The organism is Hymenobacter antarcticus (assembly GCF_039539545.1).
Lineage (GTDB): Bacteria > Bacteroidota > Bacteroidia > Cytophagales > Hymenobacteraceae > Hymenobacter > Hymenobacter antarcticus.
Map to the genome: position 1 here is coordinate 56,856 of NZ_BAABDI010000011.1, position 56,194 is coordinate 113,049.

Consider the following 56,194-nt stretch of genomic DNA (forward strand, 5'->3'; position numbering starts at 1 on the left):
ACCGGCACCGTAACGCTGGCCCAGAATATCCGGGTGCGCGGCGGCTGGCTGAACAACGGCGTATTCGCGCCGGGTAGCTTCATCGTGTATTTCGATGGCAGCATCGCGCAGGTGATTGGCGGCAGCGCCGTCAGCACCTTCTTCGGCCTGAACATCCTGAACACGGTGGGCGTGAGCTTGAGCGGCCCCATCTTCATCGCGGGCAACCTCGTGAACGACGGCCTCTTCAGCTGCGCCAGCTACCTGGTGACGTTCAACGGCACGGCTTTGCAGAACATCGGGGGCCTGAGCACGACCATCTTCGGCAACATCACGACCAACAACGCCGGGGGCGTGGCCCTGGGCCAGCACATCCGGGTGCGGGGCGATTTCCGCAACCTGGCGCTGTTCACGGCCGGCGGCTACATCGTGTATTTCGATGGCAGCCTGGCCCAAAGCATCTACTCGACGGGCACGCTCACGTTCCACGACGTGGTGTTTGCCAATACGCTGGGCGTGACCCTGCAGAACAACATTTTCCTGACCGGTAACTGGACCAACAACGGCGGCTTCCTCGCCAATGGCCAGCGGGTCACGTTCGCGGGCTCGGTGCTGCAGCTCATCGGTGGCACGGTCAACTCACTGTTTCACCATTTCACCATTTCACCGAGCGCCAGCGTGCAGCAGAACCTGGGCATTACGCTGCTCGGCGACTGGACGAACAACGGCAGCTTCCTGCACAACTCGCTGCTGGTGTACTTCAACGGCACGGTGCTGCAAACCATCGCCGGCTCGGCCCTGAGCATCTTCTACGACGTGACGTTTAACAACGCCGTGAACGTGAGCCTGGGCCAGAACATCGACGTGGTGCGCAACTTCGTGAACCAGGGCGGCTACTGCGGCTGCGGCTTCCGCACCCGCTTCAACGGCACGGTGCCGCAAAGCATCAGCTGCACCTCGGGCCGCACCCGCTTCCACGACCTCACCTTTGCCAACCCGGCCGGCGTCACGCTGCTCGATGGCATCTACGTGAGCGGCCTGTGGGTGAACAACGGCGGCTACCTGGCCAACAGCCAGACGGTGATTTTCGACGGCACAGCCCTGCAAACCATTGGCGGCACGGTGCTGAGCGCGTTCTACAACGTGGGCATCACCAACGCGGTGAACGTGCAGCTGCTGCGCGACATCACCGTGGGCGGGTTCTGGAACAACACGGGCCGCTTCGGCGGCAATGGCTTCGGCGTCATCTTCAACGGCCTGGCGCTGCAAACCATCACCACCACCGGCGCACTGGCCCGCACCAGCTTCCACCACGTAACGTGGGCGAACCTGGTGGGCGGCGTGCTGGCCGGCGACCTCTACGTGGCGGGCAACTGGTTCTGCAACGGGCCCTTCAACCCGGCCACCTACACGGTGTACTTCAACGGCACCGTGGCCCAGACCTGCGGCGGGCTGACCCAGCTTCGCTTCTTCGGCCTGAGCTGCGCGAACCCCGCCGGCGTGACCTATACCGGCCCCGTCTACCTGCTCGGCAACTTCGTGAACACCGGCCTGGTGAGCTGCGGTACCTTCGGCTGGTACTGCGTAGGCACCACGGCCCAGGCCATCGGCGGCATCTCGACCACCCCGACGCGGTTCTACGACCTGTTCATTCAGAACCCCACCGGCGTCACGGCCACGGATAACTGGTTCCTGACCCGCGTGCTGACCCTGACCACCGGCAACCTCGCCGCCAACGGCCACCTCACCCTCACGAGCAACGCCACCGGCACCGCCATGGTAATTAATCCCGTGGGCGGCGGCGTGGTCACGGGCGTCGCGACCATGGAACGCTTCATCACGGGCCTGAGCGGCGCGGCGGGCTACCGCCACTACTCCTCGCCCATGAAGCTGAGCGGCAACGGCATCAGCACCACCATGCAGGAGTTTGCCGACGACCTGCCGGTGTTCGAGCTGAACCCGGCCTACAACACGGCGGGCAATTCGGCCACGCCCTTCCCCACCCTGTTTCAATACGACGAGACGCGCCTCACGGCCGCCAGGCCGGGCTTCGACGATGGCTGGATGGTACCCACCGCCAGCCAGGACCTGCTGCCCCTGCGCGGCTATACCGCCCAAACCCTCCCCACCACCACGGTGGACATTGCGGGCCTGCTGCAAACCGGCAACGTGAGCTATAGCCTCGGCCGGGGCAGCCTGGCCAACTCCGGCTGGCACCTGCTCGGTAACCCCTACCCCGCTCCCATGGACTGGGACGTGGTGCGCAACCCGCTGAACAACATGCTCAGCGGCGTGGCCGATGCCCTCTACGTGTTTCAGCCCAGCGGCCAGTACACCGGCACCTACCAGGCCTACGTGAACGGCCTCGGCCAGAACGGCGGCACCAAGGACCTGGCCGCCATGCAGGGCTTCTTCGTGCGGGCCACCGCCCCCACGGCCAGCGTGAGCTTCACCAACGCGGTGCGGGCCACCAGCTACTTATCACCCACCTTCAACCGCCAAAACCCGAACAGCCAACAACCAATAGCGAACAACCCGAAACCAGTCCTCCGCCTCGAAGCCCGCAACGTGGCCACCGCCACCGCCGACGAAACGGTTATCTACTTTGAGCCGGCCGCCGCCCTGGGCTTCAGCCCGCGGCACGATGCCTACAAGGTGCAGCTCAACGGCAACGGCCGCCCCAGCCTCTGGAGCCAGGCCGGGACCGAGAGCTTCGCCGTCAACGGCCTGCCCAACCTGGCCACGGCCCCCGTCGTTCCCCTCGGGGTGCGCGTGAGCGTGGACGGGACCCACGAGCTGGTGCTCACCGGCCTGACCGATGCGCCCACCGGCACGCAGGTCTGGCTCGAAGACCGGGTGCTGAACCGCCGCCAGAACCTGGCCGCCAGCCCCCACTACGCCTTCTCGATGCTGGCCAGCTTCGCCGGCCCGCGCTTCTACCTCAACTTCGTGGCCGCCTCGCCGCTGGCCGTTACCACCGGCCAGCTGGCCGCCCGCACCGCCCTCTACCCCAACCCCACCACCACCCGCGCCACCCTCGAGCTGGCCGGCCTGCGCGAGCAGGGCCCCGTGAAAGTGGAGGTAGTGAACGTGCTGGGCCAGACCGTGCAGCAGCTGAGCGCGAAGCCCCGGCAAGGCTTGCTCACCGAAACCCTCGACCTGAGCGCCCTGCCCACCGGCATCTACACCGTCCGCATCCACACCCAGGAAGGCACGGTCATGAAGCGCCTGATGAAGGAATAGCACGAGTACCCCGAATTTCCAATTCGGCCGCCAGAACAACATTCGTTCAACGAGCCGAATTGAAATTTCGGGGTATTCGTGCTGCCGCTCAAGCTGCAAAAAGCCTCGCCAGTATCTGATGAGGCTTTTTGCGTTTAGTTGAGATGACTTGGCGGGCAGCGGCGGGCCGGCCACGGAAGCCTCGGAACCAGGCCACCGAAGCCGGCCAGCGAGATGATATGGCACTGGTACTGCTGCTGGCAACAGGGCCAGGCGGCGGGCGAAAGCAGGCGTTTTCATGGGCAAGGGGAGGGTGATTGGTGATTGAATAACCCAAACTTACCAGCCACCTCAAGCGGATAAAACGCATTTTCAGCCAGCGGTAAATCTGCTGGCTACACGGGCGGATGAAAGGCTTAAGCACTTGTGCAGAAGTAACCGTATTCGAGTCGGGTCTGCCGGTCCGACCGCCCTAGGCGGTCGGACCGGTTGAAGCAACAACGATTTCGGGCCACCGGCAATCGGTCGGACCGCCTAGGGCGGTCGGACCGGAGCATACGCTTACTTCTGCACGAGTACTCAATAGCCGCCAGCCAGCCGCCCAACCACGGCACTCTTACCCGGCAGCCGGAAACTTTTGTGCCCGCTGTTGCGTGTAGAAGATGCTTGCTGGCCCAGCCAGCGGCCCAAAGGATGCGGCCCGGTTGCGGGCCGGACTTGGTTTTCACCCTGCTTTATCCGAATTTCCATGCGTCAATTCCTATTCATTGCGGGGCTGGCACTCGCGTGCGGGGGCCAGTCGGCGTCGGCCCAAGGCACCCGCGTCGCGCCCGCATCCGCCGGCAGCGCCCAAAGCCGCATTGCCCTGGCTACCCGCGCGGCAGCCAGCGCCAAGCCCATGCGGCTGGCCTGCGCCCCGCTATTGGGAGTAGTTTTCGACCCCAATGGCCAGCCGTTGGTGGGGGCCACGCTGCTTGTGAAAGGCACTCACCAGGTATACGTCACTGATTCAGAAGGAAAATTCCAGCTTACCGATGCTATTTACCAAGGACAGGAGCTGACGGTGGGCGCGGCCGGCTACCGCCCGCAGGACATCGCGCTGGAAGACTGCTCCCTGCCGCGCCTGGTGCTGGAAAAACTGCCCGGGGCCCACATCAAGCGCACCGGCAAGCGGGCGGGCCAGGTTATCCGCCTCGACAACCGCAGCACCAACATGCGCTAGCTGGCTGCAACTTCCGCGTCGCACACGTCATAAAAGCTGAACGGGCCGCCCACGATTGTGGGCGGCCCGTTCAGCTTTTACACTTTTCGGCAGAATCAGGCGGGTTTTACTTCGCTCCCAGGGCGGGCAGCATCACCTTCAGCTCAACCGAATACAGGCGGCCGATGAAGGGCGAGGCCACGAACTCGCGCATTTTGGTGTCGAACAGGTTCACGACCTGAGCCGAGGCGGTGAGGTAGGAGCTCAGGCGGTAGCCGGCGCTCACGTCCACAGTGGTGAAGCCGCCGAGGGGGCCGTAGTTCCAGGTGCGGCCGAAGCGGGCGTTTTCGCGCACGCCGAGCGTAGGGTTGGCGGCGGCGGCCACGTTGATGCCGGAGTAGAAATCGTAGGCCTGCACGTAGCGGCCGAAGATGGAGCCGAAGAACTTCTTGCCGCTGTAGTTCAGGGCCAGGCTGCCTTTGTGGGCGGGCGTGTTGATGGGCAGGTCTACTTCGCGCTGCACTTTGCCGTCCTTGTTGCCGTCGTTGTTCAGGTCGTTGGTGTCGAGCTTGAAGCCGAAGTACGAGTAGTTCAGGGCCAAACTCAGCGAGGACGTGAGGTAGTAGCTCAGGCCCAAATCGGCCCCGTAGGTGTCCACCTGGCCGAAATTGACGTAGGTGAGCACCGTGGCCGCGCCGGCTTCGGGCGTGCCGGGCACCACTTCCGACATCGGCGTGTCGCCGCGCTTCACCACTTTGCGCCCCAGCGTGGCAATGTTGATGGCCGGGCTCAGGAAGTTCTTGGAGCGGTTGTAGTAGGCGTTGGCATCGATGAAAAACTTGGGCGTCACCTTGCCCTTGTAGCCCACTTCCACGGTCTTGATGGTTTCTACTTTCAGCTTGTTGATAACCGTGCCGTCGCTGAGCGTGAAGCCCTGGCCGTTGCCGAGCAGCAGGCCGCCGAACAGGTAGCCGTCGAGGTTGAGGATGGTGGGGGCGGCGATGCCCTGGCCGTAGGTCAGGCGCAGGTTCTGGTCGTTGAGGGACCACACCAGGCCGCCTTTCGGGATAAAGTTGAAGCCGTACCGGTCATGCTGGTCGGCGCGGGCGGCGGCGATTAGCTTGAAGTGGCCCGGCAGCACCAGCTCGCCCTGGGTGTAGAGGCCGATTTGGTTGATAACGATGTCGCCATCGCGGTCGAACAGGTAGGTATTTTGGCTGAACGCCATGTCGCGCTGGTACTGCGTGCCCACCACGAGGTTGAAAATGCCGAACGTGTTGTTGTACTGCACTTCGCCGTTGAGGCGGCGCGAGGCATCTTTAAACACCGGACCGCGCTTCAGCGCCACGCCCGCCGTGGTGGTTTTGCCAAACCACTGCTCGGCGTAGGAGCGGCTGCGGGCCTCTTCTTCGCTAAATCCGGCATCCTTGAAGCTCAGGTAGTTCTGGGTGCGCTGGTTGATGGCGTAGGTGTCAGCCGTCTTACTCCAGGTGTTATAGACCTGCGCAAACCAGCGCGGCGACACGTAGCGGGCGTGCAAATACTGCACGCTCCAGTCCTTAATCTGGTTGCGGCCAGCATTGGTCTGGCCCAGAAAGCTCGACTGGTTGCCGCCGTACGACACGATGATGTCGGCCTTGTCCGTCAGGCTGTAGTACACCGCCGCCTCGCCGTGCAGGCTCTTGAAGGTGCGGTCCAGGTCAATTTCCTTCTCGGCGTGGAAGATGCCCGGGCTGGCCGGCGTCGTCGGTGTGGCCGCCGTTCTGAAGGCCGTGTTGGTGTAGTACACGGTATCGGTGTAGGCGAAATCCTCGCCCCGCGTGTACTCGCCCGTCACCTTAAACGCCAGCTTGGAACTGAGCACCTGCGCGTGGCGGAAGCGGCCCGAAAACACGCTCTGGTTGCCCAGGCCCAGCGCCACCGTAGTGCCGGCCGTCCGGCGCGGGTCTTTGCTGATGGTGTTCACCAGACCGTTGTGGGCATTAGGCCCATACAGCGCGGCCGATGGCCCCAGCACCACTTCAATGCGCTCAATATCCTCCTTCACCACGCTGGTGAGCGGGCCGAGCGGCAGGCCGGTGGCGATGAGCGTGGACAGCCGCGCATCGTTCATCTGCAGATTTTTGGGGTTGAAGGCGCTGTTGAAGCCGCGCACGTTGATGCCCGCGCCCAGCACGCCGCTGCGGATGTAGTCCACGCCTTTCTGGCGGGCCAGCAGCTCGCCCACGTTGAAGGACGGCAGCTCGTCAATCTGTCGGGCGTTTATCACGCTGATGGTGGCCGGGGCCTCGGTCAGCTTCTCGGGGCGGCGCGAGGCCGATACCACCACTTCGCCGGCCATCACGGAGGCCTGGGTCAGGCCCACGGTGCCCAGGTCCACTACTTCCTGGCTCACTGCTACGGTGCGCGGCGGCAGCTCGTAGCCGATGTAGGAAAACACCACTTTGTAGGTGCCGGGCTTGAGGCCGGTAATCGAGAATTCGCCACCGTTGCCGCTGGACGTGCCCGTGGTAGTGCCGGCCACCACAATGCTCACGCCCGGCAGGGGCTCGTTGCTGGCCGCATCGGTCACGCGGCCGCGCACGCCGCCGCCCTGGGCTGCCACCCCCAATGCCTGAATCACCAGCAGAAAAAGGAGTAAAAGTCGAGAAGCCATATGCGTTGCAGTTGAAAGGGTTGAGTGGGATTTTGAGTCGGAGAGCAGCAGTGGAACGAATCTACTGGCCTCCCCCACCGGCCACCCCGCCGCGCCTCAAATAAGCAAGGTGGACTTAACCGCCCGCGCCCCGTTCAAAGCCTCGCAATATGCTGTTATTCAAATGATTTCCACCGGCTGCACCAGCACGGACTTTATCCGGCCGCAGAGGTGTGGAATGCAGGATTTTACCTCGTTCAACTGGTCTTCGAGCAGCCGGCGCTTGTGCGGATTGCTGAAATGCGGCTGGCCGGAGCCTCCAATCAGCGCCACCAGCTGGTCGTCGTCGATTTCGTTCTCCACGTAGCGGCTGATGTGGTAGTACCACTCCAGCGTGGGCACGTAGTTGGGGCGGGTGCGGTAGTCGGCCTCCTTTTGCAGCAGGTGGTGCCGGTGGCAGGTGCGCAGCAGCTTGTCGTACTTCTCCTGCAGCACCAGCGCCTGGAAGTAGGCCACGAAGAAAATGTGCCAGCGGTGGGCCAGAATCTCCTTGGCGTTGTCGCGCAGGAAGCTGTCGGCCAGCTTTTCGCCGTCGGCGGGCTGGCCGTTCAGGTTCAGGCACTTGATGTAGAAAGCCATGAAGCCGATTTTGTTGCGCACGTTGTTCGTGTGCCGCACCGATGGAAACGACTGCTTCATGAGGGCCAGCGCCTCGTGGATTTTACCCTGCCGCAGCAGAATCGCGCTGTAGTTGTTGAGGTAGTGCAGGTGGTCGGTGTTCTTCTGCTTGATGCTGAGATAGCCGAACTCCTCGGCCTGCTGCAGCACATCAAACTTGGAGTGCAGCAACACGCTGTTGGCGTAGTAGTTGAACAGGATGCGGCGCGAGTAGAACATGCCCTGCCGCAGCAGCCCATCCAGGGCCTCGTACACGGCCTTCAGCTTGTCGAACTCCGAGTAGTTGAAGTACAGAAACGTGAGCCGCACCACCGCGAAATAGCGGTTCAGGCCATCGAGCGTGTCGTCGTAGAACGTGGCCAGCAGCCAGGGCTCCCACTGCCGGCTCTCGGTGGGGGTGCGGGTGTATTGGCTCGTGATGTCGAGCGTGGCCTGGTGCAGCTGGGCAAACGTGGCCTTGCTCTGCTCGTAGGCCGCCCGTTGCTGCTCCACAAACTGGGCCACCAGCTGGTGCTCCTTAAAGCGCATCCGCACCAGCAGAAACTGCTGGTAGCTCAGGGTCAGCTCGTAGAATTTCACAAAGTAGAAGGCCGGCTTGTCGTAGCGCACAATGGCCTGGAGCAGCGCCTTTTCCTCGGCCGGGCCGATGGAATCGGTCATGATTTGCTGGTCGAGGGCGTTGAGGTGCACCAGGTGCTTGTCCACGTCGATGCTGGCCAGGCGCTGCTGCACCCACTGCATCAGGTTAGAATACTTGCGCTTGTCGATGTCGGGCCGGAAGGCCACCGGCGTGCGCGGGTGGTGGCAGTTGTAGGCCAGCGTTTCCAGAATCTCGCGATTGTCGGCATCCTGAAACTGCTGCACCTGTTGCAGCCAAGCCACTTCGTGCGGCAGCACATCGGCGGCAAACTCGGCGAACTTCTCTAGTTTTCTCTTCACAGAATAGCGGCGTAGGTGGGCGGGGCGTCCAATTTACCGGAAATATTCAGGTTGGAAGGTGGTGGGGTGCAGGCATAAAAAAAGCGCGGGGTTAGCGCGCTTTTCTGGGGTTGTTGATGTGGTTTAGAAAGGTCATGCGGCCGGCACATAAATCACCTTTCCTTGGTCGCCGCAATAATAAAAACTGTCGTCCTTCTTCGTAAAAACAATCTTTTCATCGTGTATTACCTCCAGCGTTTGGCTATCAACCCAACGAGCAGATACAGTCCTTCCTTGCTCTTCAAAATAAAATACCGACCCACCGCCACCTGATTCCCAGAAAATCGCAGAGCCAGTTTGTGAGTAAACTCCATTTACAAATTCTTCGCTAGCTTCAAATACCTTCCTTCCATCAGGAGCAACTGCTTTCACAAGCTGTACTGTCGAAAATTCAAACTTTGGTTTTACTCTGCGTTTGGGCTTTTCCTTTTCCAACGAAATTTGGTTCAAGAACTTATCAAGAATATTCTTCCGCTTTTCTAAAACCCTGTCCGTAGTGCCAGGCCCTTTCCATAGTTCGAGGTCGATACCACTCTCAATAATTGCCTTGACTTGTTCAAAGATTTTTGGGTCGAGTGACTTGGTTTCCCATTGAGCTAATGCCAAAGCAAATAGCGCGTTGTTCCTATCATCATAATCATCGAACATCTCGGCAAATTCATCAACAATCTGCTTTGAAATATCCTGAATATTTGCTCCTTGATTGTAGAGGTCAAAGAAGTTCTGATAAATATCAAGAAAAGTATCGTTGCCGTTAATGGCTGTGCTCCAAGCTCCCATTGATTTGTTTACTGCCTTCTAGAATCTGATTTTACTAATGCAAGGTAACAGTGTCGATTCGCAACTATGGACTCAAAGCGTCTGATTTTAGCGCGATGCCTCGCTACGTTCTGCATGACGTTCTTTATTTTACAAACGCCGCCACCAGCTTATTAAACTCCGCCGCCTGTTCATAATGCGCGAAGTGGCTGGCTTCGGGCAGCAGCACTTGTTGCGCGTGGGGCAGGCGGGCCACGCCGGCGGCCGCCACGGTTACGTGCTCATTAAGGGGTGCACCTCGAAGTAGTGCCACACCCAGCGCAGCAGGGCCACACTGCCCCACGCCACCAGCCCAAACACCACCAAAAAGAAAAGCAGCAACAGCGCCACCAGGCCCTTGCCGCTACCCTGATGCTGCCCCTCGACGTAGTGCCGACGCAGCAGGGCCACGTTGCGCTCGTTGCTTTTGTAGGCGAAATCGAACAGGTTGCCCAGAAGCGGAATGGCCCCGACAATGGTATCGAGCAGGATATTGAAGGCCATGCGCACCACTACCGCGCCGCTGGCTCCGTGGCGCATCATAGTTAGCAGCAAGGCCCCCGAAACGGCTAGCGTTGATAGGTCGCCGGCCACGGGTATCAGGCCCAGCAGCGGGTCGAGACCGAAGCGGAACCGGGTGCCGGGCAGCCGGAACTGGCTATCCATAAGCCGGGCGATACGCGCCACCCAGCGCAGCCGCTCGTCGGCATCGAAGGAATTGGGCACAGAAGAGGGTTTGGGCAGGGCCATATACGGGAAAGTAGTATGGCCCCTATACGCCCGCCAGCGGGAGACGGACGCCTGGGCCTCTCCCACAATAGGGCTGGCGTTGCGCTCGCATTCCTGAGTCTTCGCTACCGCACAAACGCCGCCACCAGCCGGTTGAACTCCGCCGCCTGCTCGTAATGCGCAAAGTGGCCGGCTTCGGGCAGCAGCACTTGTTGCGCGTGGGGCAGGCGGGCCATGCCGGCGGCCGCTACCTGGGCGGTGGTGAGCTGCGGGTGCAGCGCCCGGTTGGGAATCAGGAAATCCTCGGCCCCGAATACGACCAGCGTGGGCTGCTGCACCTGCGGCAGGCGCTCGAAAATGGGGCCGTCGAGCATACCGGCCATGCTCTTGACCACCGTGAGGGCGTAGAGGCCGAAGTCGTCGCACTGCATCATGCGCAGGCGCTCGGTTATCCAGAGGTCCACGGCCGGGGGCATGCGGTAGAAGTTGTACTTGTGATTGGCGCGCACCTGGGCCTCGGGCGTGTGCCGGATGGACGCCACCGTGTAGAAGGCGCGCAGCTGCTCCCGCTCGGGCACGGTGAAGGTTTCGAAGCCGGCCGGCGAGGTGAGGACCAGCTTTTGGGCATCGGCGGGGTATTTTAGGGCCAGGGTCACCGCAATCTGGCCGCCCATGCTGTGGCCCACCAGTGTCACGTTTTTGAGGTGCAGCTTCTGGATGAATTGGTGGAGCACCTCGGCGTAAAAATCCATGGTGCCGGGGTAGTGGCCTTTGGAGGATTTGCCGTAGCCCGGCAGGTCGAGGGCCAGGCAGCGGCTGCTGCGGCTCAACTCGGGGAGGGTGCGCTCCCAGGCCCGCACGTAGCTGCTCAGGCCGTGGATGAAAATGAGGGTGTTGCTGCCCTGGCCGGCATCGACGTAGGCGATTTCCAGCGAATCGGCCAGCGCCACGCGGCGCTCGGGAAAGCCGTAGGGGCCAATAACCTGGCGGATAGGCTCGGTTTGCGTCGGAGATGACATCGCCGGGAAGCTTGCGGTGAGAAGGAGGAAAAGGAGGGTAGAGACGCAATATTTTGCGTCTCGTCGTTGAACGGCTGGCGTTGAACCATGCCCGAACGGCGCGGAAAGGGCGTTGCGAAATGGGGCTGATTTTTGGCGGAAACCCACACGATTCCCGAACGGCGCGGACGCCGAGACGCAAAATATTGCGTCTCTACATCGTTTTAGAAAACTGTTCACACCGCTGCCTGAAGGGCTTTTTTATTGATTTTACCCGTGTCGTTCTTCGGCAATTCCGCCACCAGCTCCAGGTACTTGGGCACCTTGAAGCGGGCCAGGTTGCCGGCGCAGTAGGCCAGCAGGGCCTCGGCGGAAATGTCGAGGCCACGGGTTACGATGAAGGCTTTGCCGACTTCGCCCCAGCGGGCATCGGGCACGCCGATAACCGCCACTTCCGACACGCCGGGGAAGGTGAGCAGGAAGCGCTCAATTTCGGCCGGGTACACGTTTTCGCCGCCCGAGATGTACATGTTTTTGATGCGGTCCATCACGAAGAAATAGCCTTCCTCGTCGCGCCGGAGCAGGTCGCCGGTGCGGAACCAGCCGTCGGGCAGGGCCTTGGCGGTGGCTTCGGGGTCGCGCCAGTACCCGGGGGTGGTCATGGGGCCGCGCAGGCAGAGCTCGCCCACTTCGTTGGGGCCCACTTCGTGGCCCTGCTCATTGATGAGGCGGGTTTCGACGTAGAAATTGGCCCGCCCGATGGAGCCAATTTTGCGCACGGCATCGTCCTGGTGCAGCGAAAACAAGTTGGGGCCCACCTCCGTGAGACCGAAGCCCTGCCGAATTTTGATGCCCTTGCGGTCCCAGGCCCGGATAACTTCCAGCGGCAGCGCCTCGCCGCCCACAATGAAGTAGCGCAGGCTGCCGAGGTCGGAAGTGGCGAAGGCGGGGCTTTCCATCATCATCCTGAGCATGGTGGGCACGCCCATGAAGATGTCGGCCCGCTCCTGGTCGAGCAGCGCGAGGATGCGCTCGGGCTGGAATTTCCTGAGCAGCCCCACCGTGGCTCCCCGGTGCAGAAACGGCGTGAGCAGCACGTTCCAGCCGCCGGTGTGGAAGGGCGGCATGCAGTTGATGGTGACGTCGCCGGGCGTGATTTCGAGGCTCAGGCTGGTGTTGAGGCTGTTCCAGAGCAGCATCCGATGCGTGTAGAGAGCGCCCTTGGGGAAGCCCGTGGTGCCGGAGGTGTAGAGGATGAATACAGGGTCGTCCTCGTCGGGCTCGGGGCCGGCCCAGGCGGGCTGAGGCGTGGCCAGGCCGCGCTGGCAGAGTTCAGTCAGGGTTTGCAGCGGCCACACGCGCGGCACGGCGGCCAGGCCGGGCAGCGCGAGGGCTTTGTCCTGAAACTGCTCTTCGTAGATGAGCAGCGCGGGCTCGCAGTTGCGCACCAGGTAGTCGATTTCGCCGCAGGCCAGCCGGTAGTTGATGGGCACGAGGACGAGGCCGGTTTTCTGGGCGGCCACAAACAGGGCCACGTACTCCAGGCAATGCTCGGCAAGGACCATGATGCGGTCGCCCTTTTGCAGGCCGTAGGTTTGGATGAGCTCGACGGCGAGGTGGTTGGCGGCCTGGTTGAGCTCGGCGTAGGTGTAAGCGCGGTCGGTATCCAGCTCTTTCAGCGCCGGTTGGTGCGGGGAATAGAGGGCCCACTTGGCGACCCAGTCTTTGGTGTACATGATGCGGTGGGGTTTTTCGTTCACCTGCCCCCCCGGCCCCCTCTCCGGCGGAGAGGGGGAGCCTGACGATTGGCAAAGCGTAGATTGACAGGGTTAAAAGAACGTCATGCCCATCTGGCGTTCGCGCAGTCGAAGCATCTCTACCGCTTCGTTGGGCCGATTGAATTACTGCTGCGGTAGAGATGCTTCGGCAAGCTCAGCATGACGTTCGATAGTTAGTTGCACCGGGGTTTCCGGTGTTTCCACAACCACGCCAGCCGCTTCAGTTTCTTCCGAAACCCCAACCCGCCGCCGCGCCAGATACCACGCGCCGCCCACCGCCACCGAGGCCATAATGCCCAGCGCGGCCGACACGCCCGGGTTGCGCACCGGCGCCTGCATATAAGGCGTAAGCCGCCCGAAATACACCGCGAAATGCACCAGCAGCGCCGTAACCGAAGCCATAGTCACCGCTATGCGCGGGGCATCACGCAGGAAAATACCGAAGCTGACCGGCACGAAAGCCGCCGCGAAATAGGCGTAGACGCCGGTTTGGGCGAAGATGGCCACGCTCAGCTTGGCGTTGATAAACTGGTCGTAGGACAGCCAGATGGCCACGCCGCCCAAGGCCGCAATTACGGCGCGGTTCAGCAGAATTTCGCGGCCGAAACCGCCCGGTCCGGCGAAGGCCGTGGCGGGCAGCAGCGGCCGGATGATATCGGCCGTGATGGTGCTGGAGAGCGACTGAATCAGGCTTTCGAGGGTGGAAATTCCGGCTGAAATCAAGCCCATAATAACCAGCAGGCCGACGTAGACCGGAAACTCGCGCACCACGTAGGCCGACATAATCTTATCCATCTTCAGTTCCTGCCCGTTCAGCATCAACCCCGGGAAAGCCATCCGCGCATACAGCCCCACGAACACCACCGAGAAAAACACCATGAGCACTGCCACCGCCGTGAGCAGGTAGCGATTTACGTCCTTCTCGCTGTCGAGCAGCAGCGATTTGGTGATGAGGTGAGGCTGGCACACGATGGCCGTGCCGATAACTATCTGGCAGATGATGATTTCGAAATAGTCGCGAAATAGGTAGCTGCCGGGGTTGGTAGCGTGGGTCAGGGCTGGGTCTATGGTGGCCAGCTTCGCAACGAACCCATGTACACCCTGGCTGAAATGCTCGTAGCCCGAGGTGAGTAGCACGATGGCCACCAGCAGCTTTAGCGAGGCTTGAATAGTGTTGGTGTACACCATCGAATTGGCCCCGCCAAACATCATGTAGCCGAAAATAAACACCACCACCGATACCAGCACCGGCAGCGGCGGCGCGTTCAGGGCATTGCTGAGCACCTGCGTGAGCCCCACGCAAATGAGCACGATGAAGGTGATGAGCAGCAGCGACAGCCACCCGAAGTAGCGCGTAAGCCCCGCGCTCTGGAACCGCGAGCCAATCCACTGCGCCAGCGTGTGGGCCTTCACCGTCTGCCCGTGCTTGCGGAAACCCTTCGTGAACACCACCAGCGACACCATCGAAGCCAGCGGCATCACCACGCCGAAGGAGAGCATGGCACTCAGGCCATTGATGGCCACGAAGCCGGGATTGATGATAAACGTGGCCGCGCTGGTCATGGAGGCCGCCAGCGAGAGCCCCACAGCCACCGGCGAAAACCGCACCGAGCCCACCGCGTAGTCCGACATGCTCTTGATTTTCAGGGCCCCGCGTACCACGAAGAAGAGGATAACCGCCGCGTAGCAGGCCAGCAGAATGGCCGTGGCGGTTACTTGTTGGGGAGTAGCGATGCCGGGCATAGGTGGGAATGTAGCGCGGACTTTGTAGTCCGCAAGTGAACATAGTAACTATTTATAAGTCAGCCAAATGTTGGCCGGCGGCATTCGGACGCGGACTACAAAGTCCGCGCTACGTGCTGCGCTACATCCTAAACGCCGCCCCGGCGAAGGCTAGCCCGCCGCCGGAGCCAATCAAAAACACCAGGTCATTTTCCTTGATATCGCCACTGCTAACGGCCTTATCCAACGCCATCGGAATAGCGGCCGAGCCCGTGTAACCGAACTGCTGCATGATGAGCGGAGCCCGCTCGCGGGGCACGCCCAGCCGGTCCAGCGTTTCGTAGATGGCGTGGATGTTGAGCTGCGTCATCACGTAGTGGTCCACCTCGCAGGGACAAATCCCAATATCAGCGGCCATTTCCTTCGCCAGGCGCGTCCAGATGTCGGGGTTGATTTCCTTGGGGAAGCGGTGCACGAACTTTAATTTGTGGTCGTTGCGGGCCAGCACGTCGGCCGTCAGCGGCTGATTGGTGGCCCCTGCGTAGATGCCCATCCAGCCGGTGTACTGGCCTTCGGTGTGCAGGCGGCTGGTGAGGAAGCCCCGGTCGGTGTTCTCGGCCGAAGTCAGCAGCACGGCTCCGGCCCCGTCGGCGAAGAGCGTCACGGTTTTCTTGTCGGTGAGGTCGAGGTATTTGCTCATGGCGTAGCCGCCGATGACGAGCACGCGGTTGTAGCGCGTGTCGGAGGTGATGTATTTGGCGGCCACGTCGAGAGCCGTCACGAAGCCGGCGCAGGCGGCGTTGAGGTCAAAAGTTCCGGCGCTCGTGGCCCCCAGCCGGTGTTGCAGCACGGTGGCGGTAGCGGGCGACACGTATTCCGGCGTGTCGGTGGCCACGATGAGCAGGTCCAGTTCGGCGGGCCGCACGCCGGCGCGTTGTAGCGCCTGCCGGGCCGCATGCTCGCAGAGGTCGGCCACCGATTCATCGGCGGCGCACCAGCGGCGGGAGTGAATGTTCACGTTCTGGCGCAGCCAGGTGTCCACGTCCTCGCCCAGCAGCTCGTTAAAATAGCTATTGGGCAGTTCCCGCGCCGGGGCGTAGGAACCAGTGGCAGATATGAGCGCGCGGCGGCCGGTAGCAGTCTGCATGGCTTAAATCGTTACGGCTCCGTCCACGCTCAGCACCGTGCCGGAGATGAAGCCGGCCTCGTCGGAAGCCAGGAAGAGGTAGGCGCTGGCAATGTCCTCGGGGGTGCCCAAGCGGCGCAGCGGGGTGCGGCCCTTCAGCATTTCCACCACTTTTTCCGGAATGGTTTCAATCATGTCGGTGGCGATGAAGCCGGGGGCCACGGCGTTTACCGTGATGTTGTACTTGCCCAGCTCGCGCGCCAGCGTCTTGGTAAGGCCGATGAGGCCGGCCTTGGTGGCCGCGTAGTTGGCTTGGCCAAAGTTGCCGTACAGCCCGACTACGGAGGAAGTGTTGATGATGCGCCCGCGCTGCTGTGCCTCCATAAACGGGGCCACGGCCTGGGTGCAGACGAATACGCCGGTCAGGTTCACATCGAGCACCTGCTGCCACTGGGCCAGCGTCATCTTGCGCAGCGTGGCGTCGCGCGTGATGCCGGCGTTGTTTATCAGCACGTCGATGCGGCCGAACTGGTCGTGCACTGCTTTCGCGGCGGCGGCCACCTGTTCGGGCTGGGTGGTGTTTACCTGCGCCAATACCACTTGTCCGCCGGCCGCTTCTATCTCGCCGCGGGTGGCCGCGGCTTTCGCCTGGTCAATATCCCAAATGACGACAGTAGCCCCCTCGGCCGCAAACCGTAGGGCCGATACCCGGCCAATACCGCTGGCCCCGCCCGTGATAATGACAACCTTATCCTGTGCTCGTTTCATGCTGATTATTAATGCAGCATGAAAGTAGCGGGAGGCATGGCCGAGGCAGTAGAACCAGCGAAGAAAACCGGGGTGGACTTACCGTAATTTATTTCCAGCGGAAATAATTAAAAATCTTCATATCAAATTCTTACACCTGCTAAATCATTCCCGGACTCAAGTATCAACCAAAAGTGCGGAGCTGATGCTACGCCAACCTACCTGGTCGTTCAGTTCCAGCTGCTCCATCCGTACCCGGCTGATAATAGTCACGCACCAGCATGATGATAGTCAGTGCGAAGCTGCTGGCTACGATGGATTTTTGCAGATTCCCAATCAACTGGCGCGCAACCTTGCTTAACGACCTTCCTACCGCTATGGATAAGTACTTATTGCTACTGGCCCTGGTGGCGCTTTCGTTTTCCGCTCCGGCCCAGGCGTTGACACTGGATAAGGTGCCCGCGCCCGTGCAAGCCACGTTGCATACCAAGTTTCCGGCCGCGAAGTCCGTTGCCTGGGAGAAGACGGACCAGGGCCAGTATGCGGCCAGCTTTAGCCACCGGGGAAAGCCCGTTAAGGCGCTAATTTCGCCTGCTGGCGTATTGACTGCCACCAAATCCAGCCTATCGCCGGGGAAACTGCCGGCCCAGGTGCGTGCTACGCTGGCCCTGGAATACCGGGACTACCAAATCACCGGTGCCTCCCTACTCACCTCGCCCACCGGCGTTAAAAGCTACCAGGTGGAAGTGAGCATGGAAGGCACCAGCCACCCCGTCATATTTCGGGCCGACGGCTCGCGGGTGAAGAAACCCAGAGCAAGAAAACAGCGACTCCCAATGCCGCAGGTACTTTTTCTGCCCTCCTCTTTGGCTCGCTTCTGCTCGTAGTCTTTTCCCAATTAGCCCTCGCTACGTTTAGACCAGTCCCGCTACCACAGGTAGCACTGTTTCCACCTAACCGGGCTCGTTTTGAATGACCTTAAAACGAAGAAACCCGCCGGATAAGGGCGGGTTTCAATCATTGTAGCGCTCCCTCCTGAGACCGAATAAAACGCCTACAATGGCATAAGAGTGCATTTTTTGCCTTTCGTCCCGGTTTCCGTCCCACACCCATTTTCCGTCCCGGTTTTGTAAATACTACCCGCTCCCTGCAAAAGTAGCTAAACAGAATTAGTGCAATTTTATGGAGGCCCAGGCAAGTCGATTGTAGTACGTACCGTTTCGCTAAACAATCTCCCCCTCGATTAACGACACCTTGGCTTTGGACGGTGGCCGCCCTTGATGACGGGGCGGTCCGGTGGTGCACCGTTACTCAGCGAAAGCCATTGGCTCCACGTTTCCAGGGCCGGTCAGCCGGTGCGCGCCTGCTGTTGCCTTGGCCCGCGCCAACGGCTTGAGGCCAAACAGGACCCGCAGCACGGTGAATCGCTCGATGACGAGGTACAAGAGCAGGGTGAACCCGAAGGTGCCCAGGGCTGTGATGAGAAATTTAGCGGCGTTGGTGGCGTGTAATTGCAGCACGTAGTAGCCGAGCACGATGAGCACGGTTTGGTGCAGGATGTAGAAGGGGTATACGGCCTCGTTGGCGCGCTGGAGCAGGGGCGAGTTGCGGTTGAGGTAGCGGCGGCCGAACCCGACGCAGACGAGTATCCAGCACCAGCAGTTGAAGGCTTGTACGACGCGCTTGATGGCCCCGCCGATGAGCGAATAATAATAATAATCGTCGCCCCAGTAGTAGAAGCAGAACGCGGCCAGGCCCAGGGCCAGGAACAGGTAGCGCTGCCGCTCGGCGGCCTGCCAGAACCCGGCCAGCGGGCCGAGCAGGTAGCCGTAGAGGAACAGCGTGAGGTAGAAGGCGAAGTTGAACCAGTCGTGCACCAGGTTGCGGGTATCGGGCCAGTAGGAACGCAGCGTGAGCTGGATGATGATGAGGGGAAGGGCAAACAGCAGCACGACGCCCGACCGGCTCAGCCACTGGCCCAGGCGGGCGAGGGCGGCCTGCGCGGCGGGCTTGCGCAGCTGCACAAACAGGGGCAGGCTGAGCAGCGAAAACACCAGCAGGTAGGCAATAAACCAGAGGTGGTTCCAGGTGAAGTTGCCCTTCGGCGCGGCCCCGTTGAAGTAGTGCGGGTAGAAGTCGAGCAGGGAAGTGTAGTGCGCGCCCTCGGACAAACGCTGGTAGTAGACCTGCGGCACCACGACGACGCACATGCCGAAAATGAGGGGCAGCAGCAGGCGTTGCGCCCGCTCGCCGGCAAACTGGCCGGCGGTGCGGCGGTTCAGGGCGAAGGTGACGCCCACCCCGGATATCACAAACAGCAGGGGCATGCGCCACTGGTTGAGAAACTCCATGGGCAGTTCCAGCGCAGGGCTGGTGGTGTGGCTCATGATGTGGAATTTCCAGCCCACGAACACCAGGCCGGTGTGGTAGAGGATGAGCAGCGCGAAGGCGAGCACCCGCAGCCAGTCGAGGTCGTAGCGGCGGGCGGCGGTTGGGAGGGCGGTGGTTGGGCTCATGGCCGGGGAGGGGGTAGGTGAATCGATGCTCAAACCTACCGGCACCTCTCCCCTACCCACGACACGCCTCGCAAACCCGGCGTACTACCTTGCGAATTCGCACTTGGTCATTTAGCTAACGCGCTGGCGTCATGCCGATAGCATGGTTTTGCGAAATTGGGACGGGGTGGTCTGCGTGCTCTTTTTAAAGGCGGCGTTGAAGGCCGACTTGGAGTTGAAGCCGGCGGCAAACCCGATTTCTTCCAGCTTGAGGTGGGCCGTTTCGGGCAGCTGGAGCTGGCGCTTCACTTCCTCGATGCGGTAGGAGTTGAGGAAGTCGAAGAAGTTTTGCTGGCACTGTTCGTTGATGACCTGCGAGAGGTGGTGCGGCGGCAGACGTAGCTGCGCAGCCAGGTCGGCCAGCGACAGGTCGGGGTTCTGGTAGGGCCGGTCGGTGGCCATAAGCGTGCGCAGCCGGGCCAGGATGTCGGCGGTGGCTTCGGGGGCCAGCGCGGTTTTCTCATATTTCCGGCGCGGGGCGGCGGGCTCTTCGGGCAGCTCTTCGGGCGGGGTTTGCAGGGCCAGCAGGGTGGACCGGCTGATGGCCCGGCCGCTCATGCTGTAGAAGAGCAGGGAGATGAGCGAGGCCACCCACACGTCGCCGGCGTCGGTGCCGCTGGTAGGGCTGGCGACGTGGAAGTAAGTAGTGGCGCCCAGGTACACGAGCAGCAGCAGTCCGAACCCGATGCCCAGCCGCTTCAGCCACCCGAGCAGCGGGGCCGGCGCGGCGGGCCGGGCCGCCTGCTGGCGCTGGTACCCGAAGAAGGTGCGCAACAGCAGGCCCAGGTACAGCAGCAGATAAGAGCCCAGCACGAGGTAGAAAAAGTCGTAGAACCGGTCGTAGGTACCAAACCACCAGAACGGATGCTCGGCCACCGCCGTGACCAGGTGCGGCTGGTGAAACGACTCGGCCACGGTGCGCAGCTTCCAAGCGTTGCTTTGGGCGAAGAAGGGCACTAAGTACACCGCGTGGGCCACAGCGGGCAGCAGCAGCAGCAGGTAGCGCGGCCGCCAGCGAAACGCGGACTCGGTGAGGCTCCGGGCGTAGAGGTAGAGCAGCGGCGACACCACGAAAGTCAGCGGCTCGGTGAGGCCCACAAAGAAGGGCGCAAACTGCACGTAGCCGGAGTAGCAGAGCAGAATCTCGACCACCAGCAGCGCCAGGCTGAGCACCAGCAGCGCCAGCAGCCGGTTGCTGAGGGCCCGGCCTTCGGGCGAGAAGAAGAACGTCCAGCTCAGCAACAGCCCCTGCGCGGCGCCCAGCAAAATCAGGACGGACCATAAGTTGAGAAAAGGCAGCACGGCGGGCAATTGAAGCGGTTGTGTCGGAATGCGAGCAAGCTAGGTAGGAATTCCGGCTAAGCACGACAAAGGCTCGTATCAGTGAACGCCTAGCAGCTGCCCAGCATTGGGTGCTAATGAGCCATTGCAGCGCCGGACGAGTTTAAGAAACCAGTCTACAATTCAAAGTTTACGAAATGCGCAGAGGAGATGAGTTTCGTAGACTGCTGTCGCGCCTTGTATGCGGCCCAGGCGGCCCCTGCGCCGAAAGTGAAAGCACTGGCCTGAGCCTGCGGGTGCTGTCTTAACGCCGGGCAACGCAATTGATAGGGGAAGCGGTAGCTGGCCGACCGGGTATTCTGAAGCCAATCAGCAGAGTAAATCGCCCCAGCGCCACGGGGATGCTCTGCTCACCCGCAAGTCTTTGGCTAAGGCACCAACCCCCACGTCGCCGGGCCGGCGTGAACTACCCCCAAAGGGGTGTTACTTGCGGGCCGGTTCACGAGTGAAATGACAAGGGTTCAGCGGCCGGCAGGCATTGACAACCCCGGCACCGTGACTACCAAAAGCACTCGTCAGTAGCGGGATATTCAGGATGGAAGCCATGCAGGAAAGACTGATTAATTATTTCTCCCGCATCATGCCGCTGACCGACGCCGAAGCGGCCGCCATCCGAGACAGCATGTGCATCAAGCCGTTTCCCAAAGGCACGGTGCTCCTGAGGGAAGGGCAGGTTTCGACGGAATGCTACTTTGTGCTGGCCGGCTGTGTCCGGCAGTACTACCTGGTGGACGGCGAGGAGAAAACGACGAACTTTTTCACTGAAAACCAGTGGGTCGTCTCCGTTAACAGCTTCGCGAACCAAGCGCCCGCTAACCATTATTTTGCCTGCTGCGAAGACTCCCAGTTGGTTGTGGGCACCGAGCAGAAGGAAAACGACCTGTACGAGCGGTTTCCCCGGCTCGAAACCATTTCCCGCCTCGTGATGGGCACCGTTTTTGGCGAGCTGCAGGAGCAGCTGGCGACCTACCTGACCGATACTCCCGAGCAGCGCTACCAGAAATTGCTCAAAGCCCGCCCTGACTTGTTCCAGCGCATCCCCCAGTACCAGCTGGCCAGCTACATTGGGGTGACGCCCGAATCGTTGAGCCGCATCCGGAAGCGCATTACCACGCCGGCCGCCCCCGTAACCCACTCCCCGGCCGAAAAGGCAGCCCGCGGATAAGCAGCCAAATGCCCAGGGCCACTTCAAACAAGCCGCCCGGCACGGACAGCCACACGCCCACGGGAAATCCGAACAGTTCCAGCACGGCCCCTATGGCCAGCAAGGCATAACCCACCAGCCCCGGCAGGGCAATGAATCCAGGGACCAGCCGGTGCCGGTAGAGCAGGCAGCAAAAGCCCAGGCTCCCCAGCCCCAGCAGAAGCATGGCCATTTGATACGCCCGAAAGCTGGCCGCCCGGGCCAGCTGCGCCAGGACATCGAACCCAGGGGTGCTCAAGCCCCCCGTTTTCCCGTATTCTTCGCTGAGGGTAAGCAGCGACAGCAGGCTGATTAAGCCCCCGAGCAGCAGCACCGACTCGGCAAGCCGGACGCTGACATACGCTAGGGCAATACGCTTATTCAGCCCGGCCAAGATGGGGTAGAGCAGTACGCCAATGGCCACGACGGCAACGGAATTGGCCAGCACCAGCAGGGCCCCCGTGGTTACCCATGGCGTACTGGCAACTGCTTCGGACAGGTAGTTGGGGTTGTCAAAAACTGTGGACAGGATACTGCTGCCCGCTGCGTAGGTGAGCAAGGGCAGCAGGAAAAGAACTCCTAACGCGCGGCCGGTGGGGTGGGTGGGCTTCATGCGGACAACTTTTGCGGGGTTTATTACCGGACAAAGGTTGCCAGTGGCAGCCGTCTATTTCGTTGACTTTGGGTAAGATACGTGGCTGCTTCGCAAAAATATGAACAATAATCAGCTGTGAAAAAAACAGGCTAGCGACTACCTACGCCAGCTCCAGCTGCGCAAACTTTCGTTGCAGCAGCGCCAGGTAGCCATCCTTCAGCTCCGGCGGCAGGAAGCTTTCCGCCAGCAGCTTATCCCATGCCGGCCGGGCGCGGGTGAACTTCGCAAACAGCCCCGTCATTACCTTCTCATCCACGCCGGCCCGCAGGCCCGCCGCGCGGAAATCCTCCTGCCGCAGCTTCCTCTTTCTGCCGTTCAGCGTCAGCGCCAGCTCCTCCGCGTCGGCCGGATTCACCAGCGCCGTGGCCACCAGGTCGTAGGCCGGGGCCAGCCCGTAGCCCAGGCCCGGTGTGTGCAGCAGCGAGAAGTTTTTCAGGTGCATATCAGCGTTGCCGGTCAGAAAGCTGAACAGCACCAGCTCGTAGAAATTCACCACGTCCAGACCAGGATTGGCGGAGTAGGTGCGCAGGGCTTTGGCTATCTGCTCGTGCGAGCCGTCGTACTTGTTTTCGGTCAGCCGCCCGGTCAGTTGGCACATGTCTTCCATGTGCAGCTTCTGCCCTTTCAGGCGGTCAATGCGCCGCGTCACGTAGGCCAGGGCTCCATCCTGCAGCCGCAGTAGCCCGTGTGGCACGGTGGCAATGCGGACTGCCTCGGCCAAATGCATGGTGGCATCTTCTACTTCGGGCAGGTGCGGGTAGCGCGAAGTCGGCGGCTTCAGGATATACTCGCCACCCAGAGCCCCCACGATGGTCAGCCGGGCCGGCCCATTAGCAACACTGCCCGGCACCAGCGACAACGACAGCTTGGGCTGTACACCCGTCACCGTTATGTGCTGGCTCACAATCTTCTCCGCCAAGCCCAGCATCTGCGTTTCCGAATAGGGAAATGTCGGCGGCGTTGCCCGCCCGAACAGCTTGCGGCTGCAGGCCGGGTGATAGTCCAGCTGGCCAGCTGCCAGCTGCTGGTAGCAGTAAAGGCAGCGGCTCATGCGTCGTCAGTGTTAGGAAGTGGGTGGATGCTCACGGCGCCGATACAGTCGCGGCAGCAGGCCAGCAGCAGCCCCATCCGGTCCCGGACGTTCAGCTTCCAGTTGCGCTCGGCCACGTCCAGCAGCCACCCCTCAGGAATCAGCCCGTCGAAGAAAGGAAACAGTACCCGCTCCATGTAGGGCTGCTCGCGCAGCGGCAGCGTCAGACTGACCGGCTCCGCGGTGGATGTAGCAAGGTAGTCCGGCGCATAGGCGAAAGTGTAGCCCTGCTCATCCTGCTTCAGGTAGCCCGCCACCTGGCTGTGCATATGTACTTCTGCTTGGCGCATGGGTTATTCCGGTTCGGGTGAAGACAGCACGGGCACCGGCCCTACTTCGTGGCCAAACAGGTGAAGCACAGCGTTAACCTTATCCAGCCGCAGCGTGCTTTTCCCCTGTTCCAATTCACGTACAAAACGCAGGCCCACTCCCGCTTTGGCCGCCAAGTCGGGCTGCGACAGCCGTAGCAGACGGCGGCGCTGTTTTACAAAAGCGGCCAGCGGGTCAAGCATCATGAATACCCGAACGGGTATAGTTTGTAGTCATGTGAGAAATATTACACCTGAACGGGTATAAATATACTACATAAGGGTCTAATTATACCCAATAGGGTATAATTTTCTTGCAACAGCTACGCTCTTAGATAACATCGGCGTAGAAAATCCGCACCACGCGCCACATGAATCGAATGTCTTCCCCAGCCACCGGCAGGCTTCCGGCGTTGGGGTTGTCGGCGTGCAGCACCAGAATGCCCCGCTCTAAAATGTCGTTGCTCTTCACCCTTTTGATAGTCAACTGATTGCCAAAGGCCACCACATAGACCCCGCTGGTGGCATACTTTACATCAGACAGCGCCACCCGCACCCCTACCACCTTCATGCCGGAGCGCAGCTGCGGCTCCATCGAATCGCCATCAATCTCAAAGCCCTTCGTGCCCGGCTTGCGCATCTCCGGCGTCGGGTCGTAGATGCGCACGATTTCCAGACTCTCGAACTGGCTCACTTCCCCGCCGTCGTCCATTAGTTCGAGAAAGCTGCCGCGCACTTTGCAACTGACAAAATCAATGTCCAGATAGTCGCCTTCTTCCAGGCCGGCCAGCATCTTCACGTTACCACCCAATTGGCTGAAGTCCTCCATCGGCCCGCTGCCAAACCATAGCCAGTTGCGGCTGATGCCCAGCTTGGCCACGATGGTTTCCAGCGCCTCATTGCTCGGCTGATGGCGACCGGCCTCCAGTTGCGCAATAGAGGGGCGCGAGGTCCCTATCAGGTCGGCCATTTCTTGTTGCGTCATGTCGCGGGATTTGCGCACCACCCTTAGCCGCTCACTCATTATCAACGACGGCAGCGGGGTCATATCGCTCAGTTTTTTCCGTTCAAGCATTTTCGTTTTGCAACTTTTGGTAACTTTTACCTACATTTGAGCGTCACATTGATTTCAAAGGTAACAGATATTTGACCAAATGCAACCACTTGAAACCACCCCTACGCCGAAAGACCTGCGGATGTTACTTCCGCACGGTGCCATCTCGGACATCGCCCGTTTGCTAAAACTGTCGCACGCCGCCGTTTCCAAAGCCCTGCAGAAAGCAAAGCCAGCCCACCCTGCCGTTGCCGAAGCCATCCGCCTCATCAAAGCATCCGGCAGCCAAACCGTGCAACAGGACCTCGACCGCCTCAACCATTAAGCCCATTCACTCTTAACTACTTCCCCGACCATGCTTCTCCTTATCCCCGCTGACCACCCCTATCCCCGCCGCCCATTGCCGCCAGCGCCTTACCTGCTCGAAGAGCCCCGGAAAGCTACGGCAGCCGTGGAAGCCGCCATCCGGGCCTGCCCCAACTACCACTTCACCGCCGACTACCCCCGCCCGACATATGCACAGCGCTACGACTTGGGCGAGACTCTTGACAGTCCCTTCCTGACCTACCGCGAAGCCGTGTGGGTGGAGCTGTGGCGCTACGAGTTCGACACCGACACCGCCGCCCAGGTACTCACGCAGCTGCAGCGCATCATTGCCCATCGCAAAGCCTCCGGTATAGCCCCAGTGTACGATAAGGGCAAATGCTTCTTCCCCGAGCGCTCAACGCCCCCACAGCCATGACCGAGCTAACCACCACAACCGCTGACGGCCTGCACATCACCGTGCGCCTGCCCGACGACCATACGTGGGTGCGTGAATCACTGGAGAAAGCCTGTGCCGCCGAGGCCCGCCGCCAGCTCGAAACCGCCCCCACGCCCGACCCGGCCTATTCCGTACCCCGCACCGCCGAGCTGCTCGACCTGCACCCCGAAACCCTGCGCGACTACATGCGCCTGCCCGAGCACCATCCGCGCCGTCTGCATTACGTCACGGGCGAATCCAGCCGCGGCGACCGGGTCATGCTATCCCAAATCCACGACTGGCAGCGCCGGAACCGCACCGATGCCGAGCCAGTAGCTGCCCCCGGTGCCCGCGTCAAGCGCGGCCGCCCCTCCCGCTTCCAGCAGTAGCCCTTTCCTCAATTCCACCAGCAACCAGCAGCCAAATCCGGCCGCCCAAATCCCTGTTCCTTATGTCGCAGCTACTCCCAGTCGTCGGCCCTGCCGGAGCCGACCCCTACAGCCCGGAGGCCACTACTTCCATCATCACCATTCTGAGGGTCAAAGTCAAAGACCAGCAGCTGACCTGCGAATTCACCGAGCAGCGCAATGCAGAGGCCCCACCCCGCGCCTTCGCCCTCACCTGCGCCGAGCAGGTTCACCCCGACCTGACCCACGCCCTGAGCCGCCTGGTGCCCCACCTCTGCCTGCTTGCCGAGCAGTTGACCGAGACGCCCGATTTCTGGCCCGACGAATCCGAAGAGCTACCCGCACTGTTCGAGCCCTTCACCGTCACCGGCTTTTCCATGGGCCGCCACCAAAGCGGCGTCACGCTCATCGGTCAGCGCGAGCTAACCGCCGGCCGGGTGCTCAACCTGACCACACCCTATCAGTCATTCGACGACGAGCAAGGCAGCTACCCCTACACCGGCCTATTGGAAACCACCCTGGCCACCGCACTGGCAGAAGTTGAAGCCGCCCTGCGCGGCAAATGCACTGACTACCGGCAGCTCAACCTCTTCGGCCAGCCCACTGAGACCATCCCCGTCCAATATGTGTCCACGCTGACACGCGCATGAAACTCCCGGCCATCCAATTCTACCCCGGCGACTGGCATAAGGACCAGGGCGTCCAGGCCCTCGACCTCGCGCAGCGCGGGGCCTGGTTCGAACTGCTGTTGATGATGCACGACAGCGACGTCGGCGTCAGCCAACCGGGGCTGAAGGCAGGACGGAGGCAGTCTGCAGCTATTCCCCGCGCCGCTGCTGCCGTCTGCTTATTTGCCTAATTTGCGGTTCCTTTAACAGTTATCTTCTTTCACATTGTCTGCGTTTGGCCGGGCCCGATTTATTTTCTTCTTCGTCTTACTGCTGGTAGTGGGTCTGCCTTGGGCCGGGCAGGCAGCTTCGCCGCCCAGGCCGGTTGGCAACGATACGGTGCAGCGGCTGACAGCCTATCACTTTGTTCTCACCAGCTTGCCGGCCAATACCCCCGGCGATGCGGCGCTCTACCTGGTTGGCTCCTTCAACAACTGGCAGCCGGCCGATGCCCGCTACCGGTTTCGGCGGCAGGCCAACGGCCTGTTTGGCCTCACGCTGCGCACGGAGCAGGCCCGGCTCGAATACAAAGTGTCGCGGGGCAGCTGGGCAGCTATTGAGGGAAGCGGGCACGGGCAGGTGCGGGCCAACCGCCTGGCGACGCGCCAGCAGGCGCAGGCCGGCGACGTGGAAGTGCGCGTGCAAAGCTGGGAAGACCTGACCGGCACCTTCCAGTTCTATTCGCTCTACGACCTGCTGCTGCTGTTTTCGTGTTTCCAGGGCGTGCTGCTGCTGATTGCCATTCCCAGCCTGCAGCACGCCAACCGGGCGGCCAACCGCTGGCTGCTCTGGCTGCTGGGCTTGGGGGCCGGCTGCACCCTGCTCACGGTAATCAGCAGCGACCGAACGGTGGCCAATGCCTACCCGCAGCTGACGCTGGTACCCGACTTCATCTGGTTTGTCTACGGGCCGCTGTTCTACGGCTATATCCGCCGGCTGCTGTTCAACGAGGCGCCGCGGCCACGGCAGTGGCTGCAGCTGGTGCCCGCGGCGCTGCAGCTGCTGGTGTACCTGCCCTACTTTCTGCTCGACAGCTACGAGTTTCAGCTGCGGCTGGTCAGCCACGAAGCGGGCCTGCGGGCTGTGCTGCTGACCACCGGCCTGGTGGCGCTGCTCACCAACGTCGGCTACTGGCTGGCGAGCCGCCGGGTCATCCGGGACTACACCCGGCAGTACGAGGCCAGCGTGTCGTATGCCCAGAACCTGCGCTACCTCACCACCGTGCTCGGTATTCAAGCGGTGTGCCTGTTGCTGTGGAGCTTTCTGTTCGGCATTGTGCTGGCCAGCCGCTGGGCCACGTTCGATGTGTACACCCTCGTGGCCCGCAACCAGGCTCTGATTTGGCTGGTGTTTTCCACGCTGCCCTATTTTCTGGGCTACGTCGTGCTGCATCAGCCCGAAATTTTCCGGCTGGTACCGGTCCCAGCGGACCTGGGCGCGCTGCCGGCCGGGGCAGCGGTTGCCGGGGTACCCGTTTCGGCGCCAATGCCTGTCATGGCCGAGGTGGCCGGGGTGGCCATTACGGAGCCGCTGCCAGCTTTGCCGCGCCCACCCCGCCCGCCGGGCGCGCCGGGGTCGCTCGACCTGCCTGCCGCGCAGGCCACTGTGGCCGGTTACATGCGGCAGCACAAGCCCTATCTCAACCCGAGCCTGACCATTCACGAGCTGGCCATGGGGCTGCAGCTGCCGCCGCACGTGCTGTCCAAGGTCATCAACGAGGGCTTCGGCCAGAACTTCTTTGACTTCGTTAATTCCTACCGGGTCGACGAGTTTAAGCAGGTGATGGCCGCCCCGCAGGCCCGGCAGTACACGCTGCTGGCCCTGGCCCTGGAGGTGGGCTTCAACTCCAAGACGGCCTTCAACCGCGCCTTCAAAAAGCAAACCGACCAGACGCCACGCGAGTATTTCAGCGGCATCCGCGAGGAGTAGCGCCAGCCACCGAAGTTCCGCTTTCGGACAGAGGTACCAGAATTTAAAACAGATAAATAATTCACCAGCAAGTGTTTGGTAAATATCGTCGGGCATAAGGACCCGGCTTTGCAAAGTGGGGCGCGGCCCCAAAAACAGGGGGCTAGGTTTGCTGACCCGATTTGGCAAGGCGTTGGCCGGCCGAAGCAGGGCGCACACTTTCTCCCACCCGACGGCCCCTGATGCCGCGCTGTTTTTACGCCCCATGTCCTTTGCCAGACTGCTCCTTCTGTTGCTGCTGCTCGCCGGCAGCCCCCTCCGTGCTACGGCCACCGCGCACGGCGCCGGCCCCGGCACCCCGCCCATCAGCCGCATCGACCCGACGTTCTGGTGGGTGGGCATGAAGAACCCCAAGCTGCAGCTGCTGGTGCACGGGCCGGGCCTGGCCGCCAGCCAGGTGACCCTGGCCAGCTACCCCGGCGTCACGCTGGACAGCTTTCAGCGGCTGGAAAGCCCCAACTACCTGGTCGTCAATCTCACCATCGACACTGCCGCGAAGCCCGGCAAGCTGCAGCTGGAATTCAAGGGCAAGCGGAAAACCACTTACGCCTACGAGCTGCGGGCGCGCACCACGCCCGGCGACAAGACCAAGGTGCAGGGCATCAGCAGCGCCGACTTCATTTACCTGCTCATGCCCGACCGGTTTGCCAACGGCGACCCGACCAACGACGTGGTAAAAGGCAACCGGGCGCGTACCATCGCCCGCGACTCCATGTATGACCGCCACGGCGGCGACCTGAAGGGCATTGAGCAGCACTTTGATTACCTGAAAGAACTGGGCGTGACGGCCATCTGGCCCACCCCGGTGGTCGACAACAACATGCCCAAGGCCGGCTACCACGGCTACGCTCTCACCGATTACTACGCCGTGGACCCGCACTACGGCAGCAATGAGGACTACGTACGCTTCGTGCAGCACGCCCACGAGCAGGGCCTGAAGGTGGTGCACGACGTGGTGCTCAACCACATCGGCAGCTTCAACTACCTCTGGCTCGACCAGCCCGCCAAGGACTGGTTTCACCAGTGGCCCACCTTCACGCGGGGCAACTACCGCAACGGCACGGTAAACGACCCGCACGTGGCGGTGCTCGACCGCCAGCTGTTCAGCACCACCTGGTTCGACACCACCATGCCCGACCCGGCCCAGGAAAACCCATTGGTGGCCACCTACCTCATCCAGAATTTTCTGTGGTGGGTGGAGTACACCGGCGTCGACGGCTACCGCGTGGACACGTACACTTACTCCGACCCCACGTTTCTGATGAACTGGGGGAAAGCCATCCTGGAGGAGTATCCGCAGCTGGGCATGTTTGGCGAAACCTGGATGCAGCAAGGCGAAGGCGTGGCCCAGCAGGCGTTCTGGACCCGCAACGTGTTTCCGCCCATCAACGGCTTCAAGAGTAACCTGCCCGGCGCCCTCGACTTCATGCTGCGCATGACCCTGGTCGAGAGCCTGACCAAGCCCGTCGGTTTTGACGAGGGCGTGTCCAGGCTCTACTACGCCGTGCAGGGCGACTGGATGTACGAGGATGCCAGCCGCAACGTCATTTTCCTCGACAACCACGACGTGGACCGGATATTCTCGGTGCTGGGCGAGGACGTGAACAAGCAGAAAATGGCCCTGGCCTGGCTGCTGACCGAGCGCGGCATTCCGCAGCTCTACTACGGCACCGAGGTGCTGATGAAGAACTTCAGCCGCCCCGACGGGCTGCTGCGGGAAGACTTCCCCGGCGGCTGGCCCACCGACCCGAAAAACGCCTTCACGGCCGCCGGCCGCACCCCGGCCCAGCACGACATGCACACGTACGTGCGCAAGCTGGCCACCTACCGCAAAACCCACCCGGTGCTGCACACCGGTCAGCTCACCCATTTTGTGCCCGAAGACGGCGTGTACACCTACTTCCGCCACGATACCCAGGGCCACACCGTGCTGGTGATGCTGAACTGCAACCCGGCCGCGAAAACAGTGCCGCTGAACCGCTTTGCCGAGCGCCTGCGCGGCTACACCGCCGCCCGCGACGTGCTGACGGAAGCCGTGGTGCCCAACCTGCAAACAGCCACCGTGCCGGCCTTCACCGCCCTGGTGTGGGAGCTGCGTTGAGACCCTACCCAAAAAGGACGGTCATGCTGAGCTTGTCGAAGCATCTCTACCGCGCAAGTAATCCCACTGTTTGAATTAGTTACGCGGTAGAGATGCTTCGACAAGCTCAGCATGACCGTCCTTTTTTTGCTATTCGGATAGGCTCTAAGTCGGGCCGTCCGCCCACTTTCCGTTCTCACTGATTTTTCGCCCCGTCCTGTGTTGCGCACGCTTATCCTGGGAGGTACCACCTTCGACCACATCGTGACCCTGCCCGAACTGCCCGCCCCGCAGCCGCAGACCATTCACCGGGCGCCTTTTCACGAAGGTACCGGCTCAACCGGCGCGGGCAAGGCCCTGGCCCTGACAAAGCTGGGGCTGCCCGTCACCCTGTACTCGGCCGTAGGCGACGATGCCTACGGCCGCCACATCGTGGCCGATTTGCGCGCCCAGGGCGTGGAGGCCCACTACGTGTTGGACCCCGCCGGCACCGAACGCCACATCAACCTGATGGATGCCCAGGGCCGGCGCATTTCCCTCTTTATCACCCAGGCCTCGCCCACGTTGGCCTTCGACCACGCCCAGGTGGCAGGCCTCATCCGCGCCAGTGCGTGCGTGGTGCTGAACATCATCAGCTACTGCCAGCCGCTGATTCCGCTGCTCCGCGACTACCCGCACCCCATCTGGACCGACCTGCACGACTACGACGGCCACAACCCCTACCACCAGCCCTTCATCGAGGCCGCCCACTACATCCACCTCAGCTCCGATAACCTGCCCGACTACCGCCCGGTAATGCAGCAGCTGCGGGCGGCGGGCAAGCGGCTGGTGGTGTGCACCCACGGCGCGGCCGGAGCCACCCTGCTCACCGCCCAGGGCCAGTGGCTGGAGCAGGCCGCCGTGCCCGCGCCCGCCGTAGTGGACAGCAACGGGGCCGGCGACAACTTCTTCGCAGGGTTTCTTTTCGGCTTTCTGCGCCAGGAGCCCCTGCAAAAATGCCTGCAATACGCGACCTTATGTGGCAACTGGTGCGTGGGTGCCTTCGGCCTGGTAGACCCGCAGTTGAGCAGTTCCCGATTGGAAGCGGCTTGGCAGCAGCACTTCGGCAACGCCTAGTTCTATGCGGTGTTGGCGTGCCGGGCAAGCATAACGCAGGTGCAGACAACGAAATAAGGCTGCTGCAACGGGCTGCTCAATCGTTCGTAATCGCGGGCCGGGCAGCTACAGCGGCTGCACCAGGCGAAGCTGCCTGCACCGCCGGCAAGCGCCTGTTACAGCGTATCCGCACCCAGTTGCGCAAGCCCGCCCGCGCCTACGTTTCCGTAGCCGAGTTCTGCGCGTACACCAGCCTCCCGGAAGCCGAAGTAGCCGCCGCGCTCAACAGGCGCTGAAGGCACTTTGGAGGCAGTCTGTAGGCACCTCGCAGCCTGGCCGCCGTGATAGCCAGGCACTGTACCAGGGACAGAAAACATCGCTAGGAAAATTCCCGAAGCTGCGCTTCCCAGATTGCGCAGGGGTTGCCAATTCTCGGTAGTGATGCTTTCCACTTCCGGCATCGTTGGTCTTGCGGTTGTCGCGGAAGGTCAACAAGGATTAGACTGCCTTGTACCGTGCCTCCGATTGCTGCGATAGTGACGCTCGCCTCCCACCTTATCAGCCGCCCGGAGGCTAGCCACACCCCTATTCTGCCCGCAGGCTCAGCACGGGATTGCGGCGGGCGGCTCGCCAGGCCTGCACGCTTACCGTGAGCCAGGCAATGAGTAGGGCCCCCATTCCGGCGGCTGCGAAGTACCACCACTGCCACGCCACGTGGTAGGCAAAGCCTTCCAACCACCGCTGCAGTAGCAGGTAGCTCAGAGGCAGCGCCAGTACGATGGCCACGACGACCAGCCGGGTCAGGCTGCTGGTCAACAACCAGACGATACCCAGCTCGCTCGCGCCCAGGGCCTTGCGGATACCGATTTCCTTGCGCCGCCGCTCGGCCGTGAAGGCCGCCAGCCCTAGCAGGCCCAGGGCGGAAATGAGAATGGCCAGCCCGGCAAAGTAGCGGGCGAGCACGGCGACCCGCCGCTCGGCTACGTACTGGGCCTGGTAGTCGGCATCCAGAAACGTGTAGTCGAGCGTAAAGCCGGGGTTGTAGGCGGCGTACAGGTGCTGAAGCCGCGCAATCGTGGCCTGCTCCGCGTTGGGCTGGAGCTTCACTAGCACCGTGTTAATCTGGGGGTCGAGCCGGAGGAGAAGGGGTTTGATTTTTTCGTGCAGTGACTCATAGTGGAAGTCGCGGACCACGCCCACGATGCGGGCCCCGTCGAGCCGTTGGCCCACGGGGTCCGGCATCCCCAGGCCGGCCACCAGGGCCTGGTTGACGATGATACCAGCGCTGTCGGCGCGGAACTGCGGCGCAAAGCTGCGGCCTGCGACTAAGTGCATGCCCATCGTTTCCACCAGGCCGTAGTTGACCAGCATCGTCCCGACTGGCAGGCGCTTACCCCGCCAACTCATCTCCGCGACGTAGCGCCCCCCCAGGAAGCCGCCCAAGACGCTGGACGCCTGCACGACGCCGGGCAATTGCTTCACCTCGCTCAGAAAGGCCGCCTGCTGGCGCGCCGCCTTGCCGCCAGTATCAAAGCGAAGCACGTATGCCTTATCGTAGCCCAGCGGTTGGCGCTGCACAAACGCCAGCTGCGCGTTGACGACCACCACGGCCACGATGAACAGCACCGAGAGCGTGAACTGCAGCACGACCAGGCCCTGCCGCGTCCACACGTCGCCGGCCCTGGTCGGCAGCTTGCCTTTCAGCACGGCCGCCGGCTGGAAACCCGACAGGTAGAACGCGGGGTAACTGCCCGCCAGCAGCCCCGTACCCAGCGCCAGGGCCAGGCTGGCCCCCACCAGCTGCGGCTCCCAGCGCAAGGCCAGCGGCTTGCCCGTCAGCTCGCTGAACTGCGGGAGCACGAGCTGTACCAGCCCCACGGCCACGACCAGGGCCAGCAAGGCCATCACCACGGACTCGGTCAGGTACTGCCCCACCAGCGCGGCGCGGCTCGCCCCCAGGGCCTTGCGAATGCCCACTTCCTTTACCCGCCGCGAGGCCTTGGCGGTGAACAGGTTCATGAAATTGATGCTGGCAATCACCAGAATGAGCCCGGCAATCAGGGCGAACAGCCGCACGTAGGCAATGCGCCCCCCGGTGGCGACGCCGTTTTCGTAGGTGCCGTGCAGGTACCCCGCCGAGAACGGCCGCACAAACAGCGTGCGCGCCCGGGCCTGGGCCTGCGCGCTTTTGGTCTTCAGTAACCCTGCCAGCTTGGCTTGAAACTGCGCGGGGTCGGCGCCCTTCTTCAAGGCCAGGTAGGTGTTGAAGGGGCCGTCGTCGTCCCACTTGATGGTTTCGCTCATCTGCATCTGGTCCTTGAACGAGGCAAACGGCAGCACGCAGTCAAATTGCTCGGACGAGTTGCGGGGCACCCCGGCAAACACCCCGGCCACCAGGCAGGTCTGCTTTCGGTCGGCCATTTGCCATTCCACGGCTTTGCCCAGGCTGTTCTGCGGCGTCTGGAAGAGCTTGGTGGCCAAAGCCTCGGAGAGCACAATGGCGTGTTTATCCCGCAGCACCGTGGCAGGGGTGCCCACCAGCAGGGGGTAGGAAAACAGCTGGAAGAAGGCGGGGTCCGCGTATTTGGCGACGGCGGTGAGGTGCTGTCCGCCCGCCGCCAGCGTGAACGCGGGGAAGAACGGGACCGGCGTGGTGGTGGCCACGAATTCAATCTCCGGCATTTCCCGCCGCAGGGCCTCGGCCAGCAGCGGCACGGTACCGGTTTGGGTCTCGATGCCGGCGGCCGTGCGGTGGTTTTCCAGCACCTGGTAGAGCCGGCCGTCCAGGGCGTGGTAGCGGTCAAAGCTGCGCTCGTCGCTTATCCACAGGTAGATAAGCAGCGCGCAGGCCAAGCCGGTCGAGAGGCCAATCAGGTTGGTGAAGAACGTGCTTTTAAACCGCTTAAAGTTGCGGTAGATAAGCAGCAGGGGGTAGGGAAGCATGGCCGAAGGGGAAGGAAAGCGTTCAGAATTGGCTGCGGCTGTGTTCCAGCACCACCTGCCCGTCGAGCAGGCGGATGACGCGCCGGGCGTACCGGGCGTCGTGCTCGGAATGCGTGACCATGAGCACGGTCGTGCCCGCCTCGTTCAATTCGGTCAGCAGGCCCAGCACATCGTGGCCGCTGGCCGAGTCGAGGTTGCCGGTGGGCTCGTCGGCCAGCAGCAGCGGCGGGGCGTTCACCACGGCGCGGGCCACGGCCACGCGCTGCTGCTGCCCGCCCGAGAGTTGCAGCGGAAAGTGGTTGCGCCGGTGCAGCAGCTGCATTTTCTCCAACACCTGTTCCACCCGCTGCCGCCGCTCGGCGGCCCCCACGCCGAGGTAGCGCAGGGGCAGCTCCACGTTCTCAAACACCGTCAACTCGTCAATCAGGTTGAAGCTCTGAAACACGAAGCCCAGGCTGCGCTTGCGCAGCTCGGCCCGCTGGCGCTCCGAGTAGCGGCTAGTCTCGGTGCCCAGCAGTTGCAGGCTGCCGCCGTCGGGCTCATCGAGCAGGCCCAGCAGGTTGAGCAGCGTCGACTTGCCGCAGCCCGAGGGGCCCATGATGGCCACAAATTCCCCCTGCTCCACCGTCAGCGAGACGTGGTTCAGCGCTTTGGTTTGCACCTCCTCGGTGCGGTACACCTTTTCCAGGTTTTCGGTCTTAATTATGAACATTAGTCTTTTATGGCCAAGTAGTTATTAAAATACCTATGGCTGGCGATTGTCCAGCACTAGTTCCTGTTGGTCGGCGTACCCTTCGTAGCTGGAGGTCACGACCTGGTCGCCGGGCCGCAAGCCGGCCAGCACTTCATAATAATCGGGGTTCTGCCGCCCCAGCCGGATGGGCACCCGTTGGGCCCGGGTGCCGTCGGCCCCCAGCTTGAACGCCCAGTTGCCCACGGTTTGCTGGTAAAAGCCGCCTTTGGGCAGCAACACCGCCGGGGCCTTCGCACTCAGCGCCAGCCGGATGGGCAGGGTCTGGCCCCGCCGCAGGCCCGGTGGCGGGGCACCAGTAAAGGCCAGGTCGATTTGCAGGCCTTTGGCCACCTGGGCGAAGATTTTGGTCACGCGCAAGGCATACGCCCGGCCTTCTACCACGACCTCACCCACTTGACCGGCCCCGACGCGGGCAATGTAAAACTCGTCCACGACGGCGTGTAGTTTCACACCCGTCAGCGCGTCAATCTGTCCCAGGCGCTGGCCCCGCGTTTTGGCCTCGCCCACTTCCGCGGCTAGCGCGCTGAGCCGACCGCCGACCGGGGCCCGCAACAGCAGGTCGTCCATCTTGCGCCGCATCAGGGCCAGGTTGCTGGTCATGCGCCGCACCGACTCCTGCATGGTGCCCAGCTGCTGCTGCATGGCCACCGAATCCTGGCGCAGGGTCTGTTGCGTGAGCTGTCGTCGGCGTAGCTGGTAGCGGTAGGCGTTCTGGCTCTGCAGGTAGTCCTGCCGCGCAATCACCTGCTGGTCGTACAGCACCTGGTTGGTGTCGAACACCCGCCGGGCCTCGGCCAACTGAAAGTCGATGTCCGCCAACTGGTTCTGGCGCAGGATGCGGTTTTGCAGCAGCTGGTTGCGGGTATTGCGCAGGTTGTTCATCAGGTCATAGACGGCCGTTTCGCGGTTTACCATTTCCAGTTGCAGGTCGGGGTTGGCCAGCCGGAGCAGGGGCTGGCCCGCCGTCAGGGTCGCGCCTTCTTCAACCAAAACTTCTTGCACCGTGCCGGCTTCTGCCGCGTCCAGGTACACGGTGCGCAGCGGCTGCACCACCCCGTCAATGGCCGTGAATTCCTGAAAATTACCCCGCGTGACAGGGCTGATGGTCAGACGACTGGCCGCGACTTGCAGCCGCTGGCCTGGCCGGGGCCAGTAAATGCCGGCCGCGCCCGTCCCGGCCAGTACTAGCACCCCCAGCCACCACCAGCGGGCAACAAACGACCATTTTTTCTTCGGTATCAGGACATCCATTCGGTTCGGCGCAGGAAACAGTAGCAAAAAACTATTGACCGGAGGTGCCAAGAACGATGCCTTACTCACAAGCTATTGCTAATCAGAATAATACTTTTGAATCCTGGTCGCCAGCTGCCGCCAAACGTCCGGTTTTGATACAGTGGACCGTTCGGTTCTGATACAGTTCAAATCGATTGACGGGTAGAAAACGGCTTGGCCGACTGAAAGCCAGTATTTTTTGAAGCCTGCACGATTTATGAGTTCCTCTCAGAAAACGGAAAATAGAGCACGTTAAGGGCTGAAAGGGGGCTGCCAAGGGTCTGCCAGGGCTAGGTGTCGAGTCAAAACCTCCAACTCAAAGGTTTTGCCCTATCTGTTTAACAATACCCAAATCTGGGAAAAGGGGTGGATTTCGGCTACCATCGTCTCGCTGGTAAAATGCAGTGTTTTTCTAGAATGAGCTTTGCATATTGGGCGTTGTTTTACTATGCCACGCAAACATGAGGGTCAAGCTCTGCATTTTATTCTTCGTCTTTGCCTCTTGTAGTGCAGATAGTGCAGAACGTAAGCCCCCCTCGCCTGCGGTGCGGGAATATTTGGAGGAGGTAGTCCGTATTATGCAAGCCAATTTCATTAATCGGGCGACCGTAAACTGGGTAGTTTTCAAGCAGAACCTGCTAGCGCAAGCAAGCGGCGCCAAAACAATTGAGCAGGCCTATCCAGCGGTTGAATTTGCCATCGTGGCCCTAGGCGATAAGCACACACAGTTTTATTGTGCCCGCCCGGTGAAAGGCCTTGAAATGACCCCTGCCAAGCAGCCCCCGCTATACCCCGACGAGCCGGTTCCTGAAGACATCGGCTACATCAGAATTCCGTGGGTTGTCGGCAGTCAGCAAAAGCTGGACAAGTACATAACCCAAGTGCAAGCCCACATCAAGGCGCGGGATAAGCCAGAGTTAAAAGGCTGGATTGTGGATTTGAGAGGGAATATGGGAGGGAATCTGTGGCCGATGCTCGTGGGGGCAGGGCCGATTTTGGGAGAAGATACGCTCGGCTATTGTATTGACGCGAATAACACCAAAACCGCGTGGCGATACGAAAAAGGTAAGGCATTTTCGGACGGCGACATACAGGCAGAAACAGCCAATTATTATACGCTGAAGTCTGCCAACCCAGTAGTGGCCGTGCTGACCGATACGCTAACGGCCAGTTCGGGCGAGGCCATTGCGGTCTCCTTTAAAGCCAGAAAGCACACCCGAAGCTTTGGAGCGGGCACGTGCGGGGTATCTACCAGCAGAAGCCGCTTTTATTTGTCCGATGGGTCCGTCATCTTGCTGACAACCGCAGTATTCGCTGACCGCCGCCTGGTACGGTATGGCCACTCACTAGTCCCCGACGAGTCACTCAGGCCAGTAGACGTAGTGCCGCGAGCCATTCGCTGGATTAGAAAAGAATACAAAGCGGAGAACTAAGTGGCCTAGCCTGGGGCCTGGGTTGTTACGGGTGACAGATAACCCCGACTTTTACGTTTCATCCAGCCTTTTTCATGATTTCCAAGCAAGCGCGCGTACTGGTAGTAGATGACGAAAGCGACGTGCTGTTCGCCATCAAGCTGCTGCTTAAGACCGAGGTGCGGGAAGTCGTCACGGAGAAAAACCCGGAAAACCTGCTCTCCTTGCTCCGTCAGCAACATTTCGACGCCATCCTGCTCGACATGAACTACCGCGCCGGCCAGGCCACCGGCAACGAGGGCTTCTATTGGCTCGGCCGCATCCTGGAGTACGACCCCACCGCGGCGGTTATCCTGATGACGGCCTACGGCGACGTGCGCACCGCTGTGCGCTCGCTCAAGGCCGGCGCCACGGATTTCCTGCTCAAGCCCTGGCACAACGAGCAGCTGCTGCAAACGCTCGCCGCCGCCTTGCAAGCCAAACCCCGCGGCAAAAGTGGGGGTCCCGGCCCGAAAACCTTACCCGCGTCGGCCGCTGCTACGGCCCTGCTGGGGCAATCGGCCGCCATGCAGGAAGTGCGGGCCATCATCGAAAAGGTGGCCCCGACCGATGCCAACGTGCTGCTGCTGGGAGAGAACGGCACCGGCAAAGAATTGGTCGCCCGGTCCCTGCACGAGCAGTCACGCCGCGCCGCCCGGCCCTTCATCACGGCCGACGTAGCCGCGCTCAGCACGGGCTTATTTGAAAGCGAGTTGTTTGGGCACACCAAGGGCGCATTCACTGATGCCCAGGCCAGCCGCGTGGGCCGGTTTGAAGCGGCCACCGGGGGCACCCTGTTTTTGGACGAGATTGGCAATATTCCCCTACCGCAGCAAGCCAAGCTGCTGACGGCCCTGCAAAACCGCCAGGTCGTGCCGGTGGGAAGCAACGTGCCCGTGCCCGTGGACATTCGGCTGCTGTCGGCGACCAACGCGCCGCTGCACGCGCTGGTCGCCCGCGGGGCTTTCCGCCAGGACCTGATGTACCGCCTCAACACGGTAGAAATCACGCTGCCGCCCCTGCGCGAACGGGACAACGACGTGCAGCTGCTGGCCCAGCACTTCGCGCAGGTGTATGCCGCCCGCAACCAGAAACCAGCCCCGGAACTTACCCCCGCCGCCGTGCACAAACTCCGGCAATACGGCTGGCCGGGCAACGTGCGCGAGCTGCAACACGCCGTGGAGCGGGCGATTATTCTGGGAACCGGCCCGGTGCTGCGGCCCGAGGACTTTCACTTTCCTAACCCCGCATCTGCCGACAAGGCGGCAGTTGGTTTGGCATCGGCAGAAAATGGAATTCCGTTGTTGGAAGTAGAAAAAAACACCATCCTGCGCGCCATCGAGCGCCACCAAGGCAACCTGACGAAAGCTGCCAAGGAGCTGGGCCTCACCCGTACGGCCCTCTATCGCCGCCTCGATAAGCATGGTATTTAACCGCCTGGATATCGGCTTATTGGGGCGGCTGGTACTGCTGCTGGCCGCGCTGGCTGGGGGCGGGCACGCCGCGTTTCACCACGCCTACGGGTTGGCCCTGGTGGCGCTGGGAGTATTGCTGGCCCTGGTCGTGGCCCTGGCTCGCTACCTGACGCGCGGTCAGCAGGCCCTGCTCGACTTTACACTGGCCCTGAAATACCGCGACTTTTCCCGGCAATACTCGGAGCAGATGGCTCCGGCATCGCTGCGGCGGCTGCACGCGGCGTTTAACCAAGTCAATGCCACGTTCCGCGAGTTGCGGTTTGAGAAGGAGGAGCAGTTTCAGTACCTGCAAACCATCCTGGCCCTTCTGGATACCGGCATCGTCTCCTACGATGCCGCGGGCACCGTAGTCTGGGTCAATGAGGCCTTCAAAGACACGCTCCAACTGCCCTACCTAAAAAATATTCAGGCGCTGCAACACCGGCAGCCAGTCCTGTACGAGGCCATTTGCCGGGCCGTGCCCGGCCAGCCCGCGGTGGTGAAACTGACCGTGGGCTCCCACGCGGTACAACTCCTATTGTCCGTCACGCAGTTTAAAACGCGGGGCGAAGCGTCTACCCTGCTGGCCTTCAAAAATGTCAGCCAAGCCCTGACCGACACCGAAACCGCCGCCTGGCAGCAGCTGCTGCGGGTGATGACGCACGAAATCATGAACTCGGTTACGCCCATTGCCTCCCTGGCCGATTCGCTGGGCCGCCACGTGCGGGCGGCCCAGCAGCAGGGTTCGGCCGCCGAGTTGCTCGACGATGTAGGCACCGGCATTCGCATCATTCAGCAGCGCAGCGAAGGATTGCTGCGCTTCGCCCAGGTGTACCGCAACTTCAGCACGCTGGCCCCGCCGCAACGCACGACTCTCTACGTGCAGGAATTGCTCCAGACGACCCATCAGCTGCTGGCCGAACAGCTGACCGCCCAAGGCATTGAAGTAGTTATCAGCGTGCGCCCCGCTCACCTCGCGTTGCAAGCCGATGGCCACCTGCTGGAGCAGGTGCTTATCAATTTGGTGCTCAACGCCGCGCAGGCCGTCGGCCAAACTCCCGACCCACAGATTAACTTGCTGGCCTGGCTCGATGGGCAGCAGCGAGTGGTCGTTGAGGTAAAAGACAACGGGAGCGGCATTCCTGCCGATTTATTGGACAACATCTTCGTCCCTTTTTTCACCACCCGCCCAAGTGGCTCCGGTATTGGGCTGAGCCTGGCTAAGCAAATCATGCAACTGCACCAAGGCAGCATTCAGGTGCATTCCGTGGAAGGAGCAGGCAGCGCCTTTCAGCTTTGGTTTCCCGGCCCGGCTACAGTGTGACAGGCGTTTGAATTGCGCCGCACATGAGCTGGAAGCCTGGCGAGCTTACGAACAATTCACAGTTCATCTGACCGCTGACCGACAGACTAAGCTCAAACCAAGTAGACTAGCAACACCTTAATTACATCCCCTGTGCAATGGCCTCTACCCCACAATTTGCCGAATTTGTCGTTGAGCAGTTTAACGGCTCCGGTCACGTTACCGCCAGGAAAATGTTTGGGGAGTACACCCTGTATTGGGACGGTAAGCCCTTTGCCCTGGTTTGTGACAACAAACTATACGTTAAGCCTACTGCAGCGGGGCGGGCTTTCTTACCGGAAGTAACTGAGGCCGCGCCTTATCCAGGCGCAAAGCCCTGTTTTCTGGTTGAAGAGCAGCTAGAGGACCGGGAGTGGCTGGCAAATCTAGCCCGTCTGACGGTGGAAGAATTGCCGGAGCCCAAACCTAAAACTAAAAAACAGCGTGGCGGCCAGTAGTGTAAATGCACAATGATGCTTACCGCGCCGGCTCCCCGTCGTACCATTCGCCGAGCACCACCCGCCACGCATCGAGCACCGCCGGAGCCAGCAGCCGGGCCTTGTCTTTGGCATACCGGTCCGTTACGTCTTCATCGGCGTGCCCTAGCACCATCTTAGCGAGGGCCTTGTTTCCGCCGCTGACTTGTTTGAGCAACGTGCCGGCCGTGTGCCGCGCCGTGTGAGTTCCGATGACCTGATGAATCGGCCGCCAGTTGTGCACCACCTTGCCGCCCGTAATCAGCCGGTCGTCCCACTCCCGGGTCAGGCCCGCCCCCTTGGCAATTTCCTTAATCCAGTCGCCGCGCTGCTGCCAGTTGCGCGCTGGAAAATGCCAACCCCACCGCTCCCCAATCTTTACAGCAATAGGCGGTAGCGGCACCGCTGCATCATTACCCGTCTTGCCCTGCGCGTGTAGCAGCGCCGGCACCTTGCTGCCGTCTTCCAGCGTCAGATTGATTCGCTCGCGCTTGTCGAACTTCTCCAGGTCTTCGTACCGCCGCCCACTGAACATCTGAAACAGCCACCGGTCCCGCTCTTCGGCCAAAACCTCTGAAGTCGGCCGCCAGCTGATGAGCCGGCGAACCTCTTCCATCTCCAAATCCAACTGCGGCGCGTTCTTGGCCGAATACTGGAGCCAGGGCATATCTGCCTTCAGGTTCATCTGCTCAAAGCACTTGCGCAGGCCCGTGAAATGCACCTTGATAGTCGCGTCCGATTTCTGCAGGTCCAGCAGATGCTGCTGGTACTCTTTGGCCACCTTCTGCGTCACCTGTTCGGGCCGTAGCTCCGGCCGCCACACCTCCATCATCGTGGCCAGCTGGTCGTACTTGCGCAGCGAGTCCTTGGCCAGGTTGCGGTTTTCCTCCTTCCACTCCTCCAGCACTTCCCGGAAAGTGCGGCCGACCACCGGCGCCACCACTGCCGGCACCTCTTTGGGTTTGGCACCCGGATGAATCGCCGCGAGCAGCGCCGTCTTGCTCACCCGCTCAAAAGGAGTCTCATCAAATAAGCGGTGGAAGGCGTCGATTACTGTCTTTCTCCATTCAGTCAGCCGCACGTTAATGTTCACATAGTCTTCGTGTCCGCGCAGCACTCCTTGTGCCTCGCTCTGCCACAACGTTTCCATCTCACCATTCTTCCCAATCAGCTGTGGCAGCACTCTTTCCCTGGCTTGCTCCTGAATTCCCTACCCGTGCCAGCGTGCGGTTAGCCGCAGCGGGCAGTAGCCCTGCCGGTCGGCCTCCTTTACCCGCAGGTAAATCTGCACGCTAATCTTGCGCTTGAATCGAAAGTCCTGGCCCATAAATCAGCAATAATTAGGCGTTCTAGCCTGGATTCGTCCCGGTTATCGTCCCGGTTCCCGTCCTGGTTCATGCCCGAAGATAGCCGAACATGACCGAATTGACAAGCCCTCCGTTCACCTGATTATGCCCTGGCAGCACCGAAAAGGCATAAACGCAAAAACACCCGCCGGTTATCGGCGGGTGTTTTCGGTCGTAGCGCTCCCTCCTGGGCTCGAACCAGGGACCCTCTGATTAACAGTCAGATGCTCTAACCGGCTGAGCTAAGGAAGCTTTTTTCTAGCCGAAACCCGGTTGTTGTTGTTTCGGACTGCAAACTTACGACCTTCTCTAAAAAGGCACAAGCCTAACGCACATTTTTTTCTAAAAATTTATGCTTCGTTTCAGTTAGTGATATTGAGCAAAGCCCCTTGCAGGCTGGTGCTGTACTGTTTAAGAGGCCGGGGAGTAGGGCCGCCAGTTATCTGGCCGCGCAAATCAAATTGCGAATTGCAGCAGGAATCCTTCAAAAACAGCCGCGAATTGCGGTCCACGCTCACCAGAGCACAGGCATTGAATGGCTGGTAGGGACAATTCCGTTCGAAAGCCAGGTAGCTGGCCCCGGCCTGATGCACCACAATCACCCCCTTCACGCCGCCGTCACCGGCCGGGCCTTTCACGGGCAATGTCACCACACCATTATCCTTGCGCAGCTCGGCGTACTGTTGGTTGGTGATATTGATACTCAGGTTGACCGGCGCATAAGGAATAAGCGGCTGGTCGTCATTTTTCGCCCCGCAGGCGGCTAGAACGACAACGCAAGCCGGAAGAACGAGGGCCGATAACCGGCGTGCCAGGAGATTCCATTGGTAGTTCTTCATTCCTCACTCTTCGTTAATAAGTATAGAACCCCCGGCCGGTTTTGCGGCCGTGGTGGCCGGCATCCACTTTTTGCTGCTGAATACGGCTGGGCCGGAACTTGGCATCCTGATGGAAAGAGGCAAACATGGCGCTGGTCACCGAGAAGTTGGTGTCGACGCCAATCAGGTCCATCAACCGGAAAGGGCCCATTTTGAATCCACTGGCTTCCAGTAATTCGTCTACTACTTCGAACGGAGCCACTTGCTCCTCCACTATTTTCAGGCTCTCCACGTAGTAGTGCCGGGCCACGCGGTTCACGATAAACCCCGGCGCATCGGCGGCGCGCACCGGGGTTTTGCCCAGGCGGCGGGCCAGAGCCTCCACAGCATCGGCCACGGCTGGAGCAGTGGCCACGCCACTGATTACCTCCACCAACGGCATGATGGGGGCCGGGTTGAAAAAGTGCATGCCCACCACGCGCTCCGGGTGCGGCACGGGCGCGGCCAACTGCGTAATGGGCAATGAGGAGGTGTTGGAAGCCAGGATGGTCGTCGGCTTATTCAGCGCGGCCAGTTCCTGAAACAGCTGGTGCTTCACATCGAGCCGCTCCACTACGGCCTCGATGATTAGGTCGGCCTGCACGATGCTTAGGTCAGTCGTGACGGTGAGGCGGGCGAGGGCCGCGTCGCGGGCCTCAGCAGTGAGCTTGTTGCGCTCTACCAGCTTGCCCAGGCCGGCCGCGATGGCCACCTGCGCTTTTTCGAGCGCGGCAGGATTCAGGTCGAATAAAATAGTGGGCAGGCCGTGCTGAATCCCGAGCTGAGCAATGCCCAGGCCCATGGTGCCGGCTCCCACCACGGCAAGTGTCTGCATTTCGTTCATGGCGCGAAGGTAAACGGCCCGCCCCGGCAAGTAGTACTTGCCGGAACGGGCCGTTGCTTTATTCGGCTTGATTTCGCCGGATTCTTACTTTTTGAAAAGCGAATTAACAAACGTGTGCCGGTCGAACAGCTGCAAATCGGTCATCTTCTCCCCCACCCCGATGTAGCGCACCGGAATGTTGAACTGGTCCGAAATGCCGATAACCACGCCCCCGCGGGCCGTGCCGTCGAGCTTGGTGATGGCCAGGGCCGTCACCTCCGTGGCCTTGGTAAACTCCTTGGCTTGCAGGAAGGCATTCTGACCAGTGCTGCCGTCCAGCACCAGCAGTACCTCGTGCGGCGCATCCGGAATCACCTTCTGCATCACGCGCTTGATTTTACTGAGCTCATTCATCAGGTTCACCTTGTTGTGCAAACGGCCGGCGGTGTCGATGATAACCACGTCGGCCCCCATCTCCACGCCTTTCTGCACGGCATCGTAGGCCACGGAAGCCGGGTCGGTGTTCATGCCGTGGCTCACCACGGGCACGCCCACGCGCTGGCCCCAGATGATGAGCTGGTCGACCGCCGCGGCCCGGAAGGTATCGGCCGCGCCCAGCACCACCGTCTTGCCCGCCGAGTGGAAGCGGTGGGCCAGCTTGCCGATGGTCGTGGTTTTGCCCACGCCGTTCACGCCCACCACCATAATCACGTAGGGCTGCCCGGTGCTGCCAGCGCGGTCGAGCACGGCCGTCGAGCCGGACTTGTTATCCTCGAGCAGGGCCACGATTTCCTCACGCAGGATGCGGTCCAGCTCTGAGGTATTCACGTACTTGTCGCGGGCCACGCGGGCCTCGATGCGGTCAATCACCTTCACCGTCGTATCGATGCCCACGTCGGCGTGCACCAGCAGCGTCTCCAAATCGTCGAGCACGGCTTCGTCCACGGTGTTTTTGCCCACCACGGCCTTGCTCAGCTGCTCAAAAAAATTGGTTTTAGTCTTTTCCAGCCCGGCATCAAGCGAGGCTTGCTGCGTAGTGCTTTCCTTGTCCTTTTTAAAAAAATCGAAGAGGCCCATGGGGGTTCTGTCATGCTGAGCCTGCGAAGCACCTTATCACGTTCGCAGGACTCGGATTAGTAACTCTGTAAGAAACAGCCTGGATAAGCCGCTTCCCTGGCTGACGCCGACCTTCCGTTCGTCAGCACGGCAAAAGTCCGCATGACAGATGGTATTACACGCAAAAAGTCCCACGAAGGTGGGACTTTTTAAACTCTTACGGAGCCGAAGCCAGCGGGTAACTTATTTGTTACCGGTAGCCAGGTACTCCTGCACTTTATCGAGCAACACCATTTCCTCGCGGAACGTGTAAGCTCCGGTTTTCTCCGATTTAACGGCACGAATCACTTTTGCCCAGTTCTTGGCATTTTCTACGGTTTTCAGCGTAGCAACTACTTTCTTAGCCATTGTTCAGGTTATTTAATTTCCTTGTGAACGGTCATTTTCCGCATAATCGGGTTGAATTTCTTCAGCTCGATGCGCTCAGGGGTGTTCTTGCGGTTCTTGGTGGTGATGTAGCGCGAGGTGCCCGGCAGGCCCGAGGTTTTATGCTCGGTGCACTCCATGATAACCTGCACCCGGTTTCCTTTCTTGGCCATCTCGACGGGGGTGTGTGTTTTTAAATTTAGGACTGCAAAGGTACGTGTCTTTTTGGAAACGACAAAGGAATGTTGCGCAACTTTCAGTCGGATAAGCAGAAGTGAGGCAAAGTATCCTTTGTTCAGATGAATATGACGGCCGAACCAGAAAGTGCGTTTAAACAATCATACAGCTCCAACCTGCTATTTCAAATCCGGCAGCATAAAGCCTTCCAGCGCACTGGGTTCGGCCATTAGCTTTTCGATATCGGCTACGGTGCGGGGGGCTTCGGCCGAAAGGTTCTCGTAGCCGGTGGCGGTAATCAGGGCGTCGTCTTCGATGCGCACGCCGATATTCCACCACTTGGGGTCGCAGGGCGAGCCGGCGGGGATGTAGATGCCGGGCTCGACGGTGATGACGTTGCCGGCCTGCAGCGGGCCGTAGCTGCCGCGGTCGTGCACGTCGAGGCCGAGATAATGGCTGGCCCCGTGCGGGTAATAGCGCCGCATCTCGTCCTTCTTTTTGATGATGTTGAGCTTTTGCAGGCCCGCCGTTATCACGTCCTGGGTGGCTTTGTTGGGGGCATCAAAGGCCGCACCGGGGCGGCAGGCGGCAAAACCCGCCTCCTGAGCCGCCAGCACCAACTCGTAAATCTGCCGCTGCTCGGGGCTGAACCTGCCGGAGGGCGGCACGGTGCGCGTCACATCGGCGGAATAGCCGTGGTACTCAGCCCCGCAGTCCATCAGCACGAGGTCGTTGTCGAGGTGCTGGCGGTCGTCGGTTTCGTAGTGCAGGATGCAGGCGTTGGCCCCGCCGCCCACAATGCTGGGGTAGCCCTGGAACTCGGCTCCGTAACGGCGGTACACGTATTCGTGCAGACCCTGCACGTCCATTTCGCCCATTTCGGGACGCAACAGCTTCATCACCTCGCGCTGGCCCTGGGCGCTGATGCGGATGGCGCGGCGGAGCAAAGCCAGCTCTTCGGGCGTTTTGATGGCCCGCAGCTCGTCCAGACTTTCACCAAGTGCGCCGCCATCGAAACGGCCGGGAGGATGAGCGGCAATGGCAGCCTCTCGGGCAGTGGCCGTGGTGGCCGCCAGGTAGTCTTTCACCAAGGGCGTGCCGGCCAGCGCCGGGTTTTCCTTGAGCTGGGTAGCAAGGTATTCAGCCACGGCTTTGTCGTTGCGGACACCGTAGCGCCGGATAACGCTCTCGTGCTCGCCGAGTGTCGGGTTGTAGTCGGCCGGTACGCCGGCCTGCTGCCGGAAGGTGGCTACCAGGCTGTGCAGGTCAGCCGCGTTGGTCTGGTCGTCGCGAGTGTCGGTGGGCAGGTCGGTGAACAGCAGGTGGTCGAAATCAGCCCACTTGATACCGGCAGCGGCAAATTCCCGGTTATCGGCGGTGAACTGCAGGGCCAGCTGGGTTTTGGCATCAGCAGCTCCGCGGCGGCGGCCGGTCCATTGCTCGCGGGCGGGGTCGCGGGGCTGGGTGAACAGCGCCTCGGTCACGCCGGCCTGCCCGGCCACGGTGCGCGGCTCCTTGAACAGCAGCAGCACGGCATAGGGCTCATCGTAGCCGGTGAGGTAGTAGAAGTCAGGGTTTTGGTGGTAGACGTAGTTCACATCGTTGGCCCGGTTGCGCACGGGCGCGGCAAACACCACGGCCACGCCCTGCGGCGGCAGCCTGGCCCGCAGCAGCTCGCGCCGCTGCCGATGGAAGGCCGGCGACAGAAAATCGGTGGGCCGGGCGGGCGGCGCTGCCGATGACAGCAGCTCGGGCACGGAGGCGGGGGCCTGCGCAGCGGCACTGGACCCGGCCAGCAACAGCCAACCGCCTACTACGACCGATGAAACGCACCCCCACCGACGCGGCAAGGGTAACCGGGAAAACGAGAACCGCATCGGGCGTAGAAGAAGAAGCGTTAGCAAAAGGAACAAGCCACTAGGCAAGATACCCGCCCACAGACAAAGCCAGCGCCGGTACAATTGCCTGAGAGGCAGCTGTACCGGCGCTGGCTTTGTCTGATTGTCATAAGTATTCAGTATCGGGCAATCAGCCGACGAATCTGGCTAACCCCTTGGGATACCGGCTACTCAGCACTCAAATCTAGTAAACGATGAAGCCCTGCTCCTTAGCCTTCTTCAATACCGACATGATGCCGTTCTTGTTGATGGTGCGGATGGTGGAGGTAGCTACTTTCAGCGTCACCCAAGCGTCCTGCTCGGGGATGTAGAAGCGCTTTTTCTGCAAGTTCGGATAGAACTTGCGCTTAGTCTTGTTGTTAGCGCGCGAAACGTTGTTACCAACGCGGGTACGCTTGCCGGTCAAATCACAAACACGGGCCATGATATCGGAGGGTTAAATTTTATTACAAAGCAGGGAAACGGGCCGCAAATATCGGCAAAAGTCTGGCATTCACCAAACACCCCACCCTATTTCTGGTCAGATGCGCCCTCAGGGGCTGGTTTGGGCCGAAATTTCCAGGGGCAGTGCCGGCAACTGTTCTGACAGCAGCTGCCCCGGCGGCGGTGGTACTGCTCGGTGAAGACAAGGTAGCCTTCGGGCGTGTAGTAAAAATCGCCGGGTTGCAGCGGCTGGGGGGCGGGAGCGGGCATGGAGACCACAAAGCTACGGGCCCCGGCGGTTGGAACCATTCGCGGTGGTATCTTGCTGTTGTTAATCTACAATCCTTTCTCATGAAAACACCTTTTGCACTCGGGCTGCTGCTGGCAGCATCTTTCCTGGGAACAGTAGATTCGGCCCGGGCCCAGGCCCCGGTGGTGCTGACGGCGGCCACGGCCCCGGCGGGCGTGCGCCCGGCCCTGGCCCGCCATGAGTCGGCGCTGGCCGACCCAGTGCGCGAGGCCCTGCGGACGCTGCCCCAGGCCAAGAAAAAGTTTCTGGCCGGGCTGCCCAGCGGCGACCAGTTCCTGCTCTCGGTGCGGGTGGTGGCCACCGATACCAGCTTCCGGCAGGCATCGGCGCGGGTGCTGGGCTGGCACGGCACCACGGTGCAGGCCCTGCTGCTGCCCGAGGTGGCCGACTCGGCCGAACCCCTGCCCGTGAGCTTCCCCGAAACCGCGGTGGTAGACTGGACGCTGCTGCGGGCCAGCGGCCGCGAAGAGGGCAACTACGTGGGCCGCTATACCGACACGGCCCGCCAGATGGAAAGCATGCCCCTTCGCTAGTGCCCCGGCGCGGGCTGGGGGGCGGTGGCGGCAGGAATTACCGCGATGCACTCAATCTCCACCAAGGCATCGAGCGGCAGGCGCGATACTTCGACGGTGCTACGGGCGGGGCGGTGCGCGCCGAACATGCTGCCGTACACGGCGTTCATGCGGTTAAAATCAGCAAAGTTTTTGAGAAAAACGGTGGTTTTCACCACGTCGGCCAGCCCGAGGCTACGGCTCGATAGCACGGTACTGAGGTTGGCCAGCACCTGGCGGGTTTGCTCCTCAATGGTGTCGGCCTCGATGCGCATAGACGCCGGCACGAGCGGCGTTTGGCCGGAGCAGAAGACGAAGCCGCCCGCCACAATGGCTTGGGCGTAGGGGCCGATGGCCTGGGGCGCATCGAGGTGGTGTAGCGTTTCCATGGGGATAAAAGTAGGCGGACGGGGCGGCAATCGGAACAGCAGCCGCTTTGTTTGTAATTTTGAGCAGTTCAGCATTACCACTGCCCTACTCACTCATCACGCCCACCCATGAACGCCACCACCGCCACCGCAACCACCAGCCGCGCCGAGCAGCTGATGCAGCTCGAAGACCAGTATGGAGCGCACAATTACCACCCCCTGCCCGTGGTGCTGAACCGGGGCGAAGGCGTGAACCTCTGGGATGTCGATGGCAAGCATTACTTCGACTTTCTTTCCGCTTATTCCGCTGTCAACCAGGGCCACTGCCACCCGCGCATTATCGACGCCCTCACGAAGCAGGCGCAGCAGCTCACGCTTACGTCGCGGGCCTTTTTCAACGACCAGCTGGGGGCGGCCGAGCAGCAGCTCTGCGAATTATTTGGCTACGACAAAGCCCTGATGATGAATTCCGGGGCCGAGGCCGTGGAAACTGCCCTGAAGCTGGCCCGCAAGTGGGGCTACCAGGAAAAAGGCATTGCCCCGAACATGGCCCGCATTCTCGTGGCCGAGCACAACTTCCACGGCCGCACCACGGGCATTATTTCCTTCAGCACCGATGGCGACAGCACGGGCGGATTTGGGCCATTTGCGCCGGGCTACCAGGTGGTGCCTTACAACGATATTGAGGCGCTGGAAGCGGCTTTGCAGGACCCGCACGTGTGCGCCTTTATGGTCGAGCCCATCCAGGGCGAAGCGGGCGTGATGGTACCGGCCGTGGGCTACCTGGCCCAAGCGGCAGCGCTCTGCAAGGCGCAGAATGTGCTATTCATCGCCGATGAAATCCAGACCGGACTGGGCCGCACCGGCAAGCTGCTGTGCTGCGACCACGAAGCCGTGCACGCCGACATCCTGATTCTGGGCAAGGCCCTGAGCGGGGGCGTGCTGCCGGTGTCGGCCGTGCTGGCCGATGACAGCATTATGCTCACGATTCAGCCCGGCCAACACGGCTCCACGTTTGGCGGCAACCCGCTGGCCTGCGCCGTGATGCGCGCCGCCCTGGATGTATTAATTGATGAAAAGCTAGCCGACAACGCCGCCCGCCTGGGCGAAATATTCCGCGAGCGGATGCGCCAGGTGCAAGCCCAGCGCCCCGAAACCGTGGACCTGGTGCGCGGCAAAGGCCTGCTCAACGCCGTCATCATCGTACCCGCCGCGGACGGCCGCACCGCCTGGGACGTGTGCGTGACCCTGATGGAGCGCGGCGTGCTGGCCAAGCCCACGCACGGCGACATCATCCGTTTCGCCCCGCCGCTGGTGATTACGGAGGAGGAGCTGCACAAGGCCTGCGACGTGATTGAGGAGGTTATTCTGGCCTTCTGAGCGCGAAGCCTCGCAACGTTTTAAGATTTAAGTTTTGCGAAGTTTTCTTCGCCGGACAACACCCTTTGCGAGACCAGTACGGACTACTCCTCGCGAAACTTAATTTTTAAAACGTTGCGAGACTTCGCGCTATCGTACTGGGAGCACCAAGCCTTTTTCGGGCCGGCCGACGTGGCCATTATTGGCGCGGGGCTGGTGGGGCTCACGGCGGCGCTGTACCTGAAGCAGCGCCGGCCTGACTGGCGCGTGGTGGTGCTGGAGCGCGGCCCGCTGCCCAGCGGGGCTTCGACTAAGAATGCGGGCTTTGCCTGCTTCGGGTCAATTTCAGAATTGATTGAGCAGGAAAAGTGCGGCGACCTGCAAGCCGTGGTAGCGGCCCGTTGCGAAGGCCTAGCCCGGCTGCGCGAGCTGCTGGGCGATGCCGCGCTCGACTACCAGCCGGTGGGTGGCTACGAGCTGTTTCGGCACGAAGAAGCCACGCTGGCGGCGGAGTGCCGGGACAAAATCGACTACTTCAACCAGCTACTGGCCCCGGTGGTGGGCCACGCCCGCACCTTCCGCGACGCCAGTGACGAGGCCGGCCGTTTCGGCTTTGGGGGCGTGGGCACGCTGCTCAGAAATGAGCACGAAGGCAGCCTCGATGCCGGCCGCATGATGCGCGCCCTGCTGGCCCACACCTGGGCCGCCGATGTGCCGGTACTTACCAACTGCGCGGTGGACACGATAGAAGCATCGGCCACGGGCCAACAGCTGCGGCTAGCCAACGGGGCTGTTATTGAAGCCAGCCAGGTACTGCTGGCCACCAACGCCTTCGCCACCGAGCTGCTGCCCGAGCTGGCCGTGACGCCCGGCCGGGGCCAGGTACTGGTGACCGAGCCGCTGCCCGAAGTGTCGCTGCCGGGCACTTTTCACTACGACCACGGCTACGCCTACTTCCGCCAGCTGCCCGACCACCGCGTGTTGCTGGGTGGCGGCCGCAACCTCGATTTTACCGCTGAAACCACCACCGTGCCCGGCCTTACGCTACCCGTGCAACAATACCTCGAAAACCTGCTGCACACGGTAATACTACCCGGCCAGCGGCCCCGCATCGACTTTCGGTGGAGCGGGGTGATGGGCTTTGGACCGGCGCTGGCACCTATCATCGACTGGGTGCGGCCGGGCGTGCTGGCCGCCGTGCGCTGCAACGGCATGGGCGTGGCCATGGGCGCGGGCACAGGGTGGCAGGCGGCCGAGAAGCTGACGCTCGGGTAGCGAAAACCGGCCGATATTCGTACAGTAGTGCTCAGACCTCACTTCCGGCTTTTCTTATGCTTTTTGCTACGCGTTTTCACTTGTTTCATTCCCGTTTATTGGTACTGTTGATAGCGGTAGCAGGCCTGGCAAGCAGCTGCCAGAGCAGCCGGCCCGGCTTTTCGTTTCAGCCGGCCCCGGGGCGGTTGCGGGTGTTAGCAGCGGCATTGCCAGTAGCAGCTGAAGACTCGGCGGCGGCAACTGCAACAGCAGTTACAGTATCACCAATGCCCCAACCCGGGTTTCAGCCACGAAGCCGAATGCGGCAGCGGCCCCGGCCAGCAACTGTAGCGGCTGTTCCAACGGCCCTGGCTGGGGTTGCCCAAAGCAAGTCCGTGACTCATCGGCGGGCAGTGTTGCAACGCCCACACGCCACGGCGGAGGCGGGCCTGGGCACCACCGTGCTGGGCGTGTTGGGCTTGATAGTTCTTCCCATTGCCCTTATTGGGCTGTTGCTGAGCGGTGGCGGGCTGGTGTGGGGCATTGTGGCGGGCGCGGCGGCGCTGGCCGTGCTGGTGGCGTACCTCGACCCGTTTGGGCGGTAGTGCGGGGTTCGGGGCGAACTTTGTGGCCTCGTTTCGCTTCTTAAGTTCGCGCTTTTTCTTCCAGATTTTTCATACCGGGCTCCTGGCCCGCGCTTCACGATATATGCTCCCCACCCAACGCCCCCGCCGCAACCGCAAGTCCGAAGTTATTCGGGACATGGTGCAGGAAACCCGCCTCACCACCCACGATTTCATCTTTCCGCTGTTCCTGATTGAAGGCCAGAACCAGGCGCTGGAAGTGAAGTCCATGCCCGGCATCTACCGGTATTCGGCCGATAAAATCATCGAGGAAGTGGGCCAGTGCGTGGAGCTGGGCATTAAAACCTTCGCGCCGTTTCCCAGCATCAACGACGCGCTGAAGGACCGGCTGGCCAGGGAATCGGCCAACCCCGAAGGCCTCTACCTGAAAACGGTGGCCGACATCAAGCGGCAGTTTCCGGACGTGGTGCTGATGACCGACGTGGCCATGGACCCCTACAGCAGCGACGGCCACGATGGCGTAGTGGACGCCGAATCGGGCGAAATCCTCAACGATGCCACCCTAGAAGTGCTGGGCCAGATGGCCCTGGCCCAGGCCCGCGCCGGCGCCGACATCATCGGGCCCAGCGACATGATGGACGGCCGCGTGGCCTGGATTCGGCGGGTGCTCGATGAGAATGCGTTCAGCCACGTCAGCATTATGAGCTACACGGCCAAGTACGCGTCGGCCTTCTACGGTCCGTTCCGCGACGCGCTGGATTCAGCGCCCAAGAAAGGCGATAAGAAGAGCTACCAGATGAACCCCGCCAACAAGCGCGAGGCCCTGCGCGAGCTGGCCCTCGACGAGGCCGAAGGGGCCGACATGGTGATGATAAAGCCCGCCCTGAGCTACCTCGACGTGATTCATGCGGTGAAGGAGCGCACCCACCTGCCCGTGACGGCCTATAATGTATCGGGCGAGTACGCCATGGTGAAAGCCGCCGCCCAAAACGGCTGGCTCGACGGCGAAAAGACCATGATGGAAGTCCTCACCAGCATCAAGCGCGCCGGGGCCGACGCCATTCTAACCTATTTCGCCAAGGAAGCGGCCGCCGTGCTGCGGCGCGGGTAGCACCGCTTGTGATATTTAGCAGCGTTGGGCAAATTTCGTGGGTAATGCCGCCGGATTTGCCCAATTTTGTTGGTGGGCAGCGTGCCTGTTTATTGTTATGACCTCATTTCTCTACCGTTGTGGGTTACTGGCGCTGTTGGCGTGGACTGGCTTGGTCCACCCCGTGCGGGCGCAGGGGAGCAAGCCGAAGCCCCGGCCGGCTGCCTCGGCGCCCTACCAGGCCGTGGATGCCCGAATGCGGCAGGTGCCCGATTCGTCGGCCCGGACGGTGGGCGGGCTGGCGCGCTTTATCACGGCCTCCTTTCCGACGGAAGGCGACCGGGCCCGCGCCGCCTTCGTGTGGGTGGCCCGCCACATCCGCTACGATGTGGACAATATGTTTGTGCTGGAATATGAGCGGGAACCAGCTGTGGTGGTGCAGGAAACACTGGACCAGCGCCGGGGCGTGTGCCGACACTACGCCGAGCTATACGCTGCCCTGGCCAACCAAGCGGGCGTGCTGACCTACGTGGTACCCGGCTACACCAGCCTGCGCGATGCCGTGGGCCACGCCTGGTGCGCCAGCCGCATTGCCGGCCAGTGGCAACTGCTGGACCCGACCTGGGCCGCAGGCCGGGTAGAGAACAACAAGTTTGCATTCCAATTCAACAACGAGTATTTCCGGGCACCACCAAAGTTGTTTATTGAGTTGCATATGCCCTTCGACCCGCTGTGGCAGCTGCTGCCCGCGCCCCGCACCCCCCAGCAGTTTCAGCAGGGCCTCACGCCGGCTACGCCCCACCCGGCCTTTGCCTTTGCCGATTCGGTGGCAGTGTACACACAGCAGAGCGCGAAGCAGCGGCTGCACGCCACCAACCGGCGAATTGAGCAGAATGGCGTCAAAAGCGGGTTAATTTTTACCCATTTGGCCAACAACCGCAGCCGGGAAGAAAACCTGCACATCGACACCTACAACGAGGCCCTGAGCGAATACAACCAAAGCGCCGCCCAGCTCAATGCCTTCGTCGAGTTCTTCAACCGCCAGTTTCAGCCCCGCCAAACCGATGCGGAGCTGAAGCTGCTGGTGCCGGCCATCACGGCGCATTTCAGCCGCGCCCAGGAGCTGATGGCGGCCGTTCAGACCCGGAACCCTGCGCATCTGGGGTCTATCAGGGAGTTTGAAACCTCGCTGCGGGAAGCCGAAACCAAGCTGCACAACTGCCAGGCCTTCATGGACCGATACCTGAACACCAACAAGCTGCTGCGGCCGGCTCTATTCATGAACTTTAGCAATATTGGCGGGCGCAATGAAATGATGCGCTGACGGGCGGCCGGGCTCACTTATCCTCAACTATTTCGCCGCTCATGCTCATCACCCGCCGTGCCACCCTGGCCGACCTGCCCGCCATCCTCGCCCTGGTGCGGCGGGTGGTACCGCTGATGCGCGCGAGCGGCAACTTCCAATGGTCGGCGGATTATCCGAACGAGGTCGTATTCACCGCCGACATCGAGCGCAGCTGTCTCTGGGTGGGTGAGCTCGCGGGCGCAATGGCCGGCGTGGCCGCCCTCACCCAGGACCAGGACGAAGAATACGCCCAGGCCGACTGGGACGCGACCGAGCCCGCCCTCGTCACCCACCGCCTGGCCGTGGACCCGGCCGCGCAGGGCCGGGGCGTAGCGCTGGCGCTGATGGCCGAGGCTGAGCGGCTGGCTGTAACGCAGGGACTGCGCGTTCTGCGCGTCGACACTAACTCCGAGAACGCCGCCACGCAACGGCTGTTTCCGAAGCTGGGCTACCGGTTTGCGGGTGAGATTACGCTGGCGTTTCGGCCGGGGCTACGGTTTTTTTGCTACGAGAAGTGGCTGGGGTGATGGACTTCTTCCGGCTCAGTTTGGTGCTGCTATTGCTCGGCCTGGGTATGTGGTACAGCGTGAAAGCGGGCAAGCTGACCACGGCCGCCGCTGGCACGGGTGGCGCGCTGGGGCTGCTGATTTACCTAGGCAGCGGCTTCGCGGGGCTGGCACTGCTGGCCCTGTTCTTTGGTCTGGGCACGGCCGCTTCCGGCTGGCGCGTGGCCGACAAGCGCCGCCTCGGGCTGGCCGAAGAAAACCGGGGCCGCCGCACCGCCGGCCAGGTGGTGGCCAATGCCGGCTTGGCTGGCCTGCTGGGCCTGCTGGCCTGGCAGTTTCCGCCCGCCGCCCAACTGGCCCAGCTGATGCTGGCCGGCAGCTTCGCCGCCGCC

Annotated in this window: 54 protein-coding genes and 1 tRNA gene (2 of these 55 only partly in view); 24 read left to right on the forward strand and 31 right to left on the reverse strand. The window is 61.7% G+C overall.

The window, feature by feature from the left end; all coding sequences use genetic code 11:
• Positions 1–3,222 carry the final stretch of a T9SS type A sorting domain-containing protein gene (locus ABD819_RS09715; protein WP_345123587.1) on the forward strand. It extends 6,360 nt beyond the left edge of the window, so the window shows 3,222 of its 9,582 coding nt (coding positions 6,361–9,582); its start codon lies off the left edge, out of view; its stop codon occupies positions 3,220–3,222.
• Positions 3,223–3,949: 727 nt separating this feature from the next.
• Positions 3,950–4,423 carry a carboxypeptidase-like regulatory domain-containing protein gene (locus tag ABD819_RS09720; RefSeq protein ID WP_345123589.1) on the forward strand — a complete coding sequence of 158 codons (474 nt, stop codon included), beginning with the start codon at positions 3,950–3,952 and terminating at the stop codon, positions 4,421–4,423.
• 106 nt (positions 4,424–4,529) lie between these two features.
• Here the strand turns inward: ABD819_RS09720 and ABD819_RS09725 are convergent, their stop codons facing one another.
• The 10 genes from ABD819_RS09725 to fabG all read right to left on the reverse strand — a co-directional run bounded on the left by ABD819_RS09725 (position 4,530) and on the right by fabG (position 16,612).
• The gene (locus ABD819_RS09725; protein WP_345123591.1) at positions 4,530–7,058 is read right to left on the reverse strand and encodes a TonB-dependent receptor; all 2,529 of its coding nucleotides are present in this window, start codon (positions 7,056–7,058) and stop codon (positions 4,530–4,532) included.
• A 159-nt stretch (positions 7,059–7,217) separates the two neighbouring features.
• The gene (locus tag ABD819_RS09730; protein ID WP_345123592.1) at positions 7,218–8,654 is read right to left on the reverse strand and encodes a hypothetical protein; all 1,437 of its coding nucleotides are present in this window, start codon (positions 8,652–8,654) and stop codon (positions 7,218–7,220) included.
• Between the two features lie 132 nt (positions 8,655–8,786).
• On the reverse strand, positions 8,787–9,473 hold the full coding sequence (locus tag ABD819_RS09735; protein ID WP_345123594.1) for a hypothetical protein: 687 nt from the start codon (positions 9,471–9,473) through the stop codon (positions 8,787–8,789).
• 124 nt (positions 9,474–9,597) lie between these two features.
• On the reverse strand, positions 9,598–9,765 hold the full coding sequence (locus ABD819_RS09740) for an alpha/beta fold hydrolase (protein WP_345123597.1): 168 nt from the start codon (positions 9,763–9,765) through the stop codon (positions 9,598–9,600).
• Positions 9,726–10,241 carry a DUF4112 domain-containing protein gene (locus tag ABD819_RS09745; RefSeq protein ID WP_345123599.1) on the reverse strand — a complete coding sequence of 172 codons (516 nt, stop codon included), beginning with the start codon at positions 10,239–10,241 and terminating at the stop codon, positions 9,726–9,728. The genes ABD819_RS09740 and ABD819_RS09745 overlap by 40 nt, the downstream gene beginning before the upstream one ends.
• 104 nt (positions 10,242–10,345) lie before the next feature.
• Complete coding sequence (locus ABD819_RS09750; RefSeq protein ID WP_345123602.1) at positions 10,346–11,239, reverse strand: alpha/beta fold hydrolase; 894 nt, start codon at positions 11,237–11,239, stop codon at positions 10,346–10,348.
• A gap of 215 nt (positions 11,240–11,454) precedes the next feature.
• On the reverse strand, positions 11,455–12,954 hold the full coding sequence (locus ABD819_RS09755) for a class I adenylate-forming enzyme family protein (protein WP_345123604.1): 1,500 nt from the start codon (positions 12,952–12,954) through the stop codon (positions 11,455–11,457).
• Positions 12,955–13,119: 165 nt separating this feature from the next.
• A complete protein-coding gene (locus tag ABD819_RS09760) occupies positions 13,120–14,739 on the reverse strand; it encodes a sodium:solute symporter family transporter (RefSeq protein WP_345123606.1) in 1,620 nt (539 codons plus the stop codon).
• A gap of 121 nt (positions 14,740–14,860) precedes the next feature.
• Positions 14,861–15,865, reverse strand: coding sequence for a 3-oxoacyl-ACP synthase III family protein (locus ABD819_RS09765; RefSeq protein WP_345123608.1), 1,005 nt, complete (start codon positions 15,863–15,865; stop codon positions 14,861–14,863).
• Between the two features lie 3 nt (positions 15,866–15,868).
• On the reverse strand, positions 15,869–16,612 hold the full coding sequence (gene fabG / locus ABD819_RS09770) for a 3-oxoacyl-ACP reductase FabG (RefSeq protein WP_345123610.1): 744 nt from the start codon (positions 16,610–16,612) through the stop codon (positions 15,869–15,871).
• A 356-nt stretch (positions 16,613–16,968) separates the two neighbouring features.
• Between fabG and ABD819_RS09775 the strand changes: the two genes are divergently transcribed.
• Positions 16,969–17,478 carry a hypothetical protein gene (locus ABD819_RS09775; protein ID WP_345123613.1) on the forward strand — a complete coding sequence of 170 codons (510 nt, stop codon included), beginning with the start codon at positions 16,969–16,971 and terminating at the stop codon, positions 17,476–17,478.
• Positions 17,479–17,898: 420 nt separating this feature from the next.
• On the opposite strand, the gene ABD819_RS09780 is transcribed toward ABD819_RS09775, so the two are convergent.
• On the reverse strand, positions 17,899–19,107 hold the full coding sequence (locus tag ABD819_RS09780; protein WP_345123615.1) for an acyltransferase family protein: 1,209 nt from the start codon (positions 19,105–19,107) through the stop codon (positions 17,899–17,901).
• 129 nt (positions 19,108–19,236) lie between these two features.
• Complete coding sequence (locus ABD819_RS09785) at positions 19,237–20,448, reverse strand: helix-turn-helix domain-containing protein (RefSeq protein WP_345123617.1); 1,212 nt, start codon at positions 20,446–20,448, stop codon at positions 19,237–19,239.
• Between the two features lie 619 nt (positions 20,449–21,067).
• Here ABD819_RS09785 and ABD819_RS09790 point away from each other — a divergent pair.
• A complete protein-coding gene (locus ABD819_RS09790; RefSeq protein WP_345123619.1) occupies positions 21,068–21,652 on the forward strand; it encodes a Crp/Fnr family transcriptional regulator in 585 nt (194 codons plus the stop codon).
• Here the strand turns inward: ABD819_RS09790 and ABD819_RS09795 are convergent.
• From ABD819_RS09795 to ABD819_RS09815, 5 genes are all read right to left on the reverse strand, one after another.
• Positions 21,594–22,283: a DUF4386 domain-containing protein gene (locus ABD819_RS09795; RefSeq protein ID WP_345123620.1), complete on the reverse strand. Its 690-nt coding sequence runs from the start codon at positions 22,281–22,283 to the stop codon at positions 21,594–21,596. The genes ABD819_RS09790 and ABD819_RS09795 overlap by 59 nt on opposite strands.
• A gap of 142 nt (positions 22,284–22,425) precedes the next feature.
• Positions 22,426–23,376 (reverse strand): HipA domain-containing protein, encoded by a 951-nt coding sequence (locus tag ABD819_RS09800; protein ID WP_345123621.1) that lies wholly within the window; start codon positions 23,374–23,376, stop codon positions 22,426–22,428.
• Positions 23,373–23,705: a HipA N-terminal domain-containing protein gene (locus ABD819_RS09805; RefSeq protein ID WP_345123622.1), complete on the reverse strand. Its 333-nt coding sequence runs from the start codon at positions 23,703–23,705 to the stop codon at positions 23,373–23,375. The genes ABD819_RS09800 and ABD819_RS09805 overlap by 4 nt, the downstream gene beginning before the upstream one ends.
• 3 nt (positions 23,706–23,708) lie before the next feature.
• Positions 23,709–23,927, reverse strand: a complete 219-nt coding sequence (locus ABD819_RS09810) for a helix-turn-helix transcriptional regulator (protein WP_345123737.1) — start codon at positions 23,925–23,927, stop codon at positions 23,709–23,711.
• 127 nt (positions 23,928–24,054) lie between these two features.
• A complete protein-coding gene (locus tag ABD819_RS09815) occupies positions 24,055–24,771 on the reverse strand; it encodes a helix-turn-helix domain-containing protein (RefSeq protein WP_345123624.1) in 717 nt (238 codons plus the stop codon).
• A 106-nt stretch (positions 24,772–24,877) separates the two neighbouring features.
• On the opposite strand from ABD819_RS09815, the gene ABD819_RS09820 reads away from it, so the two are divergent.
• The 8 genes from ABD819_RS09820 to ABD819_RS09855 all read left to right on the forward strand — a co-directional run bounded on the left by ABD819_RS09820 (position 24,878) and on the right by ABD819_RS09855 (position 31,758).
• Positions 24,878–25,102: a hypothetical protein gene (locus ABD819_RS09820; RefSeq protein WP_345123625.1), complete on the forward strand. Its 225-nt coding sequence runs from the start codon at positions 24,878–24,880 to the stop codon at positions 25,100–25,102.
• Positions 25,103–25,132: 30 nt separating this feature from the next.
• Positions 25,133–25,519: a hypothetical protein gene (locus tag ABD819_RS09825; RefSeq protein ID WP_345123627.1), complete on the forward strand. Its 387-nt coding sequence runs from the start codon at positions 25,133–25,135 to the stop codon at positions 25,517–25,519.
• Positions 25,516–25,908: a hypothetical protein gene (locus ABD819_RS09830; protein ID WP_345123629.1), complete on the forward strand. Its 393-nt coding sequence runs from the start codon at positions 25,516–25,518 to the stop codon at positions 25,906–25,908. Before ABD819_RS09825 ends, ABD819_RS09830 begins: the two co-directional genes overlap by 4 nt.
• A 62-nt stretch (positions 25,909–25,970) precedes the next feature.
• Complete coding sequence (locus tag ABD819_RS09835) at positions 25,971–26,576, forward strand: hypothetical protein (protein ID WP_345123631.1); 606 nt, start codon at positions 25,971–25,973, stop codon at positions 26,574–26,576.
• Positions 26,573–26,785: a hypothetical protein gene (locus ABD819_RS09840; protein WP_345123633.1), complete on the forward strand. Its 213-nt coding sequence runs from the start codon at positions 26,573–26,575 to the stop codon at positions 26,783–26,785. The genes ABD819_RS09835 and ABD819_RS09840 overlap by 4 nt, the downstream gene beginning before the upstream one ends.
• Before the next feature lie 88 nt (positions 26,786–26,873).
• A complete protein-coding gene (locus ABD819_RS09845) occupies positions 26,874–28,523 on the forward strand; it encodes a helix-turn-helix domain-containing protein (protein ID WP_345123635.1) in 1,650 nt (549 codons plus the stop codon).
• A 244-nt stretch (positions 28,524–28,767) separates the two neighbouring features.
• On the forward strand, positions 28,768–30,663 hold the full coding sequence (locus tag ABD819_RS09850) for a glycoside hydrolase family 13 protein (protein WP_345123637.1): 1,896 nt from the start codon (positions 28,768–28,770) through the stop codon (positions 30,661–30,663).
• 201 nt (positions 30,664–30,864) lie between these two features.
• Positions 30,865–31,758 (forward strand): carbohydrate kinase family protein, encoded by an 894-nt coding sequence (locus tag ABD819_RS09855; protein ID WP_345123639.1) that lies wholly within the window; start codon positions 30,865–30,867, stop codon positions 31,756–31,758.
• A 564-nt stretch (positions 31,759–32,322) separates the two neighbouring features.
• Here the strand turns inward: ABD819_RS09855 and ABD819_RS09860 are convergent.
• The 3 genes from ABD819_RS09860 to ABD819_RS09870 are packed head-to-tail and all read right to left on the reverse strand — an operon-like array spanning position 32,323 to position 36,685.
• On the reverse strand, positions 32,323–34,680 hold the full coding sequence (locus tag ABD819_RS09860; RefSeq protein WP_345123642.1) for an FtsX-like permease family protein: 2,358 nt from the start codon (positions 34,678–34,680) through the stop codon (positions 32,323–32,325).
• A gap of 22 nt (positions 34,681–34,702) precedes the next feature.
• Complete coding sequence (locus ABD819_RS09865; RefSeq protein ID WP_169533681.1) at positions 34,703–35,386, reverse strand: ABC transporter ATP-binding protein; 684 nt, start codon at positions 35,384–35,386, stop codon at positions 34,703–34,705.
• A 39-nt stretch (positions 35,387–35,425) separates the two neighbouring features.
• Positions 35,426–36,685: an efflux RND transporter periplasmic adaptor subunit gene (locus ABD819_RS09870; RefSeq protein WP_345123644.1), complete on the reverse strand. Its 1,260-nt coding sequence runs from the start codon at positions 36,683–36,685 to the stop codon at positions 35,426–35,428.
• Positions 36,686–37,167: 482 nt separating this feature from the next.
• Between ABD819_RS09870 and ABD819_RS09875 the strand changes: the two genes are divergently transcribed.
• From ABD819_RS09875 to ABD819_RS09890, 4 genes are all read left to right on the forward strand, one after another.
• Complete coding sequence (locus ABD819_RS09875; RefSeq protein ID WP_345070987.1) at positions 37,168–38,139, forward strand: S41 family peptidase; 972 nt, start codon at positions 37,168–37,170, stop codon at positions 38,137–38,139.
• A gap of 74 nt (positions 38,140–38,213) precedes the next feature.
• Positions 38,214–39,590 carry a sigma-54-dependent transcriptional regulator gene (locus ABD819_RS09880; RefSeq protein WP_345123646.1) on the forward strand — a complete coding sequence of 459 codons (1,377 nt, stop codon included), beginning with the start codon at positions 38,214–38,216 and terminating at the stop codon, positions 39,588–39,590.
• Positions 39,580–40,935: a sensor histidine kinase gene (locus ABD819_RS09885; protein ID WP_345123648.1), complete on the forward strand. Its 1,356-nt coding sequence runs from the start codon at positions 39,580–39,582 to the stop codon at positions 40,933–40,935. The genes ABD819_RS09880 and ABD819_RS09885 overlap by 11 nt, the downstream gene beginning before the upstream one ends.
• Before the next feature lie 137 nt (positions 40,936–41,072).
• Positions 41,073–41,411 carry a TfoX/Sxy family protein gene (locus ABD819_RS09890; protein WP_345123650.1) on the forward strand — a complete coding sequence of 113 codons (339 nt, stop codon included), beginning with the start codon at positions 41,073–41,075 and terminating at the stop codon, positions 41,409–41,411.
• Positions 41,412–41,430: 19 nt separating this feature from the next.
• Here ABD819_RS09890 and ABD819_RS09895 read toward each other — a convergent pair whose 3' ends face one another.
• The 10 genes from ABD819_RS09895 to ABD819_RS09940 form a co-directional block, all read right to left on the reverse strand.
• Positions 41,431–42,612 (reverse strand): site-specific integrase, encoded by a 1,182-nt coding sequence (locus ABD819_RS09895; RefSeq protein WP_345123652.1) that lies wholly within the window; start codon positions 42,610–42,612, stop codon positions 41,431–41,433.
• 341 nt (positions 42,613–42,953) lie between these two features.
• Positions 42,954–43,027: transfer RNA gene (locus tag ABD819_RS09900), tRNA-Asn, on the reverse strand.
• Between the two features lie 110 nt (positions 43,028–43,137).
• Positions 43,138–43,614 (reverse strand): hypothetical protein, encoded by a 477-nt coding sequence (locus ABD819_RS09905; RefSeq protein ID WP_345123654.1) that lies wholly within the window; start codon positions 43,612–43,614, stop codon positions 43,138–43,140.
• Positions 43,615–43,627: 13 nt separating this feature from the next.
• A complete protein-coding gene (locus ABD819_RS09910) occupies positions 43,628–44,476 on the reverse strand; it encodes a 3-hydroxyacyl-CoA dehydrogenase NAD-binding domain-containing protein (protein ID WP_345123656.1) in 849 nt (282 codons plus the stop codon).
• Between the two features lie 84 nt (positions 44,477–44,560).
• Positions 44,561–45,532, reverse strand: coding sequence for a signal recognition particle-docking protein FtsY (gene ftsY, locus ABD819_RS09915; protein WP_345123658.1), 972 nt, complete (start codon positions 45,530–45,532; stop codon positions 44,561–44,563).
• A gap of 222 nt (positions 45,533–45,754) precedes the next feature.
• Positions 45,755–45,919, reverse strand: coding sequence for a DUF4295 domain-containing protein (locus ABD819_RS09920; RefSeq protein ID WP_210514038.1), 165 nt, complete (start codon positions 45,917–45,919; stop codon positions 45,755–45,757).
• Positions 45,920–45,927: 8 nt separating this feature from the next.
• Positions 45,928–46,110, reverse strand: coding sequence for a 50S ribosomal protein L33 (gene rpmG / locus ABD819_RS09925; RefSeq protein ID WP_168674975.1), 183 nt, complete (start codon positions 46,108–46,110; stop codon positions 45,928–45,930).
• A gap of 183 nt (positions 46,111–46,293) precedes the next feature.
• Positions 46,294–47,871: an aminopeptidase P family protein gene (locus tag ABD819_RS09930; protein WP_345123661.1), complete on the reverse strand. Its 1,578-nt coding sequence runs from the start codon at positions 47,869–47,871 to the stop codon at positions 46,294–46,296.
• Between the two features lie 325 nt (positions 47,872–48,196).
• On the reverse strand, positions 48,197–48,436 hold the full coding sequence (gene rpmB, locus ABD819_RS09935; protein WP_345123663.1) for a 50S ribosomal protein L28: 240 nt from the start codon (positions 48,434–48,436) through the stop codon (positions 48,197–48,199).
• A gap of 86 nt (positions 48,437–48,522) precedes the next feature.
• Positions 48,523–48,705 carry a C1orf53 family protein gene (locus ABD819_RS09940; protein WP_345123665.1) on the reverse strand — a complete coding sequence of 61 codons (183 nt, stop codon included), beginning with the start codon at positions 48,703–48,705 and terminating at the stop codon, positions 48,523–48,525.
• A gap of 81 nt (positions 48,706–48,786) precedes the next feature.
• Here ABD819_RS09940 and ABD819_RS09945 point away from each other — a divergent pair, with 81 nt between their 5' ends.
• A complete protein-coding gene (locus ABD819_RS09945) occupies positions 48,787–49,278 on the forward strand; it encodes a hypothetical protein (protein ID WP_345123669.1) in 492 nt (163 codons plus the stop codon).
• Here ABD819_RS09945 and ABD819_RS09950 read toward each other — a convergent pair.
• Complete coding sequence (locus ABD819_RS09950; protein ID WP_345123671.1) at positions 49,275–49,685, reverse strand: Rid family detoxifying hydrolase; 411 nt, start codon at positions 49,683–49,685, stop codon at positions 49,275–49,277. The two genes, ABD819_RS09945 and ABD819_RS09950, sit on opposite strands and share 4 nt — an antisense overlap.
• A gap of 108 nt (positions 49,686–49,793) precedes the next feature.
• Between ABD819_RS09950 and rocD the strand changes: the two genes are divergently transcribed.
• From rocD to ABD819_RS09985, 7 genes are all read left to right on the forward strand, one after another.
• On the forward strand, positions 49,794–51,044 hold the full coding sequence (gene rocD / locus ABD819_RS09955; protein WP_345123674.1) for an ornithine--oxo-acid transaminase: 1,251 nt from the start codon (positions 49,794–49,796) through the stop codon (positions 51,042–51,044).
• A gap of 114 nt (positions 51,045–51,158) precedes the next feature.
• The gene (locus ABD819_RS09960) at positions 51,159–52,298 is read left to right on the forward strand and encodes an NAD(P)/FAD-dependent oxidoreductase (RefSeq protein ID WP_345123676.1); all 1,140 of its coding nucleotides are present in this window, start codon (positions 51,159–51,161) and stop codon (positions 52,296–52,298) included.
• Positions 52,299–52,690: 392 nt separating this feature from the next.
• Positions 52,691–52,882, forward strand: coding sequence for a hypothetical protein (locus ABD819_RS09965; RefSeq protein ID WP_345123678.1), 192 nt, complete (start codon positions 52,691–52,693; stop codon positions 52,880–52,882).
• Between the two features lie 103 nt (positions 52,883–52,985).
• Positions 52,986–53,972, forward strand: coding sequence for a porphobilinogen synthase (gene hemB / locus ABD819_RS09970; RefSeq protein ID WP_345123681.1), 987 nt, complete (start codon positions 52,986–52,988; stop codon positions 53,970–53,972).
• Between the two features lie 97 nt (positions 53,973–54,069).
• Positions 54,070–55,275: a transglutaminase domain-containing protein gene (locus ABD819_RS09975; protein WP_345123683.1), complete on the forward strand. Its 1,206-nt coding sequence runs from the start codon at positions 54,070–54,072 to the stop codon at positions 55,273–55,275.
• 41 nt (positions 55,276–55,316) lie between these two features.
• Positions 55,317–55,823 carry a GNAT family N-acetyltransferase gene (locus ABD819_RS09980; RefSeq protein WP_345123685.1) on the forward strand — a complete coding sequence of 169 codons (507 nt, stop codon included), beginning with the start codon at positions 55,317–55,319 and terminating at the stop codon, positions 55,821–55,823.
• Positions 55,811–56,194 carry the 5' portion of a DUF92 domain-containing protein gene (locus ABD819_RS09985; RefSeq protein WP_345123688.1) on the forward strand. The gene runs 348 nt beyond the window's last position, so the window shows 384 of its 732 coding nt (coding positions 1–384); the start codon lies at positions 55,811–55,813; its stop codon lies off the right edge, out of view. Before ABD819_RS09980 ends, ABD819_RS09985 begins: the two co-directional genes overlap by 13 nt.

Bases quoted from the DNA above. Each gene is read 5' to 3' on its own strand.
- ABD819_RS09720 (WP_345123589.1), top strand. From the start codon at position 3,950: ATGCGTCAATTCCTATTCATTGCGGGGCTGGCACTCGCGTGCGGGGGC.
- ABD819_RS09725 (WP_345123591.1), bottom strand. From the start codon at position 7,058: ATGGCTTCTCGACTTTTACTCCTTTTTCTGCTGGTGATTCAGGCATTG.
- ABD819_RS09735 (WP_345123594.1), bottom strand. From the start codon at position 9,473: ATGGGAGCTTGGAGCACAGCCATTAACGGCAACGATACTTTTCTTGAT.
- ABD819_RS09745 (WP_345123599.1), bottom strand. From the start codon at position 10,241: ATGGCCCTGCCCAAACCCTCTTCTGTGCCCAATTCCTTCGATGCCGAC.
- ABD819_RS09750 (WP_345123602.1), bottom strand. From the start codon at position 11,239: ATGTCATCTCCGACGCAAACCGAGCCTATCCGCCAGGTTATTGGCCCC.
- ABD819_RS09755 (WP_345123604.1), bottom strand. From the start codon at position 12,954: ATGTACACCAAAGACTGGGTCGCCAAGTGGGCCCTCTATTCCCCGCAC.
- ABD819_RS09760 (WP_345123606.1), bottom strand. From the start codon at position 14,739: ATGCCCGGCATCGCTACTCCCCAACAAGTAACCGCCACGGCCATTCTG.
- ABD819_RS09765 (WP_345123608.1), bottom strand. From the start codon at position 15,865: ATGCAGACTGCTACCGGCCGCCGCGCGCTCATATCTGCCACTGGTTCC.
- fabG (WP_345123610.1), bottom strand. From the start codon at position 16,612: ATGAAACGAGCACAGGATAAGGTTGTCATTATCACGGGCGGGGCCAGC.
- ABD819_RS09775 (WP_345123613.1), top strand. From the start codon at position 16,969: ATGGATAAGTACTTATTGCTACTGGCCCTGGTGGCGCTTTCGTTTTCC.
- ABD819_RS09780 (WP_345123615.1), bottom strand. From the start codon at position 19,107: ATGAGCCCAACCACCGCCCTCCCAACCGCCGCCCGCCGCTACGACCTC.
- ABD819_RS09790 (WP_345123619.1), top strand. From the start codon at position 21,068: ATGCCGCTGACCGACGCCGAAGCGGCCGCCATCCGAGACAGCATGTGC.
- ABD819_RS09795 (WP_345123620.1), bottom strand. From the start codon at position 22,283: ATGAAGCCCACCCACCCCACCGGCCGCGCGTTAGGAGTTCTTTTCCTG.
- ABD819_RS09800 (WP_345123621.1), bottom strand. From the start codon at position 23,376: ATGAGCCGCTGCCTTTACTGCTACCAGCAGCTGGCAGCTGGCCAGCTG.
- ABD819_RS09805 (WP_345123622.1), bottom strand. From the start codon at position 23,705: ATGCGCCAAGCAGAAGTACATATGCACAGCCAGGTGGCGGGCTACCTG.
- ABD819_RS09810 (WP_345123737.1), bottom strand. From the start codon at position 23,927: ATGCTTGACCCGCTGGCCGCTTTTGTAAAACAGCGCCGCCGTCTGCTA.
- ABD819_RS09815 (WP_345123624.1), bottom strand. From the start codon at position 24,771: ATGACCCCGCTGCCGTCGTTGATAATGAGTGAGCGGCTAAGGGTGGTG.
- ABD819_RS09820 (WP_345123625.1), top strand. From the start codon at position 24,878: ATGCAACCACTTGAAACCACCCCTACGCCGAAAGACCTGCGGATGTTA.
- ABD819_RS09825 (WP_345123627.1), top strand. From the start codon at position 25,133: ATGCTTCTCCTTATCCCCGCTGACCACCCCTATCCCCGCCGCCCATTG.
- ABD819_RS09830 (WP_345123629.1), top strand. From the start codon at position 25,516: ATGACCGAGCTAACCACCACAACCGCTGACGGCCTGCACATCACCGTG.
- ABD819_RS09835 (WP_345123631.1), top strand. From the start codon at position 25,971: ATGTCGCAGCTACTCCCAGTCGTCGGCCCTGCCGGAGCCGACCCCTAC.
- ABD819_RS09840 (WP_345123633.1), top strand. From the start codon at position 26,573: ATGAAACTCCCGGCCATCCAATTCTACCCCGGCGACTGGCATAAGGAC.
- ABD819_RS09850 (WP_345123637.1), top strand. From the start codon at position 28,768: ATGTCCTTTGCCAGACTGCTCCTTCTGTTGCTGCTGCTCGCCGGCAGC.
- ABD819_RS09860 (WP_345123642.1), bottom strand. From the start codon at position 34,680: ATGCTTCCCTACCCCCTGCTGCTTATCTACCGCAACTTTAAGCGGTTT.
- ABD819_RS09870 (WP_345123644.1), bottom strand. From the start codon at position 36,685: ATGGATGTCCTGATACCGAAGAAAAAATGGTCGTTTGTTGCCCGCTGG.
- ABD819_RS09875 (WP_345070987.1), top strand. From the start codon at position 37,168: ATGAGGGTCAAGCTCTGCATTTTATTCTTCGTCTTTGCCTCTTGTAGT.
- ABD819_RS09880 (WP_345123646.1), top strand. From the start codon at position 38,214: ATGATTTCCAAGCAAGCGCGCGTACTGGTAGTAGATGACGAAAGCGAC.
- ABD819_RS09885 (WP_345123648.1), top strand. From the start codon at position 39,580: ATGGTATTTAACCGCCTGGATATCGGCTTATTGGGGCGGCTGGTACTG.
- ABD819_RS09890 (WP_345123650.1), top strand. From the start codon at position 41,073: ATGGCCTCTACCCCACAATTTGCCGAATTTGTCGTTGAGCAGTTTAAC.
- ABD819_RS09905 (WP_345123654.1), bottom strand. From the start codon at position 43,614: ATGAAGAACTACCAATGGAATCTCCTGGCACGCCGGTTATCGGCCCTC.
- ABD819_RS09910 (WP_345123656.1), bottom strand. From the start codon at position 44,476: ATGAACGAAATGCAGACACTTGCCGTGGTGGGAGCCGGCACCATGGGC.
- ftsY (WP_345123658.1), bottom strand. From the start codon at position 45,532: ATGGGCCTCTTCGATTTTTTTAAAAAGGACAAGGAAAGCACTACGCAG.
- ABD819_RS09920 (WP_210514038.1), bottom strand. From the start codon at position 45,919: ATGGCTAAGAAAGTAGTTGCTACGCTGAAAACCGTAGAAAATGCCAAG.
- rpmG (WP_168674975.1), bottom strand. From the start codon at position 46,110: ATGGCCAAGAAAGGAAACCGGGTGCAGGTTATCATGGAGTGCACCGAG.
- rpmB (WP_345123663.1), bottom strand. From the start codon at position 48,436: ATGGCCCGTGTTTGTGATTTGACCGGCAAGCGTACCCGCGTTGGTAAC.
- ABD819_RS09940 (WP_345123665.1), bottom strand. From the start codon at position 48,705: ATGCCCGCTCCCGCCCCCCAGCCGCTGCAACCCGGCGATTTTTACTAC.
- ABD819_RS09945 (WP_345123669.1), top strand. From the start codon at position 48,787: ATGAAAACACCTTTTGCACTCGGGCTGCTGCTGGCAGCATCTTTCCTG.
- ABD819_RS09950 (WP_345123671.1), bottom strand. From the start codon at position 49,685: ATGGAAACGCTACACCACCTCGATGCGCCCCAGGCCATCGGCCCCTAC.
- rocD (WP_345123674.1), top strand. From the start codon at position 49,794: ATGAACGCCACCACCGCCACCGCAACCACCAGCCGCGCCGAGCAGCTG.
- hemB (WP_345123681.1), top strand. From the start codon at position 52,986: ATGCTCCCCACCCAACGCCCCCGCCGCAACCGCAAGTCCGAAGTTATT.
- ABD819_RS09975 (WP_345123683.1), top strand. From the start codon at position 54,070: ATGACCTCATTTCTCTACCGTTGTGGGTTACTGGCGCTGTTGGCGTGG.
- ABD819_RS09980 (WP_345123685.1), top strand. From the start codon at position 55,317: ATGCTCATCACCCGCCGTGCCACCCTGGCCGACCTGCCCGCCATCCTC.